Source organism: Neptunicella sp. (assembly GCF_048268085.1).
Lineage (GTDB): Bacteria > Pseudomonadota > Gammaproteobacteria > Enterobacterales > Alteromonadaceae > Neptunicella.
This window is the reverse complement of sequence record NZ_JBLWWF010000013.1, coordinates 1-57,671: the sequence shown is the minus strand read 5'-3', so window position 1 is coordinate 57,671 and position 57,671 is coordinate 1. Positions and strand designations below refer to the sequence as shown.

Annotated in this window: 52 protein-coding genes (1 of these 52 running past the window's edge); 28 read left to right on the top strand and 24 right to left on the bottom strand. The window is 43.4% G+C overall.

The features are described 5' to 3' along the window. The 3 genes in view from ACTD55_RS11685 to ACTD55_RS11675 are tightly spaced (at most 34 nt apart) and all read right to left on the bottom strand, a layout consistent with a single transcriptional unit that may run on beyond the window. A protein-coding gene (locus tag ACTD55_RS11685) for a GumC family protein (RefSeq protein WP_438864508.1) crosses the window boundary here: on the bottom strand, nt 1-2,042 show its 5' portion. It extends 316 nt beyond the left edge of the window; only the first 2,042 of its 2,358 coding nucleotides appear in the window; the start codon lies at nt 2,040-2,042; its stop codon lies off the left edge, out of view. Nucleotides 2,043-2,055: 13 nt separating this feature from the next. After that, the gene (locus ACTD55_RS11680) at nt 2,056-2,571 is read right to left on the bottom strand and encodes a polysaccharide biosynthesis/export family protein (protein WP_438864575.1); all 516 of its coding nucleotides are present in this window, start codon (nt 2,569-2,571) and stop codon (nt 2,056-2,058) included. Between the two features lie 34 nt (nt 2,572-2,605). Continuing rightward, nucleotides 2,606-3,826, bottom strand: a complete 1,221-nt coding sequence (locus ACTD55_RS11675) for an outer membrane beta-barrel protein (protein ID WP_438864507.1) — start codon at nt 3,824-3,826, stop codon at nt 2,606-2,608. Nucleotides 3,827-4,639: 813 nt separating this feature from the next. On the opposite strand from ACTD55_RS11675, the gene ACTD55_RS11670 reads away from it, so the two are divergent. Then, nucleotides 4,640-6,064, top strand: a complete 1,425-nt coding sequence (locus ACTD55_RS11670) for an undecaprenyl-phosphate glucose phosphotransferase (protein ID WP_438864506.1) — start codon at nt 4,640-4,642, stop codon at nt 6,062-6,064. Between the two features lie 15 nt (nt 6,065-6,079). Here the strand turns inward: ACTD55_RS11670 and ACTD55_RS11665 are convergent, their stop codons facing one another. Further along, nucleotides 6,080-6,928, bottom strand: coding sequence for a LytR/AlgR family response regulator transcription factor (locus ACTD55_RS11665; RefSeq protein WP_438864574.1), 849 nt, complete (start codon nt 6,926-6,928; stop codon nt 6,080-6,082). A gap of 145 nt (nt 6,929-7,073) precedes the next feature. Here ACTD55_RS11665 and ACTD55_RS11660 point away from each other — a divergent pair, with 145 nt between their 5' ends. Beyond that, nucleotides 7,074-8,282, top strand: coding sequence for an acyltransferase family protein (locus tag ACTD55_RS11660; RefSeq protein WP_438864505.1), 1,209 nt, complete (start codon nt 7,074-7,076; stop codon nt 8,280-8,282). 9 nt (nt 8,283-8,291) lie between these two features. On the opposite strand, the gene ACTD55_RS11655 is transcribed toward ACTD55_RS11660, so the two are convergent. Next, nucleotides 8,292-9,521, bottom strand: a complete 1,230-nt coding sequence (locus ACTD55_RS11655; protein WP_438864573.1) for a multifunctional CCA addition/repair protein — start codon at nt 9,519-9,521, stop codon at nt 8,292-8,294. Nucleotides 9,522-9,672: 151 nt separating this feature from the next. Between ACTD55_RS11655 and ACTD55_RS11650 the strand changes: the two genes are divergently transcribed. Both ACTD55_RS11650 and ACTD55_RS11645 read left to right on the top strand, forming a co-directional pair. Further along, complete coding sequence (locus tag ACTD55_RS11650) at nt 9,673-10,584, top strand: ExeA family protein (protein WP_438864572.1); 912 nt, start codon at nt 9,673-9,675, stop codon at nt 10,582-10,584. Further along, nucleotides 10,577-11,536: a general secretion pathway protein GspB gene (locus ACTD55_RS11645; RefSeq protein WP_438864504.1), complete on the top strand. Its 960-nt coding sequence runs from the start codon at nt 10,577-10,579 to the stop codon at nt 11,534-11,536. Before ACTD55_RS11650 ends, ACTD55_RS11645 begins: the two co-directional genes overlap by 8 nt. Before the next feature lie 18 nt (nt 11,537-11,554). Here the strand turns inward: ACTD55_RS11645 and ACTD55_RS11640 are convergent, their stop codons facing one another. The 6 genes from ACTD55_RS11640 to ACTD55_RS11615 form a co-directional block, all read right to left on the bottom strand. Further along, nucleotides 11,555-12,733: an HD-GYP domain-containing protein gene (locus ACTD55_RS11640; RefSeq protein ID WP_438864503.1), complete on the bottom strand. Its 1,179-nt coding sequence runs from the start codon at nt 12,731-12,733 to the stop codon at nt 11,555-11,557. Nucleotides 12,734-12,876: 143 nt separating this feature from the next. Beyond that, nucleotides 12,877-13,296: a Holliday junction resolvase RuvX gene (gene ruvX, locus ACTD55_RS11635; protein ID WP_438864502.1), complete on the bottom strand. Its 420-nt coding sequence runs from the start codon at nt 13,294-13,296 to the stop codon at nt 12,877-12,879. Between the two features lie 9 nt (nt 13,297-13,305). Beyond that, nucleotides 13,306-13,866, bottom strand: a complete 561-nt coding sequence (locus ACTD55_RS11630; RefSeq protein WP_438864501.1) for a YqgE/AlgH family protein — start codon at nt 13,864-13,866, stop codon at nt 13,306-13,308. A 31-nt stretch (nt 13,867-13,897) separates the two neighbouring features. Further along, nucleotides 13,898-14,848 carry a glutathione synthase gene (gene gshB / locus ACTD55_RS11625; RefSeq protein ID WP_438864500.1) on the bottom strand — a complete coding sequence of 317 codons (951 nt, stop codon included), beginning with the start codon at nt 14,846-14,848 and terminating at the stop codon, nt 13,898-13,900. Between the two features lie 95 nt (nt 14,849-14,943). Further along, nucleotides 14,944-15,255 carry a cupin gene (locus tag ACTD55_RS11620; protein ID WP_438864499.1) on the bottom strand — a complete coding sequence of 104 codons (312 nt, stop codon included), beginning with the start codon at nt 15,253-15,255 and terminating at the stop codon, nt 14,944-14,946. Further along, nucleotides 15,256-15,984, bottom strand: coding sequence for a 16S rRNA (uracil(1498)-N(3))-methyltransferase (locus ACTD55_RS11615; protein WP_438864571.1), 729 nt, complete (start codon nt 15,982-15,984; stop codon nt 15,256-15,258). Between the two features lie 89 nt (nt 15,985-16,073). Between ACTD55_RS11615 and ACTD55_RS11610 the strand changes: the two genes are divergently transcribed. After that, nucleotides 16,074-17,000 (top strand): ABC transporter ATP-binding protein, encoded by a 927-nt coding sequence (locus ACTD55_RS11610; protein ID WP_438864498.1) that lies wholly within the window; start codon nt 16,074-16,076, stop codon nt 16,998-17,000. Further along, complete coding sequence (locus ACTD55_RS11605) at nt 16,997-18,001, top strand: ABC transporter permease (RefSeq protein WP_438864497.1); 1,005 nt, start codon at nt 16,997-16,999, stop codon at nt 17,999-18,001. Before ACTD55_RS11610 ends, ACTD55_RS11605 begins: the two co-directional genes overlap by 4 nt. A 703-nt stretch (nt 18,002-18,704) precedes the next feature. Here the strand turns inward: ACTD55_RS11605 and ACTD55_RS11600 are convergent. Further along, nucleotides 18,705-19,463 carry a PEP-CTERM sorting domain-containing protein gene (locus ACTD55_RS11600; RefSeq protein ID WP_438864496.1) on the bottom strand — a complete coding sequence of 253 codons (759 nt, stop codon included), beginning with the start codon at nt 19,461-19,463 and terminating at the stop codon, nt 18,705-18,707. A gap of 386 nt (nt 19,464-19,849) precedes the next feature. Then, nucleotides 19,850-20,650 (bottom strand): M48 family metallopeptidase, encoded by an 801-nt coding sequence (locus ACTD55_RS11595; protein WP_438864495.1) that lies wholly within the window; start codon nt 20,648-20,650, stop codon nt 19,850-19,852. Nucleotides 20,651-20,818: 168 nt separating this feature from the next. Here ACTD55_RS11595 and ACTD55_RS11590 point away from each other — a divergent pair, with 168 nt between their 5' ends. Then, nucleotides 20,819-22,366, top strand: a complete 1,548-nt coding sequence (locus tag ACTD55_RS11590) for a hypothetical protein (protein ID WP_438864494.1) — start codon at nt 20,819-20,821, stop codon at nt 22,364-22,366. A gap of 84 nt (nt 22,367-22,450) precedes the next feature. Here the strand turns inward: ACTD55_RS11590 and metK are convergent, their stop codons facing one another. Continuing rightward, the gene (gene metK / locus ACTD55_RS11585; RefSeq protein WP_438864493.1) at nt 22,451-23,602 is read right to left on the bottom strand and encodes a methionine adenosyltransferase; all 1,152 of its coding nucleotides are present in this window, start codon (nt 23,600-23,602) and stop codon (nt 22,451-22,453) included. 383 nt (nt 23,603-23,985) lie between these two features. Between metK and tkt the strand changes: the two genes are divergently transcribed. From tkt to ACTD55_RS11560, 5 genes are all read left to right on the top strand, one after another. Continuing rightward, nucleotides 23,986-25,977 carry a transketolase gene (gene tkt / locus ACTD55_RS11580; RefSeq protein WP_438864492.1) on the top strand — a complete coding sequence of 664 codons (1,992 nt, stop codon included), beginning with the start codon at nt 23,986-23,988 and terminating at the stop codon, nt 25,975-25,977. A 102-nt stretch (nt 25,978-26,079) separates the two neighbouring features. Then, nucleotides 26,080-27,096 carry an erythrose-4-phosphate dehydrogenase gene (gene epd, locus ACTD55_RS11575; RefSeq protein ID WP_438864491.1) on the top strand — a complete coding sequence of 339 codons (1,017 nt, stop codon included), beginning with the start codon at nt 26,080-26,082 and terminating at the stop codon, nt 27,094-27,096. A 178-nt stretch (nt 27,097-27,274) separates the two neighbouring features. Then, a complete protein-coding gene (locus ACTD55_RS11570; RefSeq protein ID WP_438864490.1) occupies nt 27,275-28,435 on the top strand; it encodes a phosphoglycerate kinase in 1,161 nt (386 codons plus the stop codon). Nucleotides 28,436-29,118: 683 nt separating this feature from the next. Further along, nucleotides 29,119-30,069, top strand: a complete 951-nt coding sequence (locus ACTD55_RS11565) for an endonuclease domain-containing protein (RefSeq protein ID WP_438864489.1) — start codon at nt 29,119-29,121, stop codon at nt 30,067-30,069. A 104-nt stretch (nt 30,070-30,173) separates the two neighbouring features. Next, the gene (locus ACTD55_RS11560; protein ID WP_438864488.1) at nt 30,174-30,983 is read left to right on the top strand and encodes a restriction endonuclease; all 810 of its coding nucleotides are present in this window, start codon (nt 30,174-30,176) and stop codon (nt 30,981-30,983) included. 294 nt (nt 30,984-31,277) lie between these two features. Here the strand turns inward: ACTD55_RS11560 and fbaA are convergent, their stop codons facing one another. Then, complete coding sequence (fbaA, locus tag ACTD55_RS11555) at nt 31,278-32,354, bottom strand: class II fructose-bisphosphate aldolase (RefSeq protein ID WP_438864487.1); 1,077 nt, start codon at nt 32,352-32,354, stop codon at nt 31,278-31,280. 482 nt (nt 32,355-32,836) lie between these two features. On the opposite strand from fbaA, the gene ACTD55_RS11550 reads away from it, so the two are divergent. Next, nucleotides 32,837-33,565: a DUF481 domain-containing protein gene (locus tag ACTD55_RS11550; RefSeq protein WP_438864570.1), complete on the top strand. Its 729-nt coding sequence runs from the start codon at nt 32,837-32,839 to the stop codon at nt 33,563-33,565. Nucleotides 33,566-33,644: 79 nt separating this feature from the next. Here ACTD55_RS11550 and ACTD55_RS11545 read toward each other — a convergent pair whose 3' ends face one another. From ACTD55_RS11545 to ACTD55_RS11530, 4 genes are read right to left on the bottom strand one after another with little or no spacing between them, the layout of a single operon-like run. Then, complete coding sequence (locus ACTD55_RS11545; RefSeq protein WP_438864486.1) at nt 33,645-34,715, bottom strand: OmpA family protein; 1,071 nt, start codon at nt 34,713-34,715, stop codon at nt 33,645-33,647. 57 nt (nt 34,716-34,772) lie between these two features. Further along, nucleotides 34,773-35,207: a secondary thiamine-phosphate synthase enzyme YjbQ gene (locus ACTD55_RS11540; RefSeq protein ID WP_438864485.1), complete on the bottom strand. Its 435-nt coding sequence runs from the start codon at nt 35,205-35,207 to the stop codon at nt 34,773-34,775. A 19-nt stretch (nt 35,208-35,226) separates the two neighbouring features. Then, complete coding sequence (locus tag ACTD55_RS11535; RefSeq protein ID WP_438864484.1) at nt 35,227-35,664, bottom strand: transcriptional repressor; 438 nt, start codon at nt 35,662-35,664, stop codon at nt 35,227-35,229. Between the two features lie 58 nt (nt 35,665-35,722). After that, on the bottom strand, nt 35,723-37,006 hold the full coding sequence (locus tag ACTD55_RS11530) for a hypothetical protein (RefSeq protein ID WP_438864483.1): 1,284 nt from the start codon (nt 37,004-37,006) through the stop codon (nt 35,723-35,725). A gap of 295 nt (nt 37,007-37,301) precedes the next feature. Here ACTD55_RS11530 and dusA point away from each other — a divergent pair, with 295 nt between their 5' ends. The 13 genes from dusA (at nt 37,302) to ACTD55_RS11465 (ending at nt 50,018) form a co-directional block, all read left to right on the top strand. Then, entirely contained in the window at nt 37,302-38,270 is a 969-nt protein-coding gene (gene dusA, locus ACTD55_RS11525) for a tRNA dihydrouridine(20/20a) synthase DusA (RefSeq protein WP_438864482.1), read from the top strand. A gap of 220 nt (nt 38,271-38,490) precedes the next feature. Then, a complete protein-coding gene (locus ACTD55_RS11520) occupies nt 38,491-38,766 on the top strand; it encodes a hypothetical protein (RefSeq protein ID WP_438864481.1) in 276 nt (91 codons plus the stop codon). A 5-nt stretch (nt 38,767-38,771) separates the two neighbouring features. Next, a complete protein-coding gene (locus tag ACTD55_RS11515; protein ID WP_438864480.1) occupies nt 38,772-38,912 on the top strand; it encodes a hypothetical protein in 141 nt (46 codons plus the stop codon). 451 nt (nt 38,913-39,363) lie between these two features. Beyond that, on the top strand, nt 39,364-40,023 hold the full coding sequence (gene pspA / locus ACTD55_RS11510; RefSeq protein ID WP_438864479.1) for a phage shock protein PspA: 660 nt from the start codon (nt 39,364-39,366) through the stop codon (nt 40,021-40,023). 65 nt (nt 40,024-40,088) lie between these two features. Next, a complete protein-coding gene (locus ACTD55_RS11505) occupies nt 40,089-40,292 on the top strand; it encodes a PspC domain-containing protein (protein ID WP_438864478.1) in 204 nt (67 codons plus the stop codon). 13 nt (nt 40,293-40,305) lie between these two features. Further along, entirely contained in the window at nt 40,306-40,638 is a 333-nt protein-coding gene (locus tag ACTD55_RS11500; RefSeq protein WP_438864477.1) for a hypothetical protein, read from the top strand. A gap of 80 nt (nt 40,639-40,718) precedes the next feature. After that, a complete protein-coding gene (locus tag ACTD55_RS11495) occupies nt 40,719-41,150 on the top strand; it encodes a copper chaperone PCu(A)C (protein WP_438864476.1) in 432 nt (143 codons plus the stop codon). Nucleotides 41,151-41,169: 19 nt separating this feature from the next. Further along, complete coding sequence (locus tag ACTD55_RS11490) at nt 41,170-42,165, top strand: DUF2333 family protein (RefSeq protein WP_438864475.1); 996 nt, start codon at nt 41,170-41,172, stop codon at nt 42,163-42,165. A 3-nt stretch (nt 42,166-42,168) separates the two neighbouring features. Beyond that, nucleotides 42,169-42,921 carry a TIGR04219 family outer membrane beta-barrel protein gene (locus tag ACTD55_RS11485; RefSeq protein WP_438864474.1) on the top strand — a complete coding sequence of 251 codons (753 nt, stop codon included), beginning with the start codon at nt 42,169-42,171 and terminating at the stop codon, nt 42,919-42,921. A 282-nt stretch (nt 42,922-43,203) separates the two neighbouring features. Next, nucleotides 43,204-45,015: an assimilatory sulfite reductase (NADPH) flavoprotein subunit gene (locus ACTD55_RS11480; protein ID WP_438864473.1), complete on the top strand. Its 1,812-nt coding sequence runs from the start codon at nt 43,204-43,206 to the stop codon at nt 45,013-45,015. Further along, nucleotides 45,015-46,727, top strand: a complete 1,713-nt coding sequence (cysI, locus tag ACTD55_RS11475; RefSeq protein ID WP_438864472.1) for an assimilatory sulfite reductase (NADPH) hemoprotein subunit — start codon at nt 45,015-45,017, stop codon at nt 46,725-46,727. Before ACTD55_RS11480 ends, cysI begins: the two co-directional genes overlap by 1 nt. Further along, nucleotides 46,720-47,463, top strand: a complete 744-nt coding sequence (locus tag ACTD55_RS11470) for a phosphoadenylyl-sulfate reductase (RefSeq protein ID WP_438864471.1) — start codon at nt 46,720-46,722, stop codon at nt 47,461-47,463. The genes cysI and ACTD55_RS11470 overlap by 8 nt, the downstream gene beginning before the upstream one ends. A 305-nt stretch (nt 47,464-47,768) precedes the next feature. Continuing rightward, on the top strand, nt 47,769-50,018 hold the full coding sequence (locus ACTD55_RS11465; RefSeq protein ID WP_438864470.1) for a bifunctional diguanylate cyclase/phosphodiesterase: 2,250 nt from the start codon (nt 47,769-47,771) through the stop codon (nt 50,016-50,018). Here ACTD55_RS11465 and ACTD55_RS11460 read toward each other — a convergent pair whose 3' ends face one another. The 3 genes from ACTD55_RS11460 to ACTD55_RS11450 all read right to left on the bottom strand — a co-directional run bounded on the left by ACTD55_RS11460 (nt 50,019) and on the right by ACTD55_RS11450 (nt 53,307). Further along, on the bottom strand, nt 50,019-50,594 hold the full coding sequence (locus tag ACTD55_RS11460; RefSeq protein ID WP_438864469.1) for a uracil-DNA glycosylase family protein: 576 nt from the start codon (nt 50,592-50,594) through the stop codon (nt 50,019-50,021). A gap of 6 nt (nt 50,595-50,600) precedes the next feature. Next, the gene (gene sthA, locus ACTD55_RS11455; protein ID WP_438864468.1) at nt 50,601-52,043 is read right to left on the bottom strand and encodes a Si-specific NAD(P)(+) transhydrogenase; all 1,443 of its coding nucleotides are present in this window, start codon (nt 52,041-52,043) and stop codon (nt 50,601-50,603) included. A 142-nt stretch (nt 52,044-52,185) separates the two neighbouring features. Next, nucleotides 52,186-53,307 (bottom strand): acyl-CoA desaturase, encoded by a 1,122-nt coding sequence (locus ACTD55_RS11450; RefSeq protein WP_438864467.1) that lies wholly within the window; start codon nt 53,305-53,307, stop codon nt 52,186-52,188. Nucleotides 53,308-53,501: 194 nt separating this feature from the next. Here ACTD55_RS11450 and fabR point away from each other — a divergent pair, with 194 nt between their 5' ends. Next, nucleotides 53,502-54,101, top strand: a complete 600-nt coding sequence (gene fabR / locus ACTD55_RS11445; protein WP_438864466.1) for an HTH-type transcriptional repressor FabR — start codon at nt 53,502-53,504, stop codon at nt 54,099-54,101. On the opposite strand, the gene trmA is transcribed toward fabR, so the two are convergent. Beyond that, complete coding sequence (gene trmA / locus ACTD55_RS11440) at nt 54,098-55,195, bottom strand: tRNA (uridine(54)-C5)-methyltransferase TrmA (protein WP_438864465.1); 1,098 nt, start codon at nt 55,193-55,195, stop codon at nt 54,098-54,100. The genes fabR and trmA overlap by 4 nt on opposite strands. A gap of 170 nt (nt 55,196-55,365) precedes the next feature. On the opposite strand from trmA, the gene ACTD55_RS11435 reads away from it, so the two are divergent. Continuing rightward, complete coding sequence (locus tag ACTD55_RS11435) at nt 55,366-56,874, top strand: DUF5610 domain-containing protein (protein WP_438864464.1); 1,509 nt, start codon at nt 55,366-55,368, stop codon at nt 56,872-56,874. A gap of 52 nt (nt 56,875-56,926) precedes the next feature. On the opposite strand, the gene ACTD55_RS11430 is transcribed toward ACTD55_RS11435, so the two are convergent. After that, nucleotides 56,927-57,394, bottom strand: coding sequence for an RNA recognition motif domain-containing protein (locus tag ACTD55_RS11430; RefSeq protein WP_438864463.1), 468 nt, complete (start codon nt 57,392-57,394; stop codon nt 56,927-56,929). Nucleotides 57,395-57,671 lie beyond the last annotated feature (277 nt).

Genomic DNA, 57,671 nt, shown 5'->3' with positions numbered 1-57,671 from the left:
TCATACTCTTTGCTCAGTACGCCAATCAAGCTTTTAAAACGTAATGACGCTAGCATTTCTTGCGGATTAGGGGGTAATGAGCCCGCCATAAGTAAGTCAATTCCAGAATATTCATCGGTTACAATACATTCATCTTCAGTGTGAGTACCGGAGATAATATTGGCCAATCCGGGTTGAAAACCGGGTAAACCAAATAGCTTTGACATCACCGGTCGGCGTAAATCGGCTTCGATTAATAGTACTTTGCCCATTTGTCCCATCGCGAACGCCAGATTAGTGGCCACGGTGGTTTTTCCTTCTTTGGGCGCGCTGGAGGTGACCAAAATGACTTTGGTGGTTTTTTCGTTATTGAGCAGCAATATACTGGTTCGCAAGGTGCGGATTGCTTCACTGAATAAATGGTTTTTGTGATCGAAAAAGTGCCGTAAAGCCAGATCCTGTTTACGCTTGTGTCGTTGCCATGGAATTAACCCTAACATGCGTTGGCCGAGTTTGCGTTCGATATCATCAATGGAGCGAATTCCATTATTAAAGGCTTCAAAAACCAGTGCGATAAAAATACCAAAACCGATACTTGCCAATCCCGCCGCCGCGACAATTAATGATTTTTGTGGCTTGGATGCTTTTGTTGGAATGGGTGCCGAATCTAATACCCGAGCATTGGGGGTTTCAAAGCCGCCCAGTTCACTGGTTTCTTTTAGACGCGTAAAAAATGAATTATACAGCTGCTGGTTTATATCTACTTCCCGCTGTAAAGAGCGACGTTGGGTTTCGAGGCCGGATAAACGACGATAACGAACTTTAGCTTCCGCCACTTCTTTTTGTAATGCGGCTACTTTTTGCTGAGCCGATTCATAGGAGCTGCGATAATCCGTGCCAATCCCGTCAATCAGCGTCGCAATTTGCGCATTACGGGCCTGCCTTATTGAGGCGACTTCGGCGGTGATGGCGATCATTTTAGGATGTTTCGGTCCATACACTCGGCTTAACTCCGAAAATTTACTCTCGGCTTTAATCACTTCTTTATTCACATTTTGTACTGATGGGTGATTCAGAATGATAGGCAAACGCGCCAGCGCATTGACATTACCGTCTTTAACTTTGATTTGTTCATAGATAGCTTGTTGTTGTTTTACTGCATTTTGCGCTGTGAGTAATTGCTCACTTAATCCTTGTAATTCATCTGCAGCTAACCCAACCACGCCATCAATATTGACGAGTTGTTCCCGCTCGTAAAAGTCGGATAAACGTTTTTCTGATGCATTGAGCTTTTCACGCAATCCCTCCAGACTGTCATTTAACCAGGTTGTCGCTTTGCTGGTCATACTGAATTTAGCTTCAAGGTAACTTTCGATATAAACCTCTGCGACGGTATTGGCGATTTTGGCTGCCAGTTGCGGTGATTCGCTTTCGTAACTGATATTGACTACTTGGGTATTTTTAATCGGGGTGATGGTTAAACCGCTGGCGAAACGTTTAATGACCTTTTCCAGCTTAACCTCCGCCAAATTTTTATCGGCAGCCGGTTGGGAGGGGGCATTGTCACTATGTTGGGCTAAAAATGGCAGATGTTCCCGCAATAGATTGGTGATTTGTACTTTGCTATCTTTAAGCCAGCCTAAGGAACGGGATTGTTGGTCAGGATCGAACAACGGGTGATTGACCAAATTGAGCTTTTCCACCACCTTTTGCGCTACTTTGCGCGATTTTAAAATTTCAAACTGGGTCTGAAAATATTCTTTGCGGCTGGAGTCCAGCCCATACACTTCTTGAATGGACAGAACTTTTGCCTGTTCTGACTCAATCAATAGCGATGCCGTGGCTGAATACTTGGGCGGCAGTGTCATAACAAAGAGCCCGGTGAGCAATGTGATAATGATGGCAAAACCGATAATTCGCCATTGAAAGGAGCGTATGACTTGCCAATAATGGGCGAAATCCAACGCCTCATGGTCGTCAGTCACGTTGGCCGAACGATGACTGGCTGAGCCGGAAAAAAGACTGGCATTAAGCTGTTCTACACTACTGTGGATTGATTTCATCAGTGGTTATGTCCTAAAAGAAACTTTGTTGGATGCGCACGATGTCACCTGGCAGTACGGTATCTGAGGTATGTACAGTTAATTCTTTCTGTACCCCTTTTGTTTCACGCAAAATAATGATTTTGTCTTTGGCGGCCCGCTGGGTATAACCACCGGCAAGGGCTGCCGCTTTATCCACTGACAGACCGGGCTGATAGGGGTACCCGCCGGGTTTTTTGACTTCGCCATCGATAAAAAAAGGCCGGTATTCGACAATTGACACTGACACCGAAGGATTAATTAAATAGTCACCTTTGAGGCCGGAATAAATGGTGTTTTCTAACTGCGCTGCGGTCATGCCAACCGCTTTAATATCACCTAAAAACGGATAGTTGATATTGCCGGTGTCAGGCAAACGGGTTTCAATCGACAGATCATCTTGTCCATAGACCGTGACCTTAATGACATCACCCGAGCCCAGTCGATACTGACCTAAATTAAACGTGTCAGCTTGCACCAACGGACAAAGCAAGGTGGTGATAGTCATCATGCAGGCAGTAAACAAGGCGGTGCGTAAGTTCATATTAAAGACTCGCTTGTAACGAAATGCTGAATAGATTGCGATCAAAATCGAGATTATCAAGATTGCTATTACGCTGTTCGTAGTGATAGGCAATGGAGAATGTTAACCAGCGGCGAAATTGATAATTGGCGGCTATCTTAGTGCCCCAATCACGGTCTTCACGATCTTGAACTAACAGATCCGCAGCTGAACGACTGCGGGCGTATTTATCATTCTGGTAAAGAATTTCCAGCTCGGAATTAAATTGATCATTCCAGTCATGTAGCCAGCTGAGTTGGTAATCGCGTTTTTTAATAAAATCGCCTTGCCCATCGGTTTCTTTAATATCGCTGTTGGTAGACAGTTCAACGCGACTGTAATCGACCGGTTGCCATTGCACACCGACTTCCCAGTCGAATCCATCAAAGCTGTCACGTTGTTCCGAATTAAAATCTTTACGACGCATCCCTATTTTGGCAAAGCCGGTGGTCGCAGCCGTCGATTCCCATTTAATCCCGACTAAGGCTTTTTGCTCGCTACTGTCCAGACGATTGCGGGCTTCAGCTGAAAAGTCGTAATTCACTTCAGCATGACTTACATCGAGCAATAAATCGGTATTCGGAGCCAGCTGATAATAAAAAGTCGAGCCTAAAATATGGGTATCACGATCCCGTTCCAGATAATCTATTTCCTCGCCATCATAGTTGACACCTTTATATTTATAGCGCAGGTCGATTTTACCGGTGGCGTTCTCACCACCGTAGCGATAGGTGATTTGCATTTGTGAGTTTTTGTAGGTGTCCGGATGACTGAGTTCATTACCATGGCCGATAGAATAACGGGTACCACGGGCATCATGTCCGTCTAGATAGTCGGCATCCAAACTGATTCTGTGACGACGTTGCAAGTTATAATGGAGTTGGATCCATAAGTGATGATCGGTGAAATTATCAGTCGGGCTAGAGACATAATCGCCGCGCTTAAGCGCATAACCAAGGGTTAAATCATTGAGTCCATAGTTGTTTTGTAACACAACAGAGGGGCTGATTAACGTTGCCCAACTTTGTTCCGGGTTAGAGGATTGGCGTAACAGGTTATCATCATAGCGTTGTTCAATATTCAGGCCGGGAGTAAGCAGTATGCCGCCCAAATTAATATTGCCCGGGCTATTCGGTTCAGCTGCTTGTGCCCATGACGTCAGGCTAACTAACACTATCCACCATTGGGGCTTCATTAAGCGCATTTATTTTCCTTCCGTGAAGTAATAACTAACGTTGTCTGACTTAGGCTATGCGATATGTATGCCAGTGCGAGGCCAAGAGCCTGTGGGGCCTGAATTTAAAGGGGGCTGCTGTTTTGGTTTTGTTGGCTTAATCGATAACGGGGTTTTGTTGCGGGATAAATGTTTCTTATCAGCGACAAACCGGGGATTAAAGGCCTTATTAGTCGTTATTTGACGCTTGTACACCCTCTAAGAAAACGTTGTTTCTAAATACCCGAATAATACGACGTGATTAAAAAGAATCCCTTTCATCATTTTTTATTTTGCTTCAAATGCCGGTATCTATTGGCTTACGTTCCAAATCACATAGGGCTGTGTTAGTTCATCACGGGGTTTGCATGGTAGCTGGCACCGGACTTGCAATTTTGTCATTGAATGCAATTGAAATTGGGCGCATTCACAGGCGTGAGTGAAAGTAATACATGATGCCAGTTACTTCGGAAAGTCCCCGTAATGCCAAGAGTCATCCATCTTGGATGTTGCAGGTGTCGACTTTTTCAAGGTAAGTCCATCATCTTACTTAACGCTGTAAATAAGTTGCAAATAGGCCACAACGGATCTGCTCTGGTATCAGATTGAGCAGTACAGGATTGTTCAACATATGTTGTAAGACCTTGTTTTATTGGTTTTATCTGAATGTTTTGAACATTAAAAAAGGGATTGAAGTGTGATTGTTGCTGATCAGCGTCAATGACGACTTTGAGGCACTAATTTGAATGTGGCGTGATTGAACAACTCGTCGTGACGGGAAGACTGATTTACAGAGGAATGGTTATGGCAAGTGATATTATTCGTCGAAAGATGGGCAAAGGAATTATTCAGGCCAATCAAAGTAGCTTTTCAACCTTATACCGGTTGGTGGATCTACTCGTCGTGACTATGATGTACTTCTTTGTACTGTTTGCTAATGGGATTGGCCTCGGGGCTTCGAGTTTACTGTTATTATTTGTCAGTATTATCAGCTATATGCTGTGTGCCGAAGCGCTGGATATTTATCGTTCTTGGCGAACATCTTCATCCATTCTAATGCTTAAAACGGTGTCAATGGCTTGGTTGTTAACCGCTGCTGTCACTATCTGCTTTGCCTATTTTATGTTTTGGCTGGTTCCTTATGGCACTAGCGTCATTTTGAGTTGGCTGGCAGCTGCCGGGTTTTCTTTGTTAGGTTGGCGAGTGGTGTTTCGTGAAATATTACATGTGCAACGCAAGAGTGGTCACAACACCCGCAGCGCAGTGATTATTGGTGCCACGCCTTCCGGTTACAGTTTGGCCAATCAAATAGATGATAACGAGTATTTGGGTATTAAATTTAAGGGCTTTTACGATGACCGCTCATCAGAACGCCTGCCTCACGAGTTAAAAGATCAGATATTCGGTCGGGTTGAAGATGCGATTGCCTTGGCTAAGGCCAACCAGATTGACTATATCTATTTGTCGATGCCCATGAGTGCTGAAAAGCGCATTATGCAGATTTTGAATATGTGCAGCGATACTACTGCGACGGTGTATATTATTCCCAATTTCTTTATCTACAATCTGATTAATGCGCGTTGGCAGAATATTGGTTCTATTCAGACCTTAAGTGTTTTTGATACGCCATTTCAAGGTGGTAGCGATGTGCTTAAGCGCGCTGAAGATATTGTTTTCTCTAGTCTTATTTTATGCCTTATTGCTTTGCCTATGGTGGCTATTGCTATCGCAGTTAAGATGACTTCACCGGGGCCGGTAATATTTAAGCAAACCCGTTATGGGTTAGATGGTAAACCAATTGTGGTGTATAAATTCCGTTCTATGAGTACTCAGGATAATGGTACTCAAGTGATTCAAGCACAAAAGAACGATCCTCGCGTTACTCCTCTTGGTGCGTTTATGCGTCGCACGTCGCTCGATGAGCTACCGCAGTTTATCAATGTATTGCAAGGCCGTATGTCGATTGTGGGGCCACGGCCTCACGCCGTTGCCCATAACGAAGAATACCGAAAATTAATTGAAGGCTATATGTTGCGTCACAAGGTTCGCCCGGGCATTACCGGCTGGGCGCAAATTAATGGTTACCGAGGCGAAACCGAAACCATCAATAAAATGGTTAAACGGGTGGAATATGATTTGGATTATATTCATCGCTGGTCAGTGTGGCTGGATATTAAAATTATTTTTGCCACCGTATTTAAAGGTTTTGTTAGCAAGAATGCCTATTAAAGGCGGTCAGTCTGGTTATCCAAACTGTTGTTTAAACTGGTCTTTATAACGACGGGATAAATTCAGTTTATGACCATTTTTGAGCGTAATTTCACCGTCGCCACTGGGTTGGTAACTGATGTTGTCGATGGCCTGATGGTTCACTGCATAGCTGCGATGAATACGGCTAAAACCGGCAGATTCTAAACGTTCCAGTGTGGTCGCCAAAGTGGCTCTGAGCGGATAAATGCGCCCGCCACTGTGGAGATTGACATAATTACCGGCAGATTCCATCCATTCAATATCGCTGACTTTTACCAGAAATTCCTTATCCAGTTTACGTACCAGCAAATGACCCGGAACTTTGGACTGCACGGCAGGAGATTGTTCGACCGACTCGATCAGGTTGGCTTCCCCTTTCAACCGGCTATATACAAAGTGATACAGATTATACATGCCGTAAAAAAATACATATCCCCATGCGTCTTTACGGTATTCATATACAAATTCGCGCAAGATCGGACCAAAATTGTAGTCACCCCCTTGCCAGGCATAGATTATCTCTCTAAACCACACCATTAAACTAACATGTAAAATAGAAAACAGCAGGGTGCCGAGGAAGTGCTTGAGTAGTTGTTGCCAAACTTTAGTCAGGCGCGGTGGCCACAGACTGAATAAATACAAAAACAGTGGCAACAGCAACATAATGCTAAGGGTACTGGTATATTCCCAGCAAAAGGGCTCCCATAAATCAATCGTGGGGCTGCCATCGCGGTTTTGTTCCATCCAGACCGAAGTGGCGTTGATGCTGTTGTTGATAAATAAATAGGCAAATATCAGCATGCCCATATACCAACGGCGATACTTATCGAAGCGTTCAAACATTGTCACGGTTATATCTCAATTATTTTTATCACAGTATTCCACCGGTTATCCCTAACGCGCTGCCGCTCAGCCTTTAGGGCTTGGTTGACACAACCGCATGTAGCACGCTGAGGAGGTTGTCTTTACTTTAACCTCCGGAGGGATAATGACTCAACTACAATCTGGGCGCCGTTACGATATTGATACATTGCGGGTACTGGCCTTTGTCATTTTAATTCTGTATCACACTGGGATGTATTACGTCGCTGACTGGGGCTGGCATGTTAAAAGTACCCATCAGTCTGTATGGCTGCAGGATTTGATGTTACTGGTTAACCAATGGCGTATGTGTTTGCTGTTTATGCTCAGTGGTATGGCACTGGCATTAGTCAACAATAAATACAGTGCTGGAAGTTTAATTTGGCTGCGCAGTAAACGGCTATTGATCCCGCTGGTTTTTTCCATGTATGTGATCGTGGCGCCGCAGCTGTATTATCAATTGCAATTTAATCAGGGCTATCAACAGTCTTATCTGACTTTTTGGTTGCAATATATTAATCCACCAGCAGATTTTTTTCCTGAGCATCAAAGTAGCATTGGTTTACTGACTTGGAACCATTTATGGTATTTGCCGTATTTATGGGTCTATACCTGCATTATGCTGCTTATTGGAGGAGGGCTTAAAAAGTTTGCAAGTTGCAGCGCCCTGTCAAAAGTGCAGTTATGGCATTTGATCGTGGTGTTGGTGACGATCCAGACCATTTTATGGATGACTTTAGGTCAACGTTTTCCTGATACCCATAACTTGATCCAGGATTGGTATGCACATAGTAAGTACTTGCTTGCGTTAATTGTTGGCTTTATGTTGGTATACCAGCAACTCTGGTGGCGGCATTGTATTGAACATCGCAAACCGTTATTGATTCTGGCAATCTGTGGTTATGCTTTTATCTTTCTGGATCATCATGACTGGATGCCCACCTTGGTGGATCTATCCAATTTTCCCTTGATCAGACAGACCTTCTATTCAGCAGTTTATTTTATTAATCGGTATGCCTGGTTATTTGCAGTATTAGGGTACGGTGGTTATTACCTGAATCGTCGTTTCAAGTGGTTAAATTACGCTAATGAGGCGATATTGCCCTGGTATATATTGCACCAAACCCTGATTATTCTGGCGGCGATGGCGTTGCAAAGTGCACATTTGCCAATCGGTTTGGAGGCTGTTTTGATCCTTATTATAACTGTCTGTGGTTGTTATTTGGGCTATGAACTAGTCAAACGTTTCTGGCTGGGGCGGCTGTTATTTGGATTGAAATTGCAATCTAAACCGATAAACACGCACAAGGTAACAAGCATAAACGCGACGACTTAGGAGGTCGCGTTACACTGACAACGTTGATTTTAGGTCAGCAATGACGTCAATACGCTGTTTATCAAGTTGTTGTTTAATCGCCGCACCTTGATAACCGGCGGCGATAATTTGCTGTACGTCAATTTGACTGGCTGATTGATAAGCTTGCCAAAAATAATCGGCCTGTTGGTAAGGGGTATCTTCAAAGCCGGTACGTCCCCGCGCGTCGGCACGACACACATCCATAAAATCGGCAAAGCGCTCAGGTTTGCGCCATGCATCGCAGCGATTAAGGACTTTTAATACGGTAGTAGGTTTTAACTCAAATGCCTTGTGAACATGGCTATGGAACTCACTGGCGATTAAGGCCAGTTCACGACATTCATTGCTGGCTTTAATTCGGTCACATAGTTGATTTATGCCCTTTAAACCCAAGGTTTCATGACCTCGATGTGAAGGCCACTGCCGTGGATCTGTCAATCCCTTACCAATGTCATGGGCAAGCGCGGCAAAACGCACACTAAGTTTATCGGATAAGTGAACGGCTTGTTGTAATACCATCATAGTGTGGATGCCGGTGTCGATTTCCGGGTGCCATTTAGCCGGATTGGGGATACCCCATAATTTATCCAGTTCGGGCATCCACAGCGCTAATGCATCACAAAGTTTTAAGGTTTCAAAATAGATTTCAGGATTCGGTTCGAGCAAGGCGCGGGCGCTTTCTTGCCAAACCCGTTCAGCGCTTAAGCTTTGTAATTCTCCGGATTGACTAATTTGTGTCATTAACGCCATTGTCTCATCGGCAATGCGAAAGCCGTATTGATGATAACGTGCCGCAAAACGAGCAACGCGTAAAACACGCAAGGGGTCTTCGACAAAGGCTTCAGATACATGACGCAAGGTTTTTTGAGCCAAATCCTGTTGGCCATGATAGGGATCGATAATATTGCCATCCTCATCCATTGCCATGGCATTAATGGTCAGGTCACGACGGGACAGATCCTGTTCCAAAGTCACATTTACCGAACTGTCACAGCTAAAACCGGTATAACCGACTCCGGTTTTACGTTCCATCCGGGCCAGGGCATATTCCTGTTTACTGGATGGATGCAAAAAAACCGGGAAATCTTTGCCTACTTGCTGAAATCCCTGATTCAGCATTTCATCGGGCGTTGCGCCCACCACAACCCAATCCCGATCCTTGACCGGGTGATTAAGTAATTTATCGCGTACGGCGCCACCTACTAAGTAAATCTTCATTTGATTGTGGTTATTTAATGTTTTATCACGGAATTCGTACTGGTTATTATGCCGCATGCGACACAGATTTACATTTATGCTTTTGACTTAGAGCAGTTAACTGGTTAGTTTGATGCTCTTTCGTCTAATCAGCGCTGTAAAATCGAGTGTTATGTATCTGAATTATTTTGGATTAACGGATAATCCTTTTTCTATTGCCCCGAATCCCGACTATTTGTATATGAGTCCGCGTCATAAAGAGGCGCTGGCGCACCTTACTTTTGGCCTGCGGGAAAGTGGTGGTTTTGTGATGCTAACTGGCGAAGTGGGTACCGGTAAAACCACGGTATCACGCAAACTATTGCAACAATTGCCCGATAATACACAAGTGGCGATGATCCTGAATCCTACCTTGTCAGCACTCGAATTACTGGCCACGGTTTGTGATGAATTAGGCGTCGACTATCAGCATGACAAGCAGAGCTTAAAATATTTTACCGATCTGATTTTATCCAAGTTGGCAGCCAATCATCAGCAAGGCACCAGCACGGTGCTGATTGTCGATGAGGCTCAGCATTTATTGCCCGAGGTATTAGAACAATTACGGTTATTAACTAATCTGGAAACCAATCGTGAAAAATTGCTTAAAGTCGTATTGATCGGCCAGCCTGAATTACAAATGTTACTCAAACGTAATGAGTTGCGGCAGTTAGCCCAACGTATTACTGCCCGCTATCATTTATTGCCATTGTCCGCGGGTGAAGTCAAGGCGTACATTAGCCATCGCCTTAGTGTGGCCAGTGGTGATGTGGCAATATTTAGTAAGGCAACGCTGCGAGCGGTGTATAACATTACCGGAGGCATTCCCAGAGTGATTAACTTGCTGTGTGACAGGGCCTTGACCCTTGCCTTCACCCGGCAGGATGTGATGGTACGTCGGCACATTTTTTTAGCCGCTGCAGGACAAATTCTGGGGGACGATGTGGTGAAGCAACGGCAGGGAAAGTCATGGGGAATGATGTTACTTGGCCTATTTAGTGTTGCGTTAGTTATTGGTTTTTGGGCGGGTAATATCTATGGCTAATATCGATATTAACCAGTTAAAACCGGGGATGGTGATCGTACAAATTACCGCTCAAAATGGCCCGGTCAAAATCCGTAAATCCGGTTTGGTATCCAGTCAGGAAATGGTATTGGGATTAATGGAAATGGGAGTGCAACGGCTGGAAATAGACCCTGCGCAAACCGTTGAATTGGACTCTCCTCAGCCAAGTTCATCCCCAATGCAGTCGCTGTTAATGCAAACCCAGCAAGGCAAACAGAACAGCGTCGATAACAGCATGTCAGAACAATTTAATCGCAGCTTGTTTTTACCCTCAATAGCCGCATTGCCTTCTGTGTGGCAATACTATGGACAGCGTACCTTGATGGTATTGATTGTGTTGGCGGGTGGAGCAGGTTTAGGCTGGACAGCGGCGACAGTGGATAAATGGTCATCGATGTTTGCCGTCAGTCATGTGCCACCTGCTGCGTTGGTAGCGCCTCAGTCACCGGCACCAAGTGTAAAAGATCAACAACCCGCACCTGCATTAGCAACTGAACCCCAATCAACCCAATCTGAGCAGGATATGTCAGTTGCAGTTCAGTCGCCTACCGGTAACATTCCGCCCGCCAAACCTGAGCCAAAAGCACAGCAAATATCACCGGAACTACTTGAAAAGTTTAGTCAGGCAGTGGCCGAAGTGGGCAGCACTAAAATCGCTGAAGATCCAGCAATACCCGAGCCAGAAAAAGTCGATGTTCCGCGTATTGACCAACTCCCTGCCTGGGTATTGAAAGAATTACCTGCAATGTCGTTTTCCGCCCATATGTACGCCTCCGAGCCACAAGAGCGTTGGGTCACCCTAAATGGCGCAGAAATACACGAAGGGGAATGGATTAATCAGAATTTGCAGCTGGAACGGATCACTCCGCAACAGGTAATCCTTAACTACAAAGGACAACAATTTAGCATGAACGCCTTAACTGACTGGTAAATATTAGGTCGTTGTCGGTTACGCATGATTAACCAACGCCTGCTTAAAAAAATCCAGCATATTCAGATTGAAGTCTTCAGGCAAAATACTCGATACGATAGCGTCTTCAGATTGAGATAAGTCAATTTGTTGAATGCTTTCATGGCAGTTCTTTTGAATATCATAAAAGCTCATCACCATGGGCGAGGAGGGGGGGTATTGATTAGCGCGTAATACCATGGCTAATTTGCCACTTTGCAGTTTTACCACCGAGCCAACGGGGTATAAATTAATACATTTGGCAAATTTTTCCATCAGTTCAACATCCATTTTTTGTTTTTCATTTTCCATCATAAAACTGAGTGCCGCCGCTGGCGTCATTGCGTCCCGATAAGGGCGTTTGGCGGTTAGAGAATCGTATGTATCGACGATGGCAGCCATCCTAGCATAAACAGAGACATGTTCACCGATTAATCCATCAGGATAACCGGACCCATCCAGACGTTCATGATGGTGCGTTATCACATCGATGCTGACCTGGCTCATACAACCTGACTGTTCTGCCACGTCTGCGGCAAAATCTACATGTCCTTCCATTTGCCGGGTTTCTTTCGCCGATAATGCTCCACGTTTTTGTACCACTAATAAGGGGACCTTAGCCATGCCAATATCCATCAGCAAGGCACCAACCGCTAACTGATGGATGCTTTGTTGATCAAAATTCAAATAGCGGGCAAATAAGGCCATCAATATCGAGCAATTGACGCTATGTTCGATAAGGTATTCATCTACTTGGCGAATTTGAGTGACTACTCTGGTGGCTTCTTCAGATTCAAATACGTTATCGATGATCTTGTTGGTTAAATCATGCACATCGGCAATATTGGCATATCGGTTTTTGTTGATACGTTGAATAATTTTGCTATGGATACTTTTGGTTTGTTCATAAAGTTCCAATGTTTGCTCTACTTGCTGGCCAAAAGTGGTTAAGACCTGATCGGATAAAGGAAGTGATGGTGGGTCTGATTCTTGAACCGTATGAATACTTTTTGCCAAATCGATTTCTAACTCGGTGATCCCCCGGTCTTGCAATGCCTTGATGGCTGTAGCTGTTTTAACCAGACCTGTTGAGGTGACTTTGATACGTTGTTGAGGTTGAGTGATCCGGGTAACGTACATACCGGGGAGCAGATTTTCGATGGAAATTATTTTTATCATTGGCGATCCAAACAACGCAACTGATAGCACTGGAAGTAGACGGGAACAGACTGTAAATATTGTTGTATATGGTCAAGAAATCAAGCGGACTGATTACTTTTTACTTGCCGACTGTTGGCCTGAATTACGAAATTTAGTGTGGGTTAATATTGGTTTTCCATCCAGCTTTCCAGAATTAAACAGGCTGACACACTATCAATTTTACCTTTGGTGAGTTTTTTATAACCGCCCAGCTCAAATAATCGGGATTTGGCATCCGCCGTGGTCAGGCGTTCATCACAGGTTTCAACTGGCACTTTAAAGCGGGCATGGAGGCGATTGGCAAACTTCTTTGCCGCAAAGGTTGTATGTTGGTTGGTACCGTCCATATTCAACGGTAATCCCACCACAATTCCCGAAGGCTGCCATTCATTGAAGATTTTTTCCACTTCAGCCCAGTCAGGTATTCCATCCTGCGCTTTAAGGGCTTCTAAGGGCGCAGCGGTAGCCGTGATTTGTTGACCCACAGCCACACCGATACTTTTTGTACCAAAATCAAACCCCAACAGTGTTTGCATACTCATAATGATGTTCTACGCATGGCCGGCACCTGGCGCCAGTTGCCAAATATCGATACCTAATTTATGTACCGCCGATTCCCATTTTTTATGAATAGGTACATCGAACAATAATTCGGCATCAGACTCGATGACCAACCAGGAGTTTTCTTGAATTTCCTGCTCGAGTTGGCCGGCTCCCCAACCGGCGTAACCTAATGCGACTACCGATTTTTCCGGCGCGTTATCTGTGGCCAGATTTTCCAGAATATCTTTTGAAGTGGTCACCATAATTTCTGAACTCACCGCCATACTTGAGCTGTATCCCGGTTGCGGAGTATGCAAAATAAACCCGCGATCTTTACCCACAGGGCCACCTGCGACCACAATATTTTCGCCTTTCTTTTCGTCGATTGGATTTTCGATGTTAGTCAGTGTTAACAACTCTTTGAGGGTCATCCCGGCCGGTTGATTGATGATAATTCCCATTGCCCCATGCTCATTATGCTCACAGATAAAGGTCAGCGAACGGCTGAAATAGGGATCCTGTAAACTGGGCATAGCAATTAAAAAATGGTTCTCAAGACTGTTTTGCATAGATTCTGCCTGCTTAATGGTTAACGGGCGATTACGCCTTGACTCGTTTTTCGATAGCATCGAAAAGTTTACCCGTAATACTGACCGGATAAGCGGCCTCTATCTCACGTACACAGGTGGGACTGGTGACATTAATTTCTGTCAGCCGATCGCCAATAATATCCAGGCCGACAAATAACAGTCCTTTTTCGACTAATGTTGGGCCAATGGCCTCAGCAATTTTGCGGTCAGATTCACTAATTGGTTGTGGGCGTCCACTGCCGCCAGCGGCCAGGTTTCCTCTGTTCTCCCCTTTGGTGGGCAAGCGTGCAAGTGCGTAAGGGATGACTTCGCCATCGACAACTAAAACGCGTTTGTCACCGTCTTTAATTTCGGGCACAAAACGTTGGAACATGGCATAACGCTGGCCGAGTTCGGTCAGGGTTTCGATGATGACACCCAGATTATTGCCATCTTCCTTGACCCGAAAAATTGAACTGCCGCCCATCCCATCCAGTGGTTTACAAATAATATCCTGATGTTGTTGATGAAATTCGCGGATCAACGCACTATTACGAGTCACCAGGGTAGGTGGAATAAACTGTGGGAACCATGAGGTAAATAATTTTTCGTTACAATCCCGTAAGCTTTGCGCTTTGTTCACCACCAAGGTGCCAGCCTGTTCGGCCAATTCGAACATTTGCGTGGCATAAATAAACTCGTTATCCACCGGTGGATCTTTACGCATCAGGATTACATCTAATTCGGCTAGACTTTGCTGGCATGGCTGACCTAAATCAAACCAATGCTCGGCATCTGACTGAACGCTGAGTTCACGCATGGTCGCCATCGGTTTGCCATTGTCCAGATACAAATCCCCCATTTCCATGTACTGAATTTGATACCCACGTTGCTGCGCTTCGAGCAGCATGGCAAAACTGGTGTCTTTTTTAATATTAATGGATTGAATAGGATCCATTACGATGCCGAGTTTAATTGTCAAAATATGTCCCCTGTGGGCGGAATGATTTAACCTAAGTGCTTGACTATAAAGTGGTGTTAACTATCAGAAAATCAAGTATCGGGTGTTAAACAGCGCTAAATACTGCCTTCTTTTTCAATCACTAATATTCGTGCGACACCGACAGGTTTGGCGACATGCTCAGTGCCGACTGAGGCATAAAATACATCACCGCTTTGCAGTAATGCCTTATTTTCCTGACCATCCTGTTTATAGTGCATATTCACTTCACCATCCAATACGGCAAACACTTCTTCGCCATCATTGATATGCCATTGATAAGGTTGATCCGTCCAATGTAAACGGGTGGTTACTCCATTGATATTAGCAATGTCTAACGCACCCCATGCTTTATCCGCGGTAAACTCTCTGCTACGGATGACTTTCATTTATAAATCTCCAAACAAACTTTGTAATGCGGTAATCGTGGCTAGCGCGGCCGTTTCAGTGCGTAATATGCGCGGGCCTAATAGCACCGATTCAAAACCGTTTTCTTGAGTTTGATATATTTCCTGATCACTAAGACCGCCTTCCGGTCCAATTAATAACCGCACACCATGATGATTAAGCCTTAATTGACTAATCCGTTTTTCAGCTTTGGGATGTAATGTCAAACGGAACTGATTGGTGGATTGGGTTGACCATTCGGCCAGCGTTAAGGGTAAATGCAGCTTGGGCACAATATTCCGTCCTGATTGTTCACAGGCTCCGATGATAATCTTTTGCCATTGCTGATGTTTTTTAAGCCAGCGTTCGTCATTCAATTTGACATTACAACGTTCGGTAATCAGTGGGGTAATCTCCGTCACGCCCAATTCCACCGATTTTTGCAGCACAAAATCCATTCTATCGCCTTTGGAAATGCCCTGACCCAAATGAATACTAAGGGGAGACTCAAGGTTAAGGCTGATTTTGGCATCCACACGAGCTATAACTTTACGCTTGCCCACCTCAACAAGCTCGGCGGGATAGTCGTTGCCATCGCCATTAAATAACACGATGGGATGACCGTTTTTTAAGCGCAATACGTTAGCCAAATGGTTGGTGGCTTCACTGGTTAATGGAATGTCGCTGTCTACGCTAAGTAGATCGGGATGATAAATTCTGGGAACTCGCAATTTGACAATACCGCTTACAATATTCTGTGGCACTTATGGTATCAGCCCGATAGAGTATGGAAAACATAAACCGCCACCGGATTGTATCAATGCAGGCAGAATTAACCGAAAAGACATCAACAAACGTGATGATTCAGGTCACTGATTTACTCAAAACATTTAAAGGCATTAAAGCTGTTGATGGCATCAGCTTTACAGTGCCGGCTGGAATTTGTTTTGGACTATTAGGGCCAAACGGTGCCGGTAAAACCACCACTATTGAAATGATGGAGGGTATATCCAAACCTGATGGTGGTGAAATTCGTTATTATGGCCAGCCGATGAGCCGGGAAATGAGCCAAAAAATCGGTATTCAGTTTCAAAATACCGCATTGCAGGATTTTTTAACCAGTCGTGAATGTCTCACCTTGTTCCGCAGCTTTTATCAACATAGTTTGTCTGAAGACGAGCTGATGGATATTTGTGACTTACATGACTTTGCCAATCAGGATCATCGCAAGCTGTCGGGTGGGCAAAAACAACGGCTGTTGCTGGCCTTGGCGCTAGTGAATGATCCGGATATTTTATTTTTGGATGAACCCACTACCGGACTTGATCCCCATGCGCGGCGTAATTTTTGGGATCTGATCAACAAAATCAAACAACAGGGCAAAACCATTGTTTTAACCACCCATTATATGGATGAGGCAGAACAGCTGTGTGACGATATCGCCATTATGGATAAGGGCTGCATTATTGCCAGAGGCGCCCCCAAAGCCTTGTTGAGTGAACATTTTAAAGGTGTGTTGATCCGTTTACCCCAGCAAGACTTGCCCGCGAAGGTGTTGAGCCAGTGTCAGCCCCGTCTGGAACAAGGGCATTATTTTATTAATACCGATCATGTGGAGCAAACGCTTAAATTATTGGTAGAACAGTCGGTGTTGCTGGAAGGGCTGCACGTTAAATCGGCGAATTTGGATGATTTATTTTTAAAACTGACCGGCCACGGTTTGCAAGGTGAAGGAGTAAAAGCATGAGCAAACGTTTCTGGGCCATATTCAAGGCACGTAATCTGGAATTTTTCCGTGATCGTTCTTCATTAGGCTGGAATTTACTGTTCCCATTACTGTTGGTGATTGGCTTTGCCTTTATTTTTAGTGGCGATGGTCGGGCCGAATACAAAATCGGCTTATTGGGCGACACGCCCGAGCAGAGCCGTTTTTTTACGCTGGAACATGTGCAGTACGTTGATTATCAGGATAGCGCCCTTGCCCAGCGTAAATTACAGCAGCATAGTCTGGATTTACTGGTAGAACCGAGTAGCAAAACCTACTGGGTTAATCAAAGCTCCCCTAAAGGATATTTTGCCGAACAGCTATTAATAGGAGATTTACCGGATTATCAGCGAGAAGTGCTGGATGGACGAGAAATCCGCTATCTGGACTGGGTGTTACCGGGCATTTTAGGTATGAATATGATGTTTAGTTGCCTATTTGGGGTGGGCTATGTGATCGTTCGTTATCGCAAAAGTTCAGTACTTAAACGTCTAAAAGCGACCCCGTTACATGCCGCCGAGTTTTTAACTGCGCAGGTGTTATCGCGACTATTTATTGTGCTGGTGATTTCAGGCGGGGTGTTTATTGCCTGTGACTGGATGTTCGACTTTTATATGTTGGGCAGTTATCTGGATTTATTGATAGTAGCGGCGTTGGGCGCGACGGCCATGATTGCCTTGGGGTTATTAATGGCCTCCCGCAGCCACAGTGAAGAACTCACCGGAGGCCTGTTAAATCTGGTTAGCTGGCCAATGATGATGTTATCTGGAGTGTGGTTCTCACTGGAAGGTGCCCCTGCGGCAATGCAAACTTTCGCCCAGTTTTTACCCTTGACCCAGTTGGTGAGTGCCGCTCGGGCGATTATGACCGACGGTGCTACTCTGGCCGATGTGCAACAACAAATCTGGATCATGCTGGCAATGACCTTTATCTTTTTGGGGCTCGGCGCGTGGTTATTTAGATGGGAAGGGGATGGGCGGTGATACACGTGTATCATCCCGGTAGTTGTTTGAGCCGGAACGGGATCCAGTAACTTAGGTGTAAAATCTAAAGTAAGTCATTAAATCAACCATTGTTGTCGCGCTGGCGACGGCAGCCAAAGGGGAATAAATGACGATTCCCCTTTGGAATCCCGCGTCACCCTTGCAGTAACAACACAAAAAATTTGTTCAGGCATACCGATAACGCGCTAAATCCACATCCCTTCAGTTAACGCTTTCTCGACATCCTTGTCTCGAATATCGGTACGCTAATCTGAACAAGTTTTTTGTTTACTGCAAAGGGAAAGTAAAACCAAATCCGTTCGTACTTATCTAAAATGTTGTCTTCCTACAGGCTTCGTCATTCCTGTTGTTTTCGTCACCCCGCTAGTTTTTTGAGCCGGGATCCAGTGTTGATATGGTTGATAACTTCATTATGGATCCCTGCTCAAAACACCGCAGGGATGACGGGGTTGAACACCGCAGGGATGACGGGGTATAAGCGTTTGGCTGATCAATAATCGCTGAATTAATCTCGTTGTAATTTGGTAAGCTGAATTCGAAGAGAAAATAAAAAAGCATCAACCAAATTGGAAGATGCTTTTTGATGCCGTTGCATTTAATAATGAGTGACGACAAACGTGGAATACATGAATTTACGCGAAATTGTTGGCGAATATCATAGTAGCCCCTGAAGTTTTAGCCGTTAAACTGAGCGCCTTCTGCGACTAGCGGCTAGACCAAGTAAGCCCAAACTAAAAATCGCGATAGAGGCAGGCTCTGGCACTTGAGCAGCTTCGCGGACGAGCCATGTACCTATATCAGCTCGCTCACTTGTGGCAGTATATGTGCTTGTGATTCGGACTAGGTCACTATAATCTTTTGTTGCAGATTGATAATCGTATACCAATCCAGAATAGATATATGTGGAATTGTAGTAGCTTGAAGTTGCCCCCCAAGTCTGCCCTATATTAGCTGGATCACTGCTCCCTTCATGAAGTGTGTCACCAAACAATCCGATAAAAGTCTCGATATCGGACGATGATGCGGATAGGCTGGTGCCGGTGTACGTATTCCCGCTGATGTATTCTCCATCAAAAAAACGACTAAACATTGCAGCCAGATCATTACTGCTGACGGTAGCCCAGCCCAGAGCATCGGTGGTTGATAATGCTGCTATATTTGATGAAAAACTAGCATTTGCAGTAAAAGTTACCGAAGCATTTAGCTTGTTATCATCGGTCAAATCATTAACGATATCATTGTATGAAATTCCATTAGTAACGGTTAAATCCAACCACTCCCACACTGTTCCATCAGCACGATATTCGGTGGTGATAACACCATTATTAATAAAGTTGTCCTTACCACCATTGACGATATAGCCTGCATTGGCAACATTCACCAAGCAACTGCCTGCCAGCATAATGCTGACTAACGTGATATTTAATATTTTGTTTTTCATTCAATATTTCCTTTTACATCATTTCCGATGGAAATTAAGTCGATAGCGGCCAAAAACATAGGTATATACAATAATTCATGATTCAAAAAGCAATTTTCGAGCCAGTGTGATTTATTTTTATTTTTCATATGGTTATGCATACTTGCTTAGTTTTTATTGCTTAAGATGTAAAATTATCTGACATTAATTGAATGAACTAAATAGTTGAAATATGGTAAAAAAACTATCTGGTTAGTTACTTTTGGTGCTTTCATCATAAAATTAACTGAAATGAGCCGATTGAAGCCGAGCTAATGTATGCGTTTGGCTGCCATACTGTCTTTCTAACGCTCTCCATTCCCGTTTTTAACTCGTCGCTCGAAGCCCGATACTCGCAGCTTGTTTATCTATCCCTTAGTACAATTGGGGTGCTGCTGGGCATTGGCTTGTAGCGCTTTGGCCTGTGGCATGTGTTGTTGCAGGTCTTTGATACGACTTTTCGGTGAGGGGTGAGTAGAGAGTAGTTCAGGCTGTCGCTGACCATTACTGGCTTTTTCCATGTTTTGCCATAGGTTAACGGATTGCTGTGGATTAAATCCCGCTTTAGCCATTAAATCCAGACCGATAATATCGGCTTCGGATTCATGGGTTCGGCTAAAGGGCAACTGCACACCCACCTGCACACCGAAGCCTAACGCACTCATAATTTCAGCATTGTGTCCGACCTGATTGGCTTGCAAAATCTGGTTGGTGGCTTCCATTCCCAAGCCAATCAAAGTGCTATTCGACATTCTTTCATTACTGTGTCCGGCGATAACATGACCCACTTCATGGCCAATAACCGCAGCGAGTTGATGTTGATTTTCGGTAACGTCGAGTAAACCGGTATACACCCCGATTTTGCCTCCCGGCAGGGCAAAGGCATTCACTTGAGGATCATCAAACACCACCACTTCCCATTTGCCACTATAGACTGAAGCGGGAACTTGCTGGGCGACATAGCCTGCCACGCATTGGACAAATTGGTTGTCGACTTTAGCGTTAGAAACTTTTTGTTCGCTCTTCATACTATCAAATGCTTGCACACCCATCTGATCCATCTGATTGTCAGGGTAAAGCTTTAGCTGCCTGCGTCCGGTCGGTGAGGTTGTGCAGGCCGTTAAGCATAAAACGGATGTTAATACTAAGATTAAGGTTTTGTTTTTCATAAAGTAATTCATATTTATTAGCCTGTCTTTAGTGTGCAATAACCGATTCATTAAGGCTATAACAAAGTTGGGTGAAGCGTGACTTTTTATTCTAAGCTTTAGATAAATTGATGTTTAAAATAAGGAATTCAAGCCTGATGAGATTCACTAATCAGCAGTTGTCGTTATATGCAAACCGCTAATCTCAAAATCATCCTCATTTCCAATTCCATGCAACGTCGCCAGCAAATTGCCCGGGCGCTTTATACGGTTGGGTATACCCAATTAACAGAAACAGATCGTGTCGCGGATTTGTTTAATTTGCATAAAGTGGATTATGACGTTGTTGTACTGGATGAGGCAGTCGCTGACTGGCAAACCAATGCTGAACTGGTGCGATATTTAACCTTTAGCCGCACGGTACCGGTTTGGTGTACGTTTATTGTGGTGGCTGACGAGGTTGAACGTGAGATGGCCCAATTACCGTTTCGTTATTTAAACAGCAAGGTTGTGCCTAATCCGTTAAGTAAAGACAAACTCTATCCACTATTAAGTCAGGTTGAAAAATCACTGGGTTACCTGAAAAACCTTATTTTGACCGTTGAATCCGCTGACCAGCGGCAAGTGCCGGAAAACCTCAAACGAGCCAGAGCCAAAACATTACCCGCAGAAGTTAAACGGGATCTAAATGGCATTGTCATCCGTACGTTATTTATCAACGGTCATAGTCAGACTGCGTTTAATATGGCTGCGCAAATAGCATCGCCGGTGCAACGCTATTGTGCAGAGTTATTGATGAGTTTGCTCAGTGGTGGGCGTGAGCAACTCAATTCCTGTTTAGCACAGGCTGAGCAGATCCCAAATCTGGCATCGAGAGTGGTCTACTATCGTTGTTACATCAAATTGATTGAAAAGGATGTTGCCGGAGCAAGGGCCACGTTGGATCACATACCGGAACAAGTTATCAGCGCCAACGATATTCAGCTGTTAGGGATATTCGAGTTAATGGCAAAGGGGTTTGATAGTGCAATGAGTTATATACAAACCAAACCCAATGCCCGGATGGGGATCGGAGCAAGTCATCCGTTATTTCAGTTATCCGGATTTGTTTTTTTGGTGATTAATTTGCTGTCAAAGCAAAGCTCAGGGCAAAAAATGACCACTGAACGTTTTGCGTTAGCTGAATTCGTCGGTTTTAACACATTACACAATAGCCCTGATCAGTTAGGTACCTTCATACCTTATTTGCATTTACTGTCCAATATTTTACTGGGGCAGCAATCGGTTAAGGTACTCGAACAGGAACTCGAACGATTGATGTTGGTTGCTGAGCCCTTAAATAGTGCTCATTGGCTAATGTTGGCCGCCAGTGCCATTGGCTTACAACAAAATAAAAGAGCACTGGATTTGCTGGTACGAGTCGACATTGCGCTAAGCAAAATGGAACCTTGTGTCGAGTTTATTACCTTTGAAATTTTATGGACAACCTTAATCAATATTGTGTCCCAGTCTTCAGATAAAATAAAAGTGATGCGTTATGTCGGAGTTCAGTTGATGCAACGCAAGGTCAACTATCGCGCGATGCGACGTTTGTATTCAATATGGCAGGATTGCCCAAATGACGACGCAACCAATCAAATACTCATAGAGTTGATGAAACGTTTATCTTTGCAAGAATATTTTGATTTGCAGCTAAAAAAACTGCAAAGCGATAGCCCGGTCGACTCAACTGCCTGATGATGTTGCAACCCCGGGTTGTTATGATGGTAAAAAACCTTTCGACCTCCTGATTTAATTCAGGAGATCGACTCTAATTAGCGATTATAATCCGGCTTCATCTCGCAGCGAATCTGCTTTATCGGTGGCTTCCCAAGGGAATTCATCACGTCCAAAGTGCCCATAAGCTGCCGTTGCTTTATAGATAGGACGTTCCAGATCGAGCATTTTTAACAAGCCGAATGGACGCAAATCAAAATGCTTGCGAACCAGCGCCACCAGAGTTTTGTTATCTACTTTGCCGGTACCAAAGGTATCCACACTAATTGACGTAGGCTCTGCTACGCCAATCGCGTAGGAAATTTGAATTTCACAACGCTCGGCTAATCCGGCGGCGACAATATTTTTAGCCACATAACGGCCAGCATAAGCGGCTGAACGATCCACCTTGGATGGATCCTTACCCGAAAACGCACCGCCACCGTGACGAGCCATGCCACCATAAGTATCGACAATAATTTTACGCCCGGTTAAACCGCAATCGCCCATTGGGCCACCGATGACAAAACGGCCAGTGGGATTAATAAAGAATTGTGTATCGCTATTTAACCACTGTGCTGGCAATACTGGTTTAATGATTTCTTCCATCACTGCTTCACGCAAATCCTTGGTGCTAATGGAGTCACAGTGTTGAGTCGATAACACCACTGCTTCAATTCCCACTGGTTTATCATTTTCATAAGCAAACGTGACCTGGCTTTTAGCATCCGGGCGTAACCAAGGTAAAGTACCGTTTTTACGTACTTCGGCCTGGCGCTTAACCAGCAAGTGTGAATAAGTAATCGGGGCGGGCATTAACACGTCAGTCTCATTGCTGGCGTAACCAAACATTAAGCCCTGATCGCCGGCTCCCTGATCTTCCGGGCGCGAGCGATCTACGCCTTGGTTAATATCTGGTGACTGTTTTCCGATAGCATTGAGTACGGCACAAGAATCGGCATCGAAGCCCATATCAGAATGGGTGTAGCCAATATCACGTACCGTCTTGCGGGTGAGTTCTTCAATATCGACCCATGCAGTGGTATTAATTTCACCACCGACTAAAACCATACCTGTTTTGACAAAAGACTCACAGGCTACACGTGCTTTGGGATCTTGTTCCAGAATGGCATCCAATACCGCATCAGAAATCTGATCCGCGATTTTATCCGGATGACCTTCGGATACCGATTCGGAAGTGAATAATTGTTTCGCCATGGCGGGTTCCTTAAATACAGTTTGTCAGCTCGTGGACTTAATTGGGGGTATTCTAACGGCTAAAAATCAAATTACCAGCATTTACATCTAGACGTCTAAATGGCTATTTGTTAAGTTATCGTTCCAATCGGGAATAACTTGAGTATTTAGTCTTTAATATGACGGTAATGAATCTCTTTAATATGACGGTAATGAATCGTTGCGCGCCTTGTATTAAGTGCAACAGAGTTAAATATTTTTTTATATATTCTTATGTTATTTCACTTGCCGTTGCAGTTCGTCAGTAGCTAAGACAGAATGGCAACCCAAAATTAGATATGTGCCGCTAGCTAACTATAAGAAGTGCCGCTAGGTGGCCGACGAATAAATTTACAGGAGAAGCTATGCCTTCACGTCGAGAACTCGCCAATGCCATCCGCGCATTGAGTATGGACGCGGTACAACAAGCCAACTCAGGTCACCCAGGTGCACCCATGGGAATGGCTGATATTGCTCAGGTACTTTGGACCGATTTTATCCAACATAATCCGTCTAACCCTAAATGGGCAAACCGCGATCGTTTTGTGTTGTCGAATGGTCATGGTTCAATGTTGATCTATTCGTTATTGCATCTGACCGGTTATGCTTTACCTATCGAAGAGTTAAAAAACTTCCGCCAGTTGCATTCAAAAACCCCGGGGCATCCTGAATATGGTTACACCGAAGGCGTTGAAACTACGACCGGGCCGTTAGGCCAAGGGATCAGTAATGCGGTGGGAATGGCAATTGCTGAAAAAGCATTAGCGGCTCAGTTTAACCAGCCGGGTCATGATATTGTCGATCACTTTACTTATTGTTTCCTGGGTGACGGCTGTCTGATGGAAGGTATTTCCCATGAAGTATGCTCATTAGCCGGCACACTTGGCTTAGGTAAACTGGTAGCATTTTGGGATGACAACGGGATCTCGATTGACGGTGAAGTAGAAGGTTGGTTTACCGATAATACCCCGGCTCGTTTTGAAGCTTATGGCTGGCAAGTGATCGCTGATGTGGACGGACACGATCCAGAAGCGATTAAGGCGGCTATCGAAGCGGCACGTGCTGAAACCGACAAACCAACATTAATCTGTTGTAAAACCGTGATTGGTTTTGGTTCACCGAACAAAGCCGGTAGCCATGATAGCCATGGCGCGCCATTAGGTGCCGATGAAATTACTGCCACTCGTAAAGAACTGGGCTGGTCTCATGCGCCCTTTGAAATCCCTGCCGATATTTACGCAGGTTGGGATGCTAAAGCTGCCGGTGCAGTAAATGAACAAAATTGGAATGAGCAATTTGCCGCTTATCAGCAAGCCCATCCGGAATTAGCTGCCGAATTTGAGCGTCGTACCAAAGGCGAATTACCGGCTGATTTTGAAGCAAAAGCTGATGCGTTTATCCAGCAATCGCAAGATAAAGCGGAAAATATTGCTAGCCGTAAAGCCTCACAAAATAGTATTGAAGCCTTTGCCAGCTTTTTGCCTGAGATTTTAGGTGGATCTGCTGATTTGGCCGGTTCAAACCTGACATTATGGTCAGGCTCCAAGGGGTTAACCGCAGATGATGCCAGCGGTAATTATATTTATTACGGTGTGCGTGAATTTGGCATGACCGGTATCATGAATGGTATCGGCTTACATGGTGGTTTCCGTCCTTATGGTGCGACGTTCCTGATGTTTATGGAATATGCCCGTAACGCATTGCGGATGTCTGCACTAATGGGCATTCCCAATATTCAGGTTTATACCCATGATTCAATTGGTCAAGGTGAAGATGGTCCAACCCATCAACCTATTGAGCAAATTGCTAATTTGCGCATGACACCCAATCTGGACACATGGCGCCCTTGTGATGGTGCTGAAACTGCAGTGGCTTGGAAATCTGCGTTGCAGCGCACTAGCGGCCCTTCAGCGTTGGTATTTAGTCGTCAAGGTTTAGCTGCCCAAGCGCGAGATGCCCAGCAACTGGCTAACATTGCTCGCGGTGGTTATGTGCTTAAAGATTGTAGTGGTACACCCGACGTGATCCTGATTGCGACCGGTTCTGAGGTGGGGATTACAGTTGAAGCGGCTGATTTATTAACCGCACAAGGTAAAGCGGTACGAGTAGTATCTATGCCAAGTACTAGCGTATTTGATCAGCAAGATGCGGAATATCGTGACTCGGTATTACCTAAAGCGGTAACCAAGCGTGTGGCAGTAGAAGCCGCCCATGTCGATTACTGGTATAAATATGTTGGTTTTGAAGGCGCGGTTGTCGGCATGACTACTTTTGGTGAGTCCGCTCCCGGTGGAGCATTGTTGAAGCACTTTGGCTTTACTCCAGAAGCCATTGCGGCCAAAGCTAACAGCTTATAATGACTTTCGATAAAGTCTAACTAGCTATAGAATAGGGCGCTTTTTAGCGCCCTGATTTTTTTGGGGTTGGTTAAACCTTATCAGTGAGATGATCAATAAATAATGCTGCGTATTGCAATCAATGGTTTTGGACGTATCGGTCGTAATGTATTGCGGGCGTTGTATGAGTCGGGTCGTCATCAACATATTCAGGTTGTGGCAATTAATGAATTGGCCGCCCCCCAAGGTATTGCGCATTTATTGAAATACGATACCTCCCACGGCCGATTTGGTTTTCCGGTCAGCTTGGATAACGATCGGTTGATTGTGGCGGGTAATCCGATTCAATTATTGCATCATGCCAATATTGTTGATTTAGACTGGCGAGCGTTGAAAGTTGATATTGTGCTTGAATGTACCGGAGTTTATGGAGATCGGGCTGCTGGGCAAGCGCATCTTGATCAGGGGGCGGGCAAAGTGTTGTTTGCTCAGCCGGGTACACCGGATATGGATGCCACTATTATTTATGGCATTAATGACGATGTATTGAGCCATGACGATAAAATTGTCTCCAATGGTTCTTGCACCACCAATTGTATCGTACCGGTGATCCAAACATTGGATAATGCGTTTGGGGTCAATAGCGGCACTATTACGACGATTCATTCCTCAATGCATGATCAACAAGTCATCGATGCTTTTCATGATGATTTGCGTCGTACGCGAGCGGCTAGCCAATCGATTATTCCGGTAGATACTAAACTGGCTTTGGGGATTGAGCGTATTCTGCCCAAATTTGCCGGGAAGTTTGAAGCCATTGCGGTGCGAGTGCCAACCATTAATGTGACCGCCATGGATTTAAGTGTAACGCTGGATACCGAAGTGAGTATTCATGACGTGAATACGGCTCTCAAGCAAGCCAGTAAAGGTCGCTTGCAGGATTTACTCGGTTATACCGAAGAACCGCTTGTATCCTGTGATTTTAATCACGATCCCCACTCCTGTATTGTGGATGGTAGTCAAACTCGTGTCAGCCATAAACAGTTGGTTAAAACCTTGGTGTGGTGTGACAACGAGTGGGGTTTCGCCAATCGAATGTTAGATACCGCGATGGCAATGTATCGCCTTGAAACTCAATAATGAGCACATGCTTCGGTAACATATACCCAAAATCATTGGAATTGCACGGCAGCAGCAAATGAATGAGAGCCCATGAGCTTAGTTTACTAAGTGAGTGAGGCGAATAAGTGCAGCGAACAAACGTGCAGTTTCAAGGATGAAGGGGATAAATTTAAAACCATAAAATTAAGGAATAATCATGTCTGTAATCAAAATGTCTGAATTAGACTTAGCCGGAAAACGGGTGTTGATCCGTCAAGATCTGAATGTACCGGTATTAAACGGTAAAGTGACTTCTGATGCGCGTATTCGTGCCTCCTTGCCCACCATACAAGCCGCGATTGACGCCGGTGCCAAAGTAATGGTGATGTCACATTTAGGCCGTCCTACAGAAGGCCAGTTTGAGCAGGAATATTCGTTACAACCTGTTGTGGATCATATTGCCGCCAGTGTGGATTTTCCGGTGCGGTTGGCCAACGATTATTTAAATGGTCTGGATGTGAAGGCGGGTGAATTAGTGATTCTGGAAAATGTGCGTTTTAATCCGGGTGAAAAAGCCGATGATGAAACCTTATCCAAACAATATGCCGCTTTATGTGATGTGTATGTAATGGATGCTTTCGGTACCGCGCACCGTGCTCAGGCGTCAACTCATGGAGTAGGTTTACACGCTCCTGTCGCTTGTGCTGGTCCGCTGTTAGCTGCCGAACTGGAAGCCTTGGGCAAAGCGCTGGATAATCCGGCTCGTCCTTTAGTCGCGGTTGTCGGTGGCTCTAAAGTGTCTACCAAGTTAACCGTTCTGGATGCGTTATCTAAAGTGGCGGATCAATTAATTGTAGGTGGTGGTATTTCCAATACTTTTATTGCGGCTCGCGGTTATAACGTGGGTAAATCGTTGCATGAAAAAGATTTGATCCCCGAAGCCAAACGGTTAATGGATAGTCTGGATATTCCTGAAGCCATTGATGTTCGTGTTGGTACCGAGTTTTCCGATACTGCTCCTGCGACAATTAAAAATGTGGATCAGGTACAGGATAACGAAGAAATCATGGATTATGGTCCACAAACTGCCGAAAAAGTCGCTCAGGTATTAAAAAGCGCCAAGACTATTTTGTGGAATGGCCCGTGTGGTGTGTTCGAGTTTGATAATTTCTCAAAAGGCACTGAAGTGGTCGCACGTGCTATCGCAGAAAGTGACGCGTTTTCTATTGCTGGTGGTGGTGATACGTTAGCCGCCATCGATAAATATGGTTTGGACGATAAAATTTCCTATATCTCCACCGGTGGTGGTGCCTTCCTGGAGTTTGTTGAAGGTAAAGAGTTACCGGCAGTTGCCATGCTGGAAAAACGCGGTAAGTAGTCTGCCGATATAACCAAATAGTTAGCCAAGCTAATTGTTGTAGTTTAACGCCGCTGCCCAGCGGCGTTGTTGTATGTTGGCCTTTATTCACGTCATCCCGGTGATGTTTTGGGCCGGGTTCCATAAAGTTTAAAACCCAAAAAAACAGAATATTGCATCTATTGCTACGCAAATTAGCATGGTCATAAAAGTTAATTTTGGGTGTCGCGCTGGCGACGGCAGCTTAGGGGACTGTGCTGCCGCAGTCCCCTAAGAACCCCACGGCACCCTTGCAGTAAAAACACAAAAACCTTGTTCAGGCCTACCTGTATCACAGCAAATCCACATCCTTTCAGCCGCTGTTTTCTCGACATCCCTGTCTCGAATACCGGTAGGCTAATCTGAACAAGGTTTTTGTTTACTGCAAAGGGGAAGGTAAAACCAAAACCCTTCGTCCTGAGATCGAGGAACGGGTAGTCGACGGATGAATTTATTGCGTCATACCCGCGAAGGCGGGTATCCAGAAACTTGCGGGTGAAAAGCCGCCTTTGTTTTTTGACTCATAAATAACTCACATCTAACAAATTGATTTACTTGAATATGCAGCGTATTGTCGGAAAAATAAATCAGCAAAGAAGGAATTTCACCCGGTACGAATACGGGGTTAATTCCTTCTATGAAATTGTTAGGCCTCCGGAGAAACGATGAAATATCCAGGACAACCTGAATCACCTCCGAGCTGGTACAGAGATCGGGGTCAATCTTATATTGAGAAAGAGTTCAGTAAAGAGTTGGGTGACATAGCAAATGCTATTGAAAATGAACATTGGTTTGGTGACCCCGAAAAACACAGCAGGTACCGAGTTGATTTTCTTTTAAAAGATGCTCGATTGATCGTTGAGTTAGACGGCCATGACTACCATTCTACAAAGGAGCATCTGGAGAAGGACGCTATACGCCAGCGATACTTATCCCGAGCAGGATATACAGTGATTAGATTTACCGGCAGGGAAATCAATCGCAACCCCGCAGGTTGCGTATCTGAAGTTCGCCAAATTTATAAAGAAAGAATTCAGCGATCACCAGCAAAATACCGAGTCATGTACATAGACTATCCCTTCATATGCAGGGAAACAGCAAGAGCAATTGGCTTTTTCAAAAAACTTCATCCTGACAGAAGTTTTGCTGAAGTGAGTTTAGAGGATTTTATTCCCCATGCAATTCAGTGGCTCCATGAGAAGTCTTTCATCGCCGTTTTTGTGTTCCATCCCGAAGAAGATACTCATGAGATTGCTCACTTAGATGGATATGTTAAAGAATACGATAAGGGCGAGGTTCGTATAAATACAATTTGTGAAGAGTGGTATAGCCTAGAGCTTGGGAATCATATGGTTGCATTCTCTCACTTGTTTGATCAGTTCTTCCTAGTAGCAGACGACCCTGTTTATCGTGAGCCCATGAGAGCTGTACTACCAAAAGAGTTTACGCCAAGACGTTTAGGGTCATTTGAAAGTGAATATCTAGCCAACGGCAAGCTTTTAAGAAAGGGTAATGAGGAAACTGCATTTTCAGGTACAGATTTAGCTCGGGTGCTGTGGCAAAACATTTGGTACATCATTGGTGCATCGCGAGGCTTGGAACTCCATGAGATGTAAGCCTAACAATCGCAGGCAAAGCGACGGCTTTTCCATTGCGGCTGCGCCTCCATTACAAAGCCGCGCTTGCTGCGGGCGTTATGCATCTACTAGGAAATTAAGATTTGACTAATAGAAACACGGAATATGAAAAGCTAGTTGCCGAAATCCATCAAGGAATGTTGGACTTTGACGGATTCGAAAATCTGCGAGTAGAACATGACGTTATCATAACTGGTAAAAGTGGAGCCACTCATCAAATTGATGTTTATTGGGAATTTAAAGCTGCCGGAACAACTTACAGAACTTGCGTTGAATGCAAAAACTATAAATCAGCAGTAAAGAAATCTCATGTAGCTTCTTTTGCAGAGATATTACGTGACATAGGAAATGCCAATGGAATCATTGCAACAACAAGCTCCTATCAGAAAGGAGCAATCTTATTGGCGAAAGAGAATAATATCCGGCTTGTTTTAGTTAATCATCTGATTAAATCAATTCATTATGCAATACAACCGATAATGAGTGATTTTAAGAATACTAAATTCAACTTTAATCAAGATAGTGCAAAAGAAGCTTTGATAAGAAATGGCCTAGATAAATATGAAATGAACTTCACTTATCCTGGACATCATCCACTCCTCGATGAGCATGGTGAGGTTGCTGTTAGGTTAAATGAACTAATAAACACGAGTAATCTAGTGGAAGGCGACAATACCTTAGATTGCTCAAAATACTACCTTGATGTTGAAGGTTTAGGCCCTGTTCAACTAGATTCCATTGAAGTCGATATGATTCACTACGAAGCACAACCTATAAAAGGTCTTGTAGAATCACCTAACTCTGCAAGGGCTGTAATAGAAGATATAGTTGATGAAAACGTCCATTATTTACATGATGACGGAACAGTAAGTGACGTGCCGAATAATGCATAACAAACCGCTGAAATGCGTTCCGGCCACAAAAAAGCGTGGCCTCCACCGGACTCGCTAACGCTCGCCGTTTAGCGGAGCGTTAGCAGGCTATCCGAACAAGTTTCTCTGTTTCAGGGGAAGTTAGAGTCGTTAGTTAAAACCAAATCCGTGCGTCCCGTTCCATTTGATAAACTCAGGATGCATGGAAAAGAAATATACGCGAAGAACAACGATTATTTTTTTGGCTGGTTAGCCAATAAAAAAGGCGATGCAGATGAACTGTATCGCCTTTCACATCAGCATTTCAGCTATAAGTTACAGTACATCCACCGCGTTCAGATCAGAGAAAGCTTTTTCCAGACGGCGCACCATTGATAACTGGCCTTCGCGCAACCAAACGCGGGGATCATAGTGCTTTTTATTTGGGGCTTCTTCGCCATCAGGATTACCAATTTGGCCTTGCAGGTAATCTTTTTTGGTTTCGTAGTAATTTTTCACTCCTTCCCAAGTTGCCCACTGGGTGTCGGTGTCGATATTCATTTTAATGACGCCATAGCTGATGGACTCTTTGATTTCGGCTTCGGTGGACCCTGAACCACCATGGAATACAAAGTTTAAACTATTGTCTGGTAAGCCGAATTTCTCAGATACGTAAGCTTGAGAGTCTCGTAATATGGCTGGAGTTAATTTTACATTGCCGGGCTTATATACACCGTGAACGTTGCCAAAAGACGCGGCGATGGTAAATCGTGGGCTAATTTTCATTAGCTCTTCATAGGCATAGGCGACTTCAGATGGTTGAGTGTAGAGCAATGAGGAATCCATACCGCTGTTATCCACGCCGTCTTCTTCACCGCCTGTACAGCCTAATTCGATTTCCAGCGTCATCCCCATTTTAGCCATACGCGCCAGATACTCTTTGCAGGTGGCAATGTTTTCTTCAATAGGCTCTTCTGATAAATCAATCATATGTGAGCTAAATAGTGGCTTACCGGTGGCGGCAAAATGCGCTTCTGAAGCGTCTAATAAGCCATCAATCCAGGGCAATAACTTACGGGCGGCATGATCGGTATGCACAATAACGGGCACTCCGTAGCTCTGTGCAAGCGCATGAACATGATGAGCACCGGAAACACTGCCTAAAATAGCGGCTTGTTGACCGTCTAATTTCAACCCTTTCCCTGCGTAAAATGCACCACCACCGTTGGAGAATTGAATGATAACCGGGGCTTTGACTTTGGCCGCAGCTTCCAATACTGCGTTAATTGAGTCGCTTCCAACCACATTAACGGCTGGTAAAGCGAATTTATTTTCCTTGGCGACTGAAAATACTTTTTGTACGTCATCACCGGTAACAACACCGGGCTTAACAAAATCAAATATTTTGGACATGTAAAGGGCCTTTTAGTTAAACGTATTAGCTGCTGAAGATAGTGTCAGGATAAACGTCACGTCTGGTAAAGTCTAGGTCGATTGGCTCCTTTAAGCGGCGTTTTATGTTGTAATATTTAAGTCAGGATATTAGTCATTTCGGTCCATTTTTTGGCCGAGTATTCAAACCATGCGAGGGAAAGCGTTACGTTATTTAGAAGGGGGAGCGTTGTAAATGATCACAATGGGAGGAAATGTTACTCTTTTAAATAAATACCTTCTAATCGTAAAATATTCGTTAATATTCAGTAAAAATAAGGTTTGGGAAGATAAAATTTGATATAAATATCAGTAATTGTTTGGTGTGATATCATATTTACCTTACAATATGTGCGCATTTTTTGACCGACAATCTAGTAGTTAAGGCCGTATTGATGATAAAAAAACTTGTAATTTGCAGTCTCGCTTTCGTTCCAATGGTCAGCATGGCCGGAATCGATTTAATGTCTCGTTTGTATATGGCGGACAATAGCAGTAATCCAAGTGATAGCGGTGAAAATGTTAAACCGTTCACAATGGATGGTGAATTCGGTTTGATTAAAACCACCGGGAATACTGAAACAACGTCGATTAAAGCTACGCTTAGTGCCCACCAAGAGTTAGAGCAGTGGAGCAATGATTACATTGTCGAGTCTTTATATAAGCAAGATGAAGTAGATAGTGATGATGGTCAAATCACCAAAACGACTGCTCAAAAAGTGTTTGTATCTGGTCAGGGTAACTATAAGTTAACCGACCCGAATCATCGTATTTTTGCCTTTGCTTCTTATGAAGATGACCGTTTCAGTGGTTATCAATATCAAGGCACACTGGCTACAGGTTGGGGACAACAGGTTTGGAAAAACGATACCAGCAGTTTTAACTACAGTGTCGGTCCGGGTTATTCATTTGCCAAAACGGAAGAAGGTGAAGATGCCAGCGGGTTTATTGTTCGTGGCGCGATGGATTATCAATGGAAAATTTCACCAACTGCAACGTTTCGTCAGTTAATCAGTACTGAAATTGGTTCGGACAATACCAAGTCTAAATCAGAAACCTCGGTAGCCGCTAAGATTAATGGTTCACTCGCCTTGAAAGTGTCGTTGTTACTTAACCACAACAGTGATGTGGTTGAAGGGAATGAAAATTTGGATACCCAAACGGCGGTCACCCTGGTGTATACCTTCTTTTAATCGTTCCTGCTTTGTATCAAATATTAAAAAAGCCAGTCGATTGACTGGCTTTTTAATTTTTAATCAATTAGTTGTTTGATTAATCACGTTTAACTTTGGTTTCTACTGTTGTTGAGACTTTGGCGTGAATGCGACGATTTTTCTTGGCCGCTTCAGGTGTATTGGATGTATCCAGTAACTCTGTTTCACCATAGCCTTTGGCAGTTAAGCGACTGGCATCTACGTTATAGCGTTCAATTAACAGTTTTCTGACCGCATTAGCACGAGCTTCAGACAACCACTGATTGTAATCTGCTTTGCCTACTGCAGATGTATGTCCGCCAATTTCAGCCGATACCGACCCATAGCGTGCCATAAAGTCTGCAAATTTTTGTAAATCAGGGCTATCCGGATCGGTGATTTCACTGCTGTTATTCGGGAACAAAATATTCAGTACAACCGAATACGATTGTTCCATGAAGATGCTACAACCATCTGCATCTACTTTATCGGTTTTCGGGGTTGCCGGGCATTTATCATCCTGATCCAGCACTCCATCACCGTCTGAATCGATGGGTGCTGCAACGACTTTGGGTTCTTCCCGTGGTGCTGCAGGTGGAGGAGTTGCTTTATGCTGGTTTGAAGCGGTATTAAAGGTATAAGCAATACCCAGTTTTAAGCCAAAGTCATTGTATTCCTGTCCGAAATCATAATAACTGGCTGCCTCGGCAACGACTCGCCAATGGTCGTTAATTTGAAAATGTTTACCAATTCCGACATTCGCCATTCGATAACTGGTATCTAGGGTTTCATGTTTTAATCCGGCAAATAAGTAAATAGATTTTTTATCCAAAAAGTAAAGGGCATCTAAGCCTAGACGATCACCACTTTCATCATCGAAACCATCTTTAGCATCAATATTTAAATGTGACCATTCAATCCGTCCTGCCCAACGAGGGCTGAAACGCAGTCCCAGCTCAGCGCCGAAACCTTTTCCATCATCCAGATATTCCAGTGGGGCGGGTTTGTCAGCATCAGTATTATAGTATTCGATAAAGCCAGCTACCCAGCCATCTTCTAATGCATCATCAGCTAATGCTTGTCCTGATAACGCAAATGCGCCAGTTATAAAAAGTGCACAACCGATTTTATTTAACTCAACGTGTTTCATATTGCATTCCTTGTTAGCGATATAACCTCACTCAGAATATCGGGTTTTGCCTAGAGATCAACTGACGCCATTTAGCGTCACTAGTAAGCGCCTACTACCTCCGTGATTACGATATTCGCATAAATAAATGCCTTGCCACGTTCCTAATGCAAGCCGGCCATTTTGAATTGGTATATTTAGGCTAACTCCCATAAGGCTAGACTTTATATGTGCTGGCATATCATCAGGCCCTTCGTAGGTATGCTGAAAATAGCTTATATCTTCCGGTACTAAATGATTGAGGTAGGCATTCATGTCAGTTCTGACGGTAGGGTCGGCATCTTCATTAATACTTAAACTGGCACTAGTATGACAAAGAAACAGGTTAGCCATGCCGAGTTGATAGTCAGGCAATGTATCTAATGAGCTGATAATTTCATCGCTGATTAAATGGCAGCCTCGTTGGCGTGGGGCAAGGTTGATGGTGTACTGGTGCCATAACGGGGTTTTCATTCCAATGACCTATAACACTTTAATGTTGTTGGCAGCTAATACATAAGCCGTGTGCTTCGATGGTTTGGCTTTGTACTTTAAATCCAAATTTATGTGCTTGTTTATCTAAGGTGTCTTGTAAACCGGCTGATTGTATCTCTTTTACGTCACCGCATTGATCACAAATTAAAAATTGTACCGGGTGGTTACAGCCAAAATGGTGACAAGCCACAAAGGCATTGCTCGATTCTATGCGATGAACTAAACCGAATTCGAGGAGAAAATCCAAGGTACGATAAACGGTTGCCGGTTTGGCCGTGTTTTCGGTTTCTTTTAATTGGTCGAGTAACTCATAGGCACCGATAGCGCCTTCTTTTTCAATTAATAATTTATAGATTTTTTCACGCAATACGGTGAATCTGGCCCCTTTGTCTTCACAATACATACGGGCTTTAAGCACTTGGGATTCTATTGTCATCGTCATTTCTTGTCGCCAAATTTAGTGCAGTTTATCACAGGCTGTTTGGGCTGGATTATTAATTTTGATAAAGCGGCAAGTTGGCTATCCGCTGCTCAATTAGCTGACGTTTTTGCTGATATAACTGACTGTCTACTTCACCAATTTGTTGATTGAACTGTTGTTTATTTAATCCTTCCGGCAGGTCAGCAATCAATGGGAAAAAATCACTCTCACTAATACCTCGAGCAATCTTCTGCTGGATTAGACTGGCATATTCAGGATCGGTGGCGGTTTTAGCCAGTTCAATGCCTGCCATATCCGCAGATAAATCGGCGAAGCTGAAACCACTGCCTCCGGCACTGCGGTCCATCAGTTCCTTAAATTCGCCAACCGCAATGGAAATGCCTTGTTGTGAGAGAATTTCGATGGCGGCAGAATAGATAAAATGCTGGCACAAATCACGGCGATGGGATAACAGTAATTGATGGTTCGGCTTGGCTTTTTTTAATAACGCTGGCTCTATATTGCCGGTGAATCGGGCAAAATGGCGACTACCATCGAAGATGGCCATCGCCAGCAGTGCTGCACGATTTTCGACGCTGGCATCATGATTAATTGAGCGCTTTTGCGCTTCTTTGAATAAAGGGCCTAGATACTGGGTCACTGAAATGGCCGGGAGTTGCAGATCGATTACTTTTACTTGAGTTAAAAATTGCAAATAATGCACAATGCTTTGTTGAAAAAGCTGTTCCTCTTCTGTGAGTTCGCGCTTTAATGACTTCATTGCCGTCAACAGATCGTAAACCGGGGCGACTTTGAACATCAGCTTATCTGGATCCATGTTGACTTGAGTGATCCGCTTCGGTAACTCAGAGGCAATTTGACTGCCGCTATACCAATCCAAAGACCAGGTTAACAGCGATAAAGCCATGTCTCCTGGCAGACGAATATCGCCTATTTGTACATTATCAATTTTCAGCTCATTAGCAGTCTCTAGCCATATACTGACATTTATAAATCGACCAAAAGGATTACTCGGCAGTTGATAGCTGATGGCTAATACACTGTGCTGATAATTGAGTGTGGCTTGGGCTTTTATGTTGGGTTTGGCTCGCTGTACAAAGCCGGCCAAACTATTGAGTTGCTCGGCTTTTAGCTGAATAGACTGGTGTCGCCGTGAGCGTGCCAGTGAGCGTTTTAATTGATCCAGTAAAACCGGCAAACTATCGGCTGATTCAACTTGTTGGTTACTTTGGGCTACCACCAGAGGTTTATCGTCGATGGCAAAATAGAGCAGGCTAACAAAAATGGCCAGTAAGCAGATCAATATCCACATTGAAATTTTTAGAAAACGCGCCATTTTATGCTACTAAATCACGAGGAACCACAGATGTTAAAACGTTACCAATTCAACGCTTATAACGCCAGCTTTTAGCGATGTAAATGTGAAAAAAAACAAATATTATCATGGTGTTGCATTAAGTCTAATAGACGCCAAATAGCGACAGTGGCATTGCATGGGATAATAAATTTTTTATCTAAATTATAAAATGAGCTCCCAATGACGAAGTCGATAAGCTCGATGGTAAAGTAAAATTGAGTATCAATAGTGTTCAGAGTAAAATACGCGGCCTTTTTTCAGTAAGTTGGAATTTATGCTGCCTCGCACTATTTCTGTCGCCCCCATGTTAGATTGGACGGATCGCCATTGCCGCTATTTTTTGCGTCAAATATCCAGACAGACGTTGTTATATACAGAAATGGTCACCACAGGTGCAATTATTCATGGTAAGGGTGATTATTTAGCTTTTCATCAGGCTGAGCAGCCGGTGGCATTGCAGTTAGGGGGCTCAAACCCACAGGAGATGGCTGACTGTGCCAGTCGGGCTGAAGGTTACGGCTACAATGAAGTGAATATCAATGTCGGTTGTCCGTCGGATCGGGTGCAAAACGGTCGTTTTGGAGCCTGTTTAATGGCTGAGCCTGAAACCGTTGCAGAGTGTGTCAGTCGTATGCAGCAAAAGGTGGATATACCAGTAACGGTTAAGTCGCGTATCGGTATTGATGATATGTGCGAAGTCGAAGATTTGACCCGTTTTATTCAGATTGTGGCTGATGCCGGCTGTGAGACTTTTATTATCCATGCTCGCAAGGCTTGGTTACAAGGATTGAGTCCCAAAGAGAATCGCGATATTCCCCCACTAATGTATGAGCGAGTCTATCAACTCAAACAACAATTTCCTGATCTGCATATTAGTATTAATGGTGGTGTTAAATCTCTGGACGAGGCGGCCACACACCTTGGTTATATTGATGGGGTGATGATCGGGCGTGAGGTATACAGCAATCCATGGATATTGGCAGAGGTCGACCAACGTTTTTACCATCAGCCGGAAAATGCCCTTTCCAGAGCCGATATTGTAATGCACATGGTTGAATATACCGAACAACAGATGACTGAAGGTGCGCGTTTTTGGCATGTCGCACGGCATATGTTGGGGTTGTTTCAAGGGCAACCCGGAGCACGTGCGTGGCGTCGTCACTTAAGTGAAAATGGCACTAGTCAACAGGCAACACCAGAGTTATTCATGCAGGCAATAAATGCTATGCATACCCATCGCTAATTTCCTTTAAATAAGCGCATTCTTTTTATTGGTTAAATTGACCACTTTAATTGGTTAATTTAACCAATTAATCATTCTCTTATCTCACACCTTACAACTCAGTCCTGAGTGAATTGATAAAATATCCATTAAAAACAACGATTTAATTTATTTTTTAAAATTGGCACAACTATCGCAATAGTTACTGCGACTTAATTATTAACTTCACTAGGAGCCAATCATGTTAACTAAAGTCAAAACAACAATTGCCATTTTGGGTATCAGCTTGTTTGCTAGCACTGCGGTACAAGCACAAGAATTCGACATGCAGAAAGTTTCGTCAGAATTGATGGAGCAAGCCGTTAAGCTAGTCGATCAACAGTTACAGCAACAATTGGAAAAAGCGACTTTTTTTGAGTCTGAACCAGTAGCTGAAATGCCAGAACTTAACACCGAATCTGAGGTGGTATTGCACACCGAAGATGCACCCGTTACCGTTGCGGTCAATGTTGAGTAATCAGAATGATTAGCCAACTGGATTTACTTAGTATTTTGATGGTGCCCGTCGTCGCTTATTTAGCAGGGGCAATCATTTTGACCTTAGTTGAAGCTAAACAAAACTCAATCAATATCGCACATTCCCCCCAACAAGACAGTCAGTAAGTTGTCGACTGTCTTGTGATTCTATCCTGAATAATAAACCCCTGATTTAAACTCATTTATCTGTCATCCCGACTATTGTCGTGATTCCCGCTGTTGGTTACCGCTATACACTTATTACTCTTTTTGCGCGATGAACGTTGTGCTGCCTGAATATCGACTCGCGGTGATGATCATGTGGAATAGTCATGTTGAGACGCTGAACCGTTTATGCATGGCTTAATTTAAAGTCGGAATTATGTGTGGATTGTAAGGTGGTCAAATTCACTAATTAGTTAGCTTTTTTGACTAAGTTAGTGCTTTAACACGATGAGCCGTTCAGCCTTATTTAGTAAACGCATTTCAAAAAGTTCTTTTATAACAGTTGGTTACGATTATTTTTAAAGTTGGCATAACACTTGTTATAGCTATGTAGTAACAACCTTAAATTAAATTATTAGCGTGGAGAAATAAAATGGGAATGTTCACTCGAATTAGCGACATTGTTCAATCAAATATTAATGCCATTCTGGATAAAGCTGAGGATCCACAAAAGTTGATCCGCCTTATTGTGCAAGAAATGGAAGAGACAATGGTTGAAGTACGTTCTTTGGCCGCCAAGCAGCTAGCGGAGCAAAAAAGTTTGCTACGTCAACAGCGCCGTCTACAGAACAAACAATCTGAATGGCAACAAAATGCAGAATTAGCCTTAAGTAAGGGGCGTGAAGACTTGGCTCGTTCAGCATTATCAGAAAAACAGGCCATTGAGCAAAAACTGGCAGAGTTGGAAAAACAGCTTGAGTCAGTCAACCAGATTATTAGCCAATTACAAAATGACAGTGCTCAGTTGACCACCAAAATGGCAGAAGTCAGGGCTAAACAGCATTCGCTTGTCATGCGCCAGCAGTCAGCGTCGGCGCGTTTAAAAGCCAAAGTGCAAACAAGTAGTGAGCAATTAGCCGATTCGATCCAGCGTTTTGAACACTATGAGCGTCGTGTGGATCATCTGGAAGCCCAGGTTGATGCATATGAATTTGGTTCAAATCAGGACAGTTTGACAAATGAATTCAACAAGTTGCAGCAAGAAGACCAGTTGGAAGCAGAATTGGCTGCACTTAAAAAGAAAGTCGCCTAATGAAATTTGGTAGCGGTACTGTTGAACGGTGCCGCTATTTTTGACGCTTTATTCAGGAGTACCTTATGAAAGATTATTTTGATAACACTCGTAGTTTATACAAAGTCCAATTCGGTAAAAAAGTCAGTGGTGTTTGCGCCGGATTAGCGCGTTACTGGAATACCGATGCGTGGATCATTCGAATTGCTGCGCTGATTTGCTTATTGCTATTTCCGGTCCCCACAGCCATTGCCTATTTATTGGCCGTTATCTTGTTACCTAACCGTTGATAGGAGAAAGAGCATGTTCAAAAATCTAATTATTGCCGTGCTGGTCGGGATTATTCTGACCTGGTGCTTTGGCGAAGTGATTAGTGACTGGGGACAAGTTATGGTCTCAGTAGGAGATGAGCATTTAACCGGCATGGCTGGTTGGTTTTCTTTTGCAGTTGTTGGCGTGATTATGTTGTTACTCGGCTTTTTTCTGGCGATTAGCATGCTTAGCGTCCTGTTATTTGTTGGTTGTGTGGTGATTGGTTCAATTATTCTTGCCGGCGCTGCGAGCCTGTGGCCAGTAGTGTTGATGGCAATTGTGATAATCTGGCTGGTGAAAGATCGCAATGAAGTGAGCAATTAAGATTAAATCTAGCTTGGTTTATGACTCGATTTACTGAATAATTTCATTGCCCCATATAACTTTACGTTGCGGAGATTAAGATGCGATTATTAGTGTTAGCGTTATTCACCTTGTTATCTACCAGTGTTGCTGCACAGTTAGTCGTTTCTGAGGCCGAGGTTCGCCTTCTTCCACCCGGTGTACCTAATACGTCGGCTTATTTTAATATTGAAAACACCGGTACTACCGATCAAGTGATTATTGGCGCACAAAGTAACGTAGCCAATAAAGTCGAATTACATGCGCATATGATGCATAACGATATGATGCGCATGATGCAGCAGGACAGTGTTACAATACCTGCCGGGAAAGTCGTTAAGTTTGAACCAAGCGGCTTACATTTAATGTTATTTGATCTTAAACAGCCATTACATCTGGATCAGACTGTCCAGTTGACCTTAATCATGCAAGATGGCGAAACCTTAACGTTTTCCGCTAAGGTGATTAAGCCCGGGTCACATACACATCATTAATCATCACTGGAGATCGATTGTGAAACAATATCTAACCAGTAAATGGATCATCATCAGTTTATCGGTATTGCTGTTATTCTTTTATATCATTGCAGTTTATTGGAGTATTGAACCCGACCAGTTTGATCCTAAGCAAGCTGCCTATCAACAGTTAAATGAGGCTAACGCGACTAAGCCGGTTGCGGGCTTTGTTCTTACTTCAACCCTGATCCAGGTGTCACAGACTTTACTCGATAAGCCCGGTGGCTATTTATCCAATGATGTTATGCCACCGAGTGTATTAATGGACAATATGCCAAGTTGGGAATTTGGTGCGTTGGAAATGGTACGTGATTTGGCATTAGCCATGCGTCGTGATTTTAGTCGCTCTCAATCACAGTCACGGGAAAATGCCCAACTGACGCTTGCTCAGCCCAAGTTTAATATTGACCATCGTGGATGGTTATTGCCGTCTGCCGAGTCACAATATCAAGAAGGGATTGATGCATTAATTCAATATCGTAAAGGGTTATTGGATACTGCTGATAATTCAGCCCAGTTTTATACAAGGGCAGATAATTTGCGTGATTGGTTAAAGCAAGTCGAAAAGCGTTTGGGAAGTTTATCCCAGCGCCTGAGTGCCAGTGTTGGGCAGGAACGTATTAATACCGATCTGGCCGGCGATAACGCGGCACAACAGTCTACGCCGACCCATGATCAGGCTTATTTGAAAACCAGCTGGTGGGATTTGGATAATGTTTTCTATGAATCCCGCGGGGCGTGCTGGGCGTTACTGCATTTTCTCAAAGCTGTTGAAGTCGACTTTGCCGATACCCTTGAGAAAAAGAATGCCTTAATCAGTTTGCGGCAAATTATTCGCGACTTGGAAGCAACCCAACAAACCGTATGGAGCCCCATGATTTTAAATGGCAGTGGTTTTGGCACTATGGCTAATCATTCATTGGTCATGGCGAACTATATTTCCCGCGCCAACGCTGCTTTAATTGATTTAACTGAATTACTGACGCAAGGATAAAAAATGAAGAAAACACTTATTGCAGCCGCGTTACTTGGTCTGACAAATACGGTTTATGCCGATACATTGCTAGGCGTCTATGCTGGCGTTCAAGGCTGGAATATTGGTGCGGATGGCGGGTATGCCGATGATAGTAATTTAGCTAATTTTTCATTTAATGATAAAACCAAAGCGTCTTTTTATGTGGCATTGGAACACCCCATTCCGTTAATTCCTAACCTGAAAATTCGTCGTACCAGCTTTAGTAATAATGGTGATACTACCCTGACCAGCAGTTTTACTTTTGGCAATCAAACCTTTGAGGCTGACTCCAGATTAGTTACCGATATTGATCTTACTAATACCGACTATGTTTTGTACTACGAATTATTTGATAATGATCTAGTCAGTTTTGACTTTGGTCTGAATATTAAAGATGTGGATGGAAGTATTTTTGTTCAGGATGCTGATAACGCCAGCTTAGACGGAACCGAACATTTTTCTGGCTTTATTCCATTACTTTACAGCAAGTTTATCGTAGAAATGCCATTAACCGGGTTAGGTGTTTACGCAGAAGGCAATTATTTGTCTATTGATGATCATAAGGTGTATGAATATCAAGCTGCAATCACATATAACATGATGGAAAATTTTGCCCTGGATGTGACTTGGCAATTGGGCTATCGCTCTTTTGTTTTGAAGCTCGATGATTTAGATGGAGTCTATTCCGACTTGGAATTTAAAGGACCATTTGCAGGCGTTGAGGTGCATTTTTAATATCTATATTTGTAAATAATTATCCAATAAAGTCCAGTTTACTGGACTTTATTGTTTGTCACAGACGCTAAAAACCTTTTCAATAACCACATGTGTTAAACGTCGAGTCGAATTGTTGGGCAAACCACTATTTGGATGCGTATAGAAAACTTTTCAATGCATCGTGGAATTTATTAAGTTTAAAAAGTAATAAAAAATTTGTATTTATTCTTTCCGGTTATTCCTTGCAGCCATTATCCTTGCATCATTGTTAAAATCTAAATAAGTTCAGGTTCGATTCCTATGTCGTTATTATCTAAAGTTCTGCCTGCATCAGGTTCATTGCTAACCGATACCCAATGGGCAGCGCTTAATCAGGTCATCGCCACCCTTAACTCCCAACAACTAACTTGGGTTAGCGGTTATTTGGCGGGACTGGCACAATCTCAATCTGGAATTGCCGCGCCTGAAATACAAACTCAAACTGCAGCCAAAGCCTCGCTGACTATTTTGTATGGTTCACAAACCGGCAATGCCAAAGGTGTTGCTACCGAGTATCAAGCGAAAGCGAAAGACGCCGGTCTGCAAGTTAACCTGATCAATATGGCCGATTATAAGCCCCGTCAGATTAAAAACGAGACACATTTATTGGTGGTGGTGAGTACCCATGGAGAAGGTGATGCGCCTGACGATGCGGTTGAACTACATGAATTTTTAGGCGGTAAAAAAGCGCCCAAATTAGAGAGTTTAAAATTTGCTGTCATTGGTTTGGGGGACAGTAGTTATGAATTTTTCTGTCAAACCGGTAAGGATTTTGAGCAACGTTTAAGTGCATTAGGTGCTAAACCATTGTTTGAACGTCTGGATTGCGATGTAGATTATGACGAGCAAGTTTCACAATGGTCTGAACAATTTACCGAAAAATTAAAGCCGGAATTAAAAGCGGGTGGTCAATCGCAGGTTGTCAGTCTGCATGGTGATAATGCGGTTAAGGCAAGCAGTCAGTATTCCAAGAAAAATCCGTTCACTGCCAAATTAATTGAATGCCAAAAGATTACAGGCCGCGATTCGGTCAAAGATATTCGTCATGTTGAAATATCACTCGAAGACTCAGGCTTAAGTTATCAGCCTGGCGATGCATTAGGTGTGTGGTTTAGTAATGATCCTGCTCAGGTCGATGAACTTTTAGCGTTACTTGAGCTTGATGGTAATGAAGACGTGACACTGGGTGACGAAAAACTTAGTTTACGCGATGCATTATTGGACAAATTAGAACTGACGCAAAGTTATCCCAAGTTTGTTGAAGCTTATGCCGAAGCTTCACAGAATGCAGAATTAAGAGCGCTACTGGAAGATAAAGCGACGTTACGCAGCTATTTAGCCGAACGTCAGATTATTGATATTGTTCGCCAATATCCTGCCAAACTCTCTGCGGAACAATTGCTGCTAGGTCTTCGTGCTATTACTCCGCGATTATATTCTATTGCATCCAGTCAGGCGGAAGTGGAAGACGAAGTGCATCTCACTGTGGCATTGGTGGAATACGATGCGTTTGGTCATTCTCATCAAGGTGGTGCATCTGGTTTTTTAGCTAATCGTTTAGAAGAAGATCAACCTGTTAAGGTCTTTATCGAACATAACGATAACTTCCGTCTACCAGCCGATCCTGACACGTCAGTCATTATGATTGGTCCAGGCACGGGTATTGCGCCATTCCGTGCTTTTATGCAGCAACGCCAAGCTGATGATGCCAGCGGTAAAAACTGGCTGTTTTTTGGCAACCCTAATTTTACTCAGGATTTTCTGTATCAAACCGAATGGCAAGCGCTGGTTAAAGATGGCGTATTGGACAGAGTGAGTTTGGCATTTTCTCGTGATCAACAACAAAAAATCTATGTACAACACCGTCTGCGTGAGCAAGGTAAAGAGGTTTATGAATGGTTGCAGCAAGGCGCGCATCTTTATGTGTGCGGTGATGCTAACCAAATGGCCAAAGATGTGGATGACGCGTTAATTGATATCGTGGCCGAGCATGGCCAGCAATCCATTGATCAAGCAAAACAATATATTACCGAATTACGTAAAGCTAAACGTTATCAGAAGGACGTGTATTAATGAGTACTAAAGACAATAATCACATCGTTGAAGGTAAGTTATCAGATAACGAACGCTTAAAAATTGAGAGCAATTACTTACGCGGAACATTGGCTGAAGATATTCAGAATGATTTAACCGGTGGTTTTCAGGGTGATAATTTCCAGTTAATTCGCTTTCACGGTATGTATCAGCAAGATGATCGTGATATTCGTGCCGAACGTGCTAAACAAAAATTAGAACCATTAATTAATTTAATGTTACGTGCCCGTATTCCGGGAGGCGTAATTACTCCTGCGCAGTGGTTAGCAGTGGATAAGTTTGCTGAAGAAGACACCATCTATGGCAGTATACGATTGACCACTCGGCAGACTTTTCAGTATCACGGTATCTTAAAACGCAATATTAAAGAAGCGCATAAAGTACTTCATCGGGTTGGACTAGACTCCATAGCCACCGCATCTGACATGAACCGAAATGTACTGTGTACACCTAATCCGATTGAATCCTCAGTGCATCAGGAAGCTTACGAGTGGGCTAAGAAAATCAGTGAGCATTTCTTACCCCGCACTAATGGTTATGCTGAAGTGTGGTTAGATGGTGAGAAAACAGAAGCCGTAGAACAAGAACCTATTTTGGGTGCGACCTATTTGCCACGCAAATTTAAAACCACCGTGGTGGTGCCTCCACAAAATGATTTGGATGTGCACGGTAACGATTTAAATTTTGTCGCCATTGCCCAAAATGGCAAGTTGATTGGCTTTAATGTCCTCGTTGGTGGTGGCTTAGCTATGACCCACGGTGATACGGCTACCTTTCCACGTAAAGCGGATGATTTTGGCTTTATTCCCGTTGAGAAAACCCTGGAAGTGGCTGAAGCCGTGGTGACGACTCAACGTGACTGGGGCAACCGGGTCGATCGCAAAAATGCTAAAACCAAGTATACCCTGGAACGAGTTGGGGTAGATGTGTTCAAGCAAGAAGTGGAAAAGCGGGCTGGTATCGCGTTTGCACCAAGCCGTCCTTATGAATTTACCGGTCGCGGTGACCGTTTTGGTTGGGTTGAAGGAATTGATGGACAGCATCATTTAACCCTGTTTATTGAAAATGGGCGTATTTTGGATTTTCCAAACAAACCTCTTAAAACTGGTTTGCGTGAAATTGCCAACATTCACTCTGGTGATTTCAGGATCACCGCCAACCAGAATTTGATTATTGCCGGTGTACCTACGGAACAAAAAGATCAAATTGAAGCTATTGCTCGTCAGCATGGCTTAATTGATGACGGTGTAAGCCTACAGCGTGTCAGTTCGATGGCTTGTGTGGCATTGCCAACCTGTCCATTGGCAATGGCCGAAGCCGAACGCATGTTGCCGCAAACAGTGACATTATTAGAAGGTATTTTGGCTAAACACGGGATACCGGATGAGAGTATTATTTTTCGGGTGACCGGATGCCCTAATGGCTGTGGACGTGCCATGCTGGCCGAAATCGGTTTAGTGGGTAAGGGGCCGGGCAAATATAATTTGCATCTGGGTGGTAATGTGAACGGTACACGTATTCCCAAAATGTATCGTGAAAATATCAGCGAAGAGCAAATTATGGCTGAGTTAGACGAACTTATTGGTCGTTGGTCAAAAGAACGCTTGGACGGTGAAGCCTTTGGGGATTTTACCATTCGCAAGGGTATTGTTGCTGAAGTGGTCGATTCTGCACGGGATTTTTATGCATAACGTGCTTTTTGAACAAACCGAAAGGTTGACGGTTTTACAAGCCGACGAGCTATTGCAACTAAATCAAAAGTTGGAAAATCAGACGGCTGAACAACGTGTTCGCTGGGCTCTGGATTATTTGCCGCAGAATATCATGTTGTCATCCAGCTTTGGGATTCAGGCGGCGGTTATGCTGCATATGGTCACTCGCCAATACCCGGATATTCCGGTGGTGTTGACCGATACGGGGCATCTTTTTCCAGAGACATACCAATTTATTGATCAGCTAACCGACAGGTTAAAGCTTAATTTAAAAGTATATCGTGCCGAGTTGTCTCCTGCCTGGCAAGAAGCGCGTTTAGGTAAGCTTTGGGAGCAGGGACTCGAAGGGATTGAACAATATAATAAACTGAATAAAGTCGAACCAATGCAGCGGGCAATTAGCGAACTGGGGGTAAAAACTTGGTTTGCCGGTTTGCGCCGTTCGCAATCCGATAGCCGTGAAAAACTATCGGTGTTGCAGCAATTGGATAAGCAATTCAAGGTTTATCCTATATTGGATTGGAGCAATAAGGATGTGCATTATTACCTTAAAGAGCATGATTTACCTTATCACCCGCTATGGGAACAAGGCTATGTATCAGTTGGAGATTGGCATTCAAGTCGACCTCTAGAGCTTGGTATGACAGAGCAGGAAACCCGTTTTGATGGTTTAGTCAGAGAATGTGGGTTACATGAGTTTGGTGATGGTATTTAGCATTAGCCGTTATTTTAAAGGTCACATCAGAGTCACCCTGTCATAGTCACTATATCGCAATTCATTTAATCCCCACTATACTGTTTAAAAGCGGGGTTTAAACCACGCTTTATTTCTATCCACGTATACCCAGCTTGGCTTCTATGCAATATTTTGGTGCATAAAAAAGGCTGGATATACGGAATAATCCACTTTATCTTAATCAAAATAACTGTAATTTCTGTATAAATTATATTAGGTTATCGACTATTAGATTATATTGTCAGGAATATCCTGCAACGTGTGGCAAAGGATTGGTAGTTTGAATGTCTCAGAGTGAATATGAAAACGATGAGTTAGTCTTCTTCGAAGAAGACGACGCACCTGTTGAACCCAGCCAAGATCGTGAAGTGTGGAATTTACTTGTTGTCGATGATGATGAAGAAATTCATTCAGTCACACGTTTAGCTTTGTCTGATCTGGAAATTAACGGTCGTTTTTTAAAGTTTCATCATGCTTATTCAGGTAAACAAGCTCTGGAGATGTTGGCCGTATTAGGCAATAAAGTAGCGATTATTTTGCTTGATGTGGTCATGGAGACCGATGATGCCGGGTTGGTGACGGCCAGAAAGTTGCGTGAAGATTTAAAACTGGACGAACCACGAATCATATTGCGTACCGGTCAGCCCGGTTACGCCCCCGAAGAAAAAATCATTAAAGAATACGATATTAATGATTACAAAACTAAAACTGAGCTGACGCGCAGTAAATTAGTTACCACTATTATTGCCTCGATCCGGTCTTACCAACAGATACTATCTATTAATCAAAGCCGTGAAGGGCTGAGTAAAATTATCTATTCAGCGGCTAACTTGCTTGAAGAACATTCAGTCAAAGGCTACTGCGAAGGGGTTGTGACCCAGATTAGCTCATTAATGGGGCTTGAAGCCGATGGTATTGTCTGTGCCCGAGCAGGCTCAATGCTGGATAAAGATGATAACGGTGTGTATGTTTTAGGTGCAGCGGGTGAGTTTGCGACTTATATAAATCAAAAATTAGAGAACATGCATGATACCCGTATTGTGCATCAGGTTATTCAATGTTTGTTACGTAAAGAGCATATTTTCGAACCCGATTTTACGGTGCTATATATGTGTAGTGCCGGACACGAAGCTGCTGTATTCGTGCGTATTGGCAAAGATATCGATGACATACATAAACAGCTGCTCGAAGTGTTTTTATCCAGTGTGTCGGTAGGGTACGAGAATGTTAATCTGTTCCATGAACTGCGCTTGGCAGCTTATCGTGACTGGTTAACCAAATTGCCCAACAGAACTGAATTTATTAATTTATTAGACAATATCGAAGAAGAACAAATTAACTCCGGCCGAATGGTTGCTGCGTTAATTGATATTAATCATTTTGCTGATATTAATGATGGTTTAGGTCAGGAAGTGGGCAATCAATTATTGATATCGGTTGCCGATTTGCTTAAAGAAAAGCTGAGTGACACCGTTGGCAAAGGTCGAATAGGGGCTGATGTCTTTGGGTTGGTGGGCTATGAAGAAGAAATTAACCCGAAAGTGTTAAACGATTTGTTTAAACAACACTTTAAAGCTGGTGAGCACAGATTGTTGGTTAATATGACCATTGGTTTTGCTAAATTAACCGACTGCGAAGCCACAGGTTTAGATATTCTTAAATATACCAATATTGCCTTAAATCGGGCCAAACGTAATGCTGCAAGTAATTACGAATATTACTTGGGAGAGATGGAAGAGCAGACGTTCTGGCGATTGGCGATGATGCGGCAGTTACGTACCGATTTCTCGGAACGCAAGTTGCAGCTTTGGTATCAGCCTCAGGTTAGTCTGACCGACGAAAAAATTATTGGGATGGAAGCGTTGTTACGCTGGCCGTCCAAAGAGGGTGGTTTTATTTCCCCTGCGGTGTTTGTGCCATTAGCGGAATACTCCGGCTTAATTGTTGAAATTGGTATGTGGGTGTTAGAAGAGTCCTGTCACCGATTAAAAGAGTTACAAAAGTTGAACGTTGAAGGTTTGCGGATTGCAGTTAATATTTCTGTTCCACAATTTCGTGATCCAAATTTTGTCTCGCAAGTGATGAAGATTATTACCGCCAATAAAGTCTGTCCGAGGCAAATCGAATTGGAGATTACCGAAAGTGTGGCAATGGATGAGCCGAATATCGTGGTGGAATCCCTTAAAGCACTTAAAGAGTTTGGTGTCTCAATTGCGATAGATGACTTTGGAACCGGCTTTTCTTCAATGAGTTATTTACAACAGTTACCTTTGGATCGATTAAAAGTAGACAGAGCTTTTGTTAAAGATATAGGTGAGGGTCAATCGTCATTTTTTGCTGAGACCATTATCACGCTAGGCAAAAAATTAGGCTTGGAAACCATTGCTGAAGGACTTGAAAACCTCGAGCAAGTTAAATATATGCAGAGTTTAGGCTGTGATGAAGGACAAGGCTTTTTATACGCCAAGCCCATGCCGTTTGAAGAATTAGTTGAGTTTATAAATGATTACCGTCCTGGTGATTATTTACAGTAATTAATTTTTATTCTGATAAATACCTGCGACACGTTGACGTATGGCAGGTAATAACCCTTCCTCAAACCAGAGGTTTTTCTTTAACCAGATGTTGTTTCTGGGCGAGGGGTGAGGAAGCGGAATAAAGTGAGGCAAATAATCTTGCCAGTGCCTAACTCGCTCAGTTAGCGTCCGTTTATCGGCTAAGTAATATTGTTGAGCATAACTACCAACCAGTAGCTTCAATTTTATGTCTGGCATTTGGGCTAATAATGCGGCATGCCACTGCGGCGCACATATTTTGGTTGGAGGTAAATCGCCGGATGATGCTTTACCGGGATAGCAGAATCCCATTGGTATAATGGCAATATTTTTCTCATCATAAAATTCCTTCTCTGATAAGTTAAGCCATTGGCGTAAACGATCACCTGAGGCATCATCCCAAGGGATACTACTTTGATGCACCTTAATGCCTGGTGCTTGACCAATAATCACGATTTTGCTGGTCACGCTTGCCCGTACTACGGGGTTGGGTCCTAAGGGCAATATATCGCTGCACAACGTGCAGCGACGAACCTGTTTAAGCAGGTTATCCATATTGACCTAGTCAAATATCCGGTTTAATCCGTTCAACGCGGCAACCCGGTAAGCTTCGGCCATTGTTGGATAATTAAAAGTATTATTGACAAAATAATCCAATGTATTGCCTTCGCCTTTTTGTTGCATAATCGCCTGACCGATATGAACAATTTCGGACGCTCGCTCACCAAAACAATGGATCCCCAAAACCGCTTTGGTTTCACGATGGAAGAGGATTTTTAGACTGCCAACTAAATTATTCGAAATCTGGGCTCGAGCCAGATGCTTAAATTGGGCACGTCCTACTTCGTAGGGCACTTTTTGTGCCGTGAGTTCGTGTTCGGTTTTTCCAATCGAACTGATTTCAGGAATGGTATAAATGCCAGTAGGAATATCTTCAATCAAACGGGTATTGCATTGCCCGGTCAGCATTGCTTCGGCAGCAAGACGCCCTTGGTTATAGGCTGCGGATGCCAGGCTTGGATAGCCGATAACATCGCCTACCGCATAGATATTATCGACACTGGTCTTGTAATTATCATCGACACTTAATTGACCACGAGAGTCCGCTTTTAAACCAACGGCTTGCAGATTTAGCATGTCGGTATTACCTGTCCGCCCATTAGCAAACAACAAGCAATCTGCCCGCATTCTTTTACCGGATTCCAAATCCATTACCACACAGTCGTCACGTCCTTCGACTTTCTTGTAACATTCTTCATGACGAATAACCGTGCCGTTATTCCACAAGTGATAACTTAATGCATCGGATATTTCCGCATCCAAAAAGGATAATAATCGGTCACGCATATTAACCAAATCTACTTTGGTGCCTAAACCACGGAAAATAGACGCATATTCGGTGCCGATAACGCCAGCCCCATAAATAATAATGGTCTTGGGATCATGATCCAGTGACAGGATGCTGTCGCTGTTATAAATACGCGGATGAGTAAAGTCTATATCTGCCGGAGTGTATGGTCTTGAGCCTGTGGCAATGACAACTTGATGGGTTGTAATGGTATCCACAGAGCCATCCACACGTTTAATCTGCAGGTGATTTTGATCAATAAAAGAGGCTTCCCCATGTAACACGCTTACCCCGTTACGCTGATAAAACCCGCTTCGCAATTTAGTTTGCTTACGAATAACCGCGCTGGCATCGCCGAGCATTTGTTGAAAAGTTAAATGACGAGTCTTGTTACCATCGTTAAACAGCGGATTATTATTATATTCAGTCAAACGACTGACGGATTGGCGCAATGCTTTTGATGGGATTGTTCCCCAGTGCGTACACCCGCCACCCACCATCTCGTAGCGTTCAATAACGGCAACGTTTTTACCCGCCTTGGCGAGCTGCATTGCAACTCCTTCTCCACCCGGACCAGTGCCGATGACGACGGCATCGTATTGATACTTTTCCGAAGGCGAATTGGATTGTTTAGAGGTGGTTTTTTTGGCGCTCACAATGTACTCCAAAGTCTTTTAAAATCATCAACTTGTTTAAATCAATCTGGCTAGTTTAGCAGGGAATTAGAATGGAAAGAATAAAGCCCGTGAAAACGGGCTTATTATTTTTTGTTTGAATGATTTTTGTGGGAAGTACGATTTATGCAAATTGCATTGAATTCAGCTTGCTCCATTTTTGTTTTTGTAACTGGAGATGCATCTTCAGCTCTTGATATTTAAAGTCTAGCTCTAATTTTTCGTAACCACGGATTAGCTTTTTACGCTTAATTTCCATTAAACGTTTTTTGGTTGAGTAATATTCACTCATTTTATGCAGCAAAATATCATATTCATGCTGAAAACGTCTCAACAGTTCTTCAGCATCCGGTAAATGGGCAATGCGTTGCTGCGAGTGTTGTAGTTGCATGGTAATTCGCGCTTTGGCGATACGTTCTTCCGGGCAACGACGCAGATTATTGGTGAGGCCGACCAGGGACAAACTAAAAATCAACCATTTGGTTGGATCGAAATGCCACCAACGTACGCCATTTCGATAATCATACTCAAAAATATGATGGAAATTGTGGTAGCCCTCCCCGTAAGTAATTAAGGCTAAAAAACCGTTATCACGAGCCGTGTTGGTATCGGTATAAGTTTGCTTTCCCCAAATGTGGGCTAATGAATTGATAAAAAAGGTAACGTGGTGTGATACTACTAAACGTAAAACTCCCGCAAGCAACAACATGCCCCAGATGTCATTGTTTAGCCAGCCTAAAAATAATGGAATGCCAAAATTCGTTATTATTGCTAAGGCCAGATAATGTTTGTGTTGCCACATAACAATAGGATCTTTCTGTAAGTCACGACAATTATTGTAGTCACTATATCGGCTTGCCTGATATTCACGCAGCATCCAGCCAATATGGGAATACCAGAAGCCTCTTTTGGCGGAATAGGGATCCCTATCATTATCATCGACATGTTTATGATGAATACGATGGTCAGATGCCCAGTGTAAAATACTGTTTTGCAGCGCAAACGCACCTCCGATTGCCCAAATAAAACGGATAATCGGATGGGCATCGTAAGTTTTATGTGACCATAAGCGATGGTAACCGGCGGTAATGGAAATACCAGCGTAGCCGGTTAATAGGATAAAGCTGCCAATTTCCACCCAATCAAATCCATTGGTAACGGCTTCCCATGGAACCAAAGTTACAGAAATAAGAGCCGTTAAGGTAAATAGAATGACGTTGGTTTTGACTAGAGGAGGTTTATTCATTAAATATAATTTATTTGAGCTTACAAGTGTGCGCTAATCTACCCTGAATAGGTTAATCAAAGCAAGTAATTTGGTGGTTTAACGGTTAAAAAATAGCGAGAATAGTGGTTGTTGCTGGTTGAGTTAGCTTGTCCTGTGACAACGTGCTATAACGCGCCAACTGGGACATTTATGTTGAAAAGAGCAGAAATAGAATGAGTCGAAAGGAACAAAAACTTCGTACCAGACATACCATTATTGATGCTGCATTTAGTTTGCTGTGTGATGAACGCAGTTTATCGAGTATTAGTTTGCGCGAAGTGGCTCGTGAAGCGGGAATTGCGCCCACTTCATTTTATCGACACTTTAAAGATCTTGATGATTTAGGCCTAACTTTGGTGGATGAAGCTGGATTGGCGTTGCGGCAATTAATGCGACAGGCTCGTTTGCGCATCGCATCTGGTGGAGATGTTATTCGAGTGTCAGTGGAAACCTTTATGGAATTTGTTGCTGCCAACAGTAACGTTTTTCGATTGTTGTTGCGTGAACGTTCTGGAACTTCTACTGCTTTTAGAGAAGCGGTCTCTCGCGAAATACAGCATTTTATCGCTGAACTAAGTGATTATGTTGGCCGGCATACCCGTTTACCGGTTGAACTGGCTAACTTACAAGCTGAAGCAATGGTTAGAATTGTGTTCAGTGCTGGCGCCGAGGCGATTGAAATGCCAGCGGAATATCAAAAACAGTTGGCTGAACGCTTGATTATCCAGTTACGCTTCATTGCTATTGGGGCGGCTGCCAAAAGCAGTCGTTAGATCTTTTCCAACCACACACCACATTCTGCATGATGGGTGTAAGGGAATTGATCAAACATAGCAAAGCGTTTTATCTCGTGTGACTGACAAAGGCTACTGAGGTTGTCTTTTAATGTCTCGGGATTACATGAAATATACAAAATATTCTGATATTGACTGACTAATTTAATGGTTTCATCGTCTAAGCCTGAGCGTGGCGGGTCAACTAAAATGGTATTGCAGTCGAAACTATCCAGATCAACGTCTTGCAAGCGAGTGAATATGCGAGTTTTATTCATCGCCTCAGTAAACTCTTCACTGGACATGCGCAAAATAGTGACATTGTCTATTTGATTAATATCAATATTAAATTGTGCCGCTGCAACAGAAGGTTTGGATATTTCAGTGGCCAATACCTTTCTAAAATTTTGTGCCAGGGGCAAAGTAAAGTTGCCTGCGCCACAGTACAACTCCAACAAATCTCCTTGGCACTGTGCGGTGCAATCGAGTGCCCACTCAATCATATGACAATTCACCACGGCATTAGGTTGAGTAAAGCTATTCTCGATTTGTTTAAATTGATAGGGACGTTGATTAATGTTCAAGGACTCAATCACATAATCCTGATCCAGAACGATTTTTTGTTTTTTAGCCCGACCAATAAGATGGATATCGTATTTTTGTCGTAACACAGCCAATATCTGTTGAATGCTCGACTGCCATTGCTCACACAACGGTTTATGATAAATCAGGGTGACGACTATTTGTTGGCTGAGTGAACTAAGATAATCAATCTGAAATAATTTACCTCTGGCCATATCATTGTGCTTTAGCAAGACAAGCAAATCTTGCATCACAGCATTAATTAACTCTGATCCTGGAGGATAGTGATCGACTCGGTATTTTTGCTTGGATTGCTGATCAAACATAATGTGATATAAATCATCACCGTCGTGCCAAACGCGAAACTCGGCGCGTTGCCGATAGTTGAGAACAGGAGAGCTGAATATTTCTAGGGCTGGTGTTTGTAATGCGGCAAAGTGTTGTTGAATGTATTCCGCCTTCTCTGCAAGTAGTTCCGGATAGTGCTCAGATATAATGTCAGTTGGCCGCAAAGCTTTTCTCCTGATGAGGCGTTAAAAGGCGCGGATTGTACGGTTTTATACTTCACCCGCCAAGTATTGATAGCATAGAACGTTGCAGGCCGTAAAATTTGTGCATAAAAAGTCTAAATAATAATCAATAAAGGCCGATATACTGGGTTGAGGATAGTGAGGTATCTTTTATGAATATTGGTGACTTAAAGGCGTTCTTGGGTAACAAGACGCATATGTCGGGGCGCGCGTCGCACTCTAACGATGCTGTGCCATTCGACAATAACAAACAAGCGGTTGGTAAACAGGGGAATCATGTTTCACTGACTAATAGTGCAATGTTTTCAATTAGCTCTCAGACCTTTATTGGTGCTCGGGTTTATAACCATTCGCTCAATCAGAATTTGGTCATCCATGATCAAAAGGCCAATCTCCCGTCGCCTAAGAATGAGCAGGAGAAAGGTCTGTTCGATTTTGAAGAGGTGGCGAAAAACGTGCTGAGCTTTGTTGGTGGAGCATTAAAAAACGCTAAATCTAAAGGAATGAGCGACGAAGCGTTAAATAGCATGTTTGAACAGGCTCGTTCTGGCGTATTAAAAGGCGTGAATATGGCCAAGAAAGATCTTGGCGATATGATGAATAATGAAATCACTGACGGCATTAGCAAAAGTCAGGATCTTATTGAGCAAGGGATCAAGTCACTTGAACAACAAATTTTCGGAAAGCAACCCGACAATCAAGTTGGCTCGAATACTGACAAGCTAGCTATTAACCAACAAGTTAATTACACCGAGCAGCAATCTGGCCAGTTAACAATCCGGACTCGTGATGGTGATGAAGTGTCGATTAGTTTTGAAGATGCGCGTCAATTTTCTTTAAATCAACAAATCCTGCTTGAAACTCAACAAAAGCAAAAAGAGCAACAGCAAGATGCAGATAAGCAAGCGAACCGTTCAAATAATGAAGATAAGCAGAATATCAGGACGGCTGCAGATGCAGTAGCAACCGCCCCTTCTGCGTCTGATCAAGTTGCACGTCCGGCAGGTGACACCTCAACGACGCCGGATCCTGATAACGCTCCGGTAGATATTGATAATAGCGCCACTCAGGCTACTGAATCTCAAGACAACCCGGATGGTGCACAATCGCCTGAACAGACACAGAGTCAAGTCACTAGTGAAACTAACTATCAACATTATGAGTCGAATAAATTGTCCTACTCTGTCAAAGGGGAACTGGATGATGAAGAACTTAAAGCGATTGGTGAGTTAGTTGGTGATGCAGGTAAATTAGCCGATGAGTTTTTCTATGGTGATATTGATAAGGCATTTAACCAGGCACTTGATTTGGGCTACGATGATCAGGAACTGACCGGTTTTGCTTTACAACTCACTAGTTTTAAACAAACCGAAGTCATTAAAACTTATGGAGCAGTATCACATTACAATGATCAAAATGAAGGTAATGTTCAAGATAGTGTTAAGGCAGCGAAACCGGTAGCTGATTATTTGGAACATATGCTCGATGTTGTCGATAAAGCTCAGGCTAGACTTCAAGACGGTAACTCATTTGATGGGTTGATCAATGGGATTATTAATAATATGCCTGAAGTTCATACTCCCGATTTAATTGAGGCGATAAATCGTTTTAAAGGATTTAATCAGCGCTTAATGGATAATCTTCCCCAGCGACAATCCTGATAATAAAAAGCCTGCGAGATGCAGGCTTTTTTAGTTTGAGGCTAAAAGTGGATTATTCGTCGTCGTTCTTTTCTTTTGCCATCCGTACTTTCAATGTACGTTCTTGAAATTCAGAATCATTTAACGAATTAATCGCTTTCTTAGCCGATTTAGCCGCTATCTCAACGAAACCATATCCTTTGCGTTTACCGGTGCGGCGATCTTTCATTAGACGAACCGAATTCACATGACCATATTGAGAAAACAGTTCCATGATTGCGGCTTCATTTGCACGATAGGGCAAATTACCTACATAAAGAGTTTGCAAGGACACCTCTGCAGAATCATTAGCAACAACGTGACTAGTGTTAGTGCCTGAAACAATTTGAGAGAGAATTGGAATAAGTAAACCACCTAATACTATGCCTACGGCGAGTGCCAAAGCGGGAGCAATTGCTAAAGAAATAGAGGCAAGAACAACATACCCCACTACAGCTAAAACAATAGAGACTAATAAAGTAATACCGAAAGAAGACTTCATATAACTACCTAAATAAGAAAATATAATAAATGAATGAAACTTATGTAACCGAGCGGTTACTGTAAAATTTCCGTAAAGCCACTCTATGTTACTGATTTATTCTCAGATAGCCAATACTAACCGCAGACAATTATGTTCCACTAAAAACGTGAATTTATAGCGCTTTTATAGCAAAAGTGTTCAAAAGCTGTGCAAACGAACAAAAAGGATAAAAAAGGAGTTGACGGTTTAGGATGAGGATGTAGAATGCGCGCTCGCTTCAGGGGAGTCCGGAAGG

What these genes read in the sequence shown, in the direction of transcription:
- ACTD55_RS11540 (WP_438864485.1), bottom strand. Translation starts at nt 35,207, where the DNA reads ATGAAAACCCCGTTATGGCACCAGTACACCATCAACCTTGCCCCACGC.
- ACTD55_RS11650 (WP_438864572.1), top strand. Translation starts at nt 9,673, where the DNA reads ATGTATCTGAATTATTTTGGATTAACGGATAATCCTTTTTCTATTGCC.
- tkt (WP_438864492.1), top strand. Translation starts at nt 23,986, where the DNA reads ATGCCTTCACGTCGAGAACTCGCCAATGCCATCCGCGCATTGAGTATG.
- ruvX (WP_438864502.1), bottom strand. Translation starts at nt 13,296, where the DNA reads ATGAGTATGCAAACACTGTTGGGGTTTGATTTTGGTACAAAAAGTATC.
- fabR (WP_438864466.1), top strand. Translation starts at nt 53,502, where the DNA reads ATGAGTCGAAAGGAACAAAAACTTCGTACCAGACATACCATTATTGAT.
- ACTD55_RS11495 (WP_438864476.1), top strand. Translation starts at nt 40,719, where the DNA reads ATGCGATTATTAGTGTTAGCGTTATTCACCTTGTTATCTACCAGTGTT.
- ACTD55_RS11435 (WP_438864464.1), top strand. Translation starts at nt 55,366, where the DNA reads ATGAATATTGGTGACTTAAAGGCGTTCTTGGGTAACAAGACGCATATG.
- ACTD55_RS11480 (WP_438864473.1), top strand. Translation starts at nt 43,204, where the DNA reads ATGTCGTTATTATCTAAAGTTCTGCCTGCATCAGGTTCATTGCTAACC.
- ACTD55_RS11665 (WP_438864574.1), bottom strand. Translation starts at nt 6,928, where the DNA reads ATGTTTGAACGCTTCGATAAGTATCGCCGTTGGTATATGGGCATGCTG.
- ACTD55_RS11515 (WP_438864480.1), top strand. Translation starts at nt 38,772, where the DNA reads ATGATTAGCCAACTGGATTTACTTAGTATTTTGATGGTGCCCGTCGTC.
- ACTD55_RS11655 (WP_438864573.1), bottom strand. Translation starts at nt 9,521, where the DNA reads ATGAAGATTTACTTAGTAGGTGGCGCCGTACGCGATAAATTACTTAAT.
- ACTD55_RS11550 (WP_438864570.1), top strand. Translation starts at nt 32,837, where the DNA reads ATGTCTCGTTTGTATATGGCGGACAATAGCAGTAATCCAAGTGATAGC.
- ACTD55_RS11570 (WP_438864490.1), top strand. Translation starts at nt 27,275, where the DNA reads ATGTCTGTAATCAAAATGTCTGAATTAGACTTAGCCGGAAAACGGGTG.
- ACTD55_RS11670 (WP_438864506.1), top strand. Translation starts at nt 4,640, where the DNA reads ATGGCAAGTGATATTATTCGTCGAAAGATGGGCAAAGGAATTATTCAG.
- ACTD55_RS11450 (WP_438864467.1), bottom strand. Translation starts at nt 53,307, where the DNA reads ATGAATAAACCTCCTCTAGTCAAAACCAACGTCATTCTATTTACCTTA.
- dusA (WP_438864482.1), top strand. Translation starts at nt 37,302, where the DNA reads ATGCTGCCTCGCACTATTTCTGTCGCCCCCATGTTAGATTGGACGGAT.
- ACTD55_RS11600 (WP_438864496.1), bottom strand. Translation starts at nt 19,463, where the DNA reads ATGAAAAACAAAATATTAAATATCACGTTAGTCAGCATTATGCTGGCA.
- ACTD55_RS11505 (WP_438864478.1), top strand. Translation starts at nt 40,089, where the DNA reads ATGAAAGATTATTTTGATAACACTCGTAGTTTATACAAAGTCCAATTC.
- ACTD55_RS11590 (WP_438864494.1), top strand. Translation starts at nt 20,819, where the DNA reads ATGCAAACCGCTAATCTCAAAATCATCCTCATTTCCAATTCCATGCAA.
- ACTD55_RS11460 (WP_438864469.1), bottom strand. Translation starts at nt 50,594, where the DNA reads ATGGATAACCTGCTTAAACAGGTTCGTCGCTGCACGTTGTGCAGCGAT.
- ACTD55_RS11430 (WP_438864463.1), bottom strand. Translation starts at nt 57,394, where the DNA reads ATGAAGTCTTCTTTCGGTATTACTTTATTAGTCTCTATTGTTTTAGCT.
- ACTD55_RS11500 (WP_438864477.1), top strand. Translation starts at nt 40,306, where the DNA reads ATGTTCAAAAATCTAATTATTGCCGTGCTGGTCGGGATTATTCTGACC.
- ACTD55_RS11630 (WP_438864501.1), bottom strand. Translation starts at nt 13,866, where the DNA reads ATGCAAAACAGTCTTGAGAACCATTTTTTAATTGCTATGCCCAGTTTA.
- ACTD55_RS11520 (WP_438864481.1), top strand. Translation starts at nt 38,491, where the DNA reads ATGTTAACTAAAGTCAAAACAACAATTGCCATTTTGGGTATCAGCTTG.
- ACTD55_RS11645 (WP_438864504.1), top strand. Translation starts at nt 10,577, where the DNA reads ATGGCTAATATCGATATTAACCAGTTAAAACCGGGGATGGTGATCGTA.
- epd (WP_438864491.1), top strand. Translation starts at nt 26,080, where the DNA reads ATGCTGCGTATTGCAATCAATGGTTTTGGACGTATCGGTCGTAATGTA.
- ACTD55_RS11605 (WP_438864497.1), top strand. Translation starts at nt 16,997, where the DNA reads ATGAGCAAACGTTTCTGGGCCATATTCAAGGCACGTAATCTGGAATTT.
- ACTD55_RS11620 (WP_438864499.1), bottom strand. Translation starts at nt 15,255, where the DNA reads ATGAAAGTCATCCGTAGCAGAGAGTTTACCGCGGATAAAGCATGGGGT.
- ACTD55_RS11565 (WP_438864489.1), top strand. Translation starts at nt 29,119, where the DNA reads ATGAAATATCCAGGACAACCTGAATCACCTCCGAGCTGGTACAGAGAT.
- fbaA (WP_438864487.1), bottom strand. Translation starts at nt 32,354, where the DNA reads ATGTCCAAAATATTTGATTTTGTTAAGCCCGGTGTTGTTACCGGTGAT.
- ACTD55_RS11595 (WP_438864495.1), bottom strand. Translation starts at nt 20,650, where the DNA reads ATGAAAAACAAAACCTTAATCTTAGTATTAACATCCGTTTTATGCTTA.
- ACTD55_RS11465 (WP_438864470.1), top strand. Translation starts at nt 47,769, where the DNA reads ATGTCTCAGAGTGAATATGAAAACGATGAGTTAGTCTTCTTCGAAGAA.
- ACTD55_RS11640 (WP_438864503.1), bottom strand. Translation starts at nt 12,733, where the DNA reads ATGATAAAAATAATTTCCATCGAAAATCTGCTCCCCGGTATGTACGTT.
- ACTD55_RS11470 (WP_438864471.1), top strand. Translation starts at nt 46,720, where the DNA reads ATGCATAACGTGCTTTTTGAACAAACCGAAAGGTTGACGGTTTTACAA.
- pspA (WP_438864479.1), top strand. Translation starts at nt 39,364, where the DNA reads ATGGGAATGTTCACTCGAATTAGCGACATTGTTCAATCAAATATTAAT.
- ACTD55_RS11530 (WP_438864483.1), bottom strand. Translation starts at nt 37,006, where the DNA reads ATGGCGCGTTTTCTAAAAATTTCAATGTGGATATTGATCTGCTTACTG.
- ACTD55_RS11675 (WP_438864507.1), bottom strand. Translation starts at nt 3,826, where the DNA reads ATGCGCTTAATGAAGCCCCAATGGTGGATAGTGTTAGTTAGCCTGACG.
- ACTD55_RS11680 (WP_438864575.1), bottom strand. Translation starts at nt 2,571, where the DNA reads ATGATGACTATCACCACCTTGCTTTGTCCGTTGGTGCAAGCTGACACG.
- ACTD55_RS11610 (WP_438864498.1), top strand. Translation starts at nt 16,074, where the DNA reads ATGCAGGCAGAATTAACCGAAAAGACATCAACAAACGTGATGATTCAG.
- ACTD55_RS11535 (WP_438864484.1), bottom strand. Translation starts at nt 35,664, where the DNA reads ATGACAATAGAATCCCAAGTGCTTAAAGCCCGTATGTATTGTGAAGAC.
- ACTD55_RS11545 (WP_438864486.1), bottom strand. Translation starts at nt 34,715, where the DNA reads ATGAAACACGTTGAGTTAAATAAAATCGGTTGTGCACTTTTTATAACT.
- ACTD55_RS11485 (WP_438864474.1), top strand. Translation starts at nt 42,169, where the DNA reads ATGAAGAAAACACTTATTGCAGCCGCGTTACTTGGTCTGACAAATACG.
- ACTD55_RS11660 (WP_438864505.1), top strand. Translation starts at nt 7,074, where the DNA reads ATGACTCAACTACAATCTGGGCGCCGTTACGATATTGATACATTGCGG.
- cysI (WP_438864472.1), top strand. Translation starts at nt 45,015, where the DNA reads ATGAGTACTAAAGACAATAATCACATCGTTGAAGGTAAGTTATCAGAT.
- metK (WP_438864493.1), bottom strand. Translation starts at nt 23,602, where the DNA reads ATGGCGAAACAATTATTCACTTCCGAATCGGTATCCGAAGGTCATCCG.